General features: G+C 62.8%; 51 protein-coding genes, 1 pseudogene and 1 riboswitch (1 of these 53 only partly in view). Of the genes and pseudogenes, 32 read left to right on the forward strand and 20 right to left on the reverse strand.

Going from position 1 to position 57,671, the window contains the following annotated elements; all coding sequences use genetic code 11:
* Together G3O01_RS17880 and G3O01_RS17885 are read right to left on the reverse strand one after the other, a co-directional pair.
* On the reverse strand, positions 1 to 683 hold the 5' portion of the coding sequence (locus tag G3O01_RS17880) for a benzoate-CoA ligase family protein (RefSeq protein ID WP_205806475.1). Its footprint begins 916 nt before the window's first position; 683 of the gene's 1,599 nt are visible here — the first part of the coding sequence; its start codon is at positions 681 to 683; the stop codon falls past the left edge of the window.
* 60 nt (positions 684 to 743) lie between these two features.
* Positions 744 to 1,223: a DUF4863 family protein gene (locus tag G3O01_RS17885; RefSeq protein ID WP_205806476.1), complete on the reverse strand. Its 480-nt coding sequence runs from the start codon at positions 1,221 to 1,223 to the stop codon at positions 744 to 746.
* A 281-nt stretch (positions 1,224 to 1,504) separates the two neighbouring features.
* Between G3O01_RS17885 and G3O01_RS17890 the strand changes: the two genes are divergently transcribed.
* From G3O01_RS17890 to boxA, 4 genes are all read left to right on the forward strand, one after another.
* Positions 1,505 to 2,467, forward strand: a complete 963-nt coding sequence (locus G3O01_RS17890; RefSeq protein WP_205806477.1) for a helix-turn-helix transcriptional regulator — start codon at positions 1,505 to 1,507, stop codon at positions 2,465 to 2,467.
* Positions 2,468 to 2,613: 146 nt separating this feature from the next.
* Positions 2,614 to 4,284: a 2,3-epoxybenzoyl-CoA dihydrolase gene (gene boxC / locus G3O01_RS17895; protein ID WP_205806659.1), complete on the forward strand. Its 1,671-nt coding sequence runs from the start codon at positions 2,614 to 2,616 to the stop codon at positions 4,282 to 4,284.
* A gap of 86 nt (positions 4,285 to 4,370) precedes the next feature.
* On the forward strand, positions 4,371 to 5,798 hold the full coding sequence (boxB, locus tag G3O01_RS17900) for a benzoyl-CoA 2,3-epoxidase subunit BoxB (RefSeq protein WP_205806478.1): 1,428 nt from the start codon (positions 4,371 to 4,373) through the stop codon (positions 5,796 to 5,798).
* A 31-nt stretch (positions 5,799 to 5,829) separates the two neighbouring features.
* The gene (gene boxA / locus G3O01_RS17905; RefSeq protein WP_205806479.1) at positions 5,830 to 7,080 is read left to right on the forward strand and encodes a benzoyl-CoA 2,3-epoxidase subunit BoxA; all 1,251 of its coding nucleotides are present in this window, start codon (positions 5,830 to 5,832) and stop codon (positions 7,078 to 7,080) included.
* Positions 7,081 to 7,093: 13 nt separating this feature from the next.
* Here boxA and G3O01_RS17910 read toward each other — a convergent pair.
* Positions 7,094 to 7,832: pseudogene (locus G3O01_RS17910) on the reverse strand (TetR/AcrR family transcriptional regulator).
* Between the two features lie 368 nt (positions 7,833 to 8,200).
* Between G3O01_RS17910 and G3O01_RS17915 the strand changes: the two are divergent.
* The 11 genes from G3O01_RS17915 to G3O01_RS17965 all read left to right on the forward strand — a co-directional run bounded on the left by G3O01_RS17915 (position 8,201) and on the right by G3O01_RS17965 (position 21,419).
* Positions 8,201 to 9,478: a Zn-dependent hydrolase gene (locus G3O01_RS17915; RefSeq protein WP_205806481.1), complete on the forward strand. Its 1,278-nt coding sequence runs from the start codon at positions 8,201 to 8,203 to the stop codon at positions 9,476 to 9,478.
* A gap of 115 nt (positions 9,479 to 9,593) precedes the next feature.
* Positions 9,594 to 10,943 carry an NAD(P)-dependent oxidoreductase gene (locus G3O01_RS17920; protein WP_205806482.1) on the forward strand — a complete coding sequence of 450 codons (1,350 nt, stop codon included), beginning with the start codon at positions 9,594 to 9,596 and terminating at the stop codon, positions 10,941 to 10,943.
* A 49-nt stretch (positions 10,944 to 10,992) separates the two neighbouring features.
* On the forward strand, positions 10,993 to 12,303 hold the full coding sequence (gene preA, locus G3O01_RS17925; RefSeq protein ID WP_205806483.1) for an NAD-dependent dihydropyrimidine dehydrogenase subunit PreA: 1,311 nt from the start codon (positions 10,993 to 10,995) through the stop codon (positions 12,301 to 12,303).
* Between the two features lie 55 nt (positions 12,304 to 12,358).
* Positions 12,359 to 13,855, forward strand: coding sequence for an NCS1 family nucleobase:cation symporter-1 (locus G3O01_RS17930; protein WP_205806484.1), 1,497 nt, complete (start codon positions 12,359 to 12,361; stop codon positions 13,853 to 13,855).
* A 34-nt stretch (positions 13,856 to 13,889) separates the two neighbouring features.
* Positions 13,890 to 15,341, forward strand: coding sequence for a dihydropyrimidinase (gene hydA, locus G3O01_RS17935; protein ID WP_205806485.1), 1,452 nt, complete (start codon positions 13,890 to 13,892; stop codon positions 15,339 to 15,341).
* A 329-nt stretch (positions 15,342 to 15,670) separates the two neighbouring features.
* Positions 15,671 to 16,453 carry an amino acid ABC transporter substrate-binding protein gene (locus G3O01_RS17940; RefSeq protein ID WP_205806486.1) on the forward strand — a complete coding sequence of 261 codons (783 nt, stop codon included), beginning with the start codon at positions 15,671 to 15,673 and terminating at the stop codon, positions 16,451 to 16,453.
* A 20-nt stretch (positions 16,454 to 16,473) separates the two neighbouring features.
* On the forward strand, positions 16,474 to 17,151 hold the full coding sequence (locus G3O01_RS17945) for an ABC transporter permease subunit (protein WP_109480135.1): 678 nt from the start codon (positions 16,474 to 16,476) through the stop codon (positions 17,149 to 17,151).
* A gap of 3 nt (positions 17,152 to 17,154) precedes the next feature.
* Complete coding sequence (locus G3O01_RS17950; RefSeq protein ID WP_205806487.1) at positions 17,155 to 17,922, forward strand: amino acid ABC transporter ATP-binding protein; 768 nt, start codon at positions 17,155 to 17,157, stop codon at positions 17,920 to 17,922.
* A gap of 132 nt (positions 17,923 to 18,054) precedes the next feature.
* Entirely contained in the window at positions 18,055 to 18,501 is a 447-nt protein-coding gene (locus tag G3O01_RS17955) for a hypothetical protein (protein WP_205806488.1), read from the forward strand.
* Positions 18,502 to 18,599: 98 nt separating this feature from the next.
* Entirely contained in the window at positions 18,600 to 18,830 is a 231-nt protein-coding gene (locus G3O01_RS17960; RefSeq protein ID WP_205806489.1) for a hypothetical protein, read from the forward strand.
* Between the two features lie 495 nt (positions 18,831 to 19,325).
* On the forward strand, positions 19,326 to 21,419 hold the full coding sequence (locus tag G3O01_RS17965) for a YadA-like family protein (RefSeq protein ID WP_241024056.1): 2,094 nt from the start codon (positions 19,326 to 19,328) through the stop codon (positions 21,417 to 21,419).
* Between the two features lie 91 nt (positions 21,420 to 21,510).
* On the opposite strand, the gene G3O01_RS17970 is transcribed toward G3O01_RS17965, so the two are convergent.
* Both G3O01_RS17970 and G3O01_RS17975 read right to left on the reverse strand, forming a co-directional pair.
* Positions 21,511 to 22,827: a DUF3443 domain-containing protein gene (locus tag G3O01_RS17970; protein WP_205806491.1), complete on the reverse strand. Its 1,317-nt coding sequence runs from the start codon at positions 22,825 to 22,827 to the stop codon at positions 21,511 to 21,513.
* Positions 22,828 to 22,838: 11 nt separating this feature from the next.
* Positions 22,839 to 23,309: a DUF2844 domain-containing protein gene (locus G3O01_RS17975; protein ID WP_205806492.1), complete on the reverse strand. Its 471-nt coding sequence runs from the start codon at positions 23,307 to 23,309 to the stop codon at positions 22,839 to 22,841.
* A gap of 486 nt (positions 23,310 to 23,795) precedes the next feature.
* Here G3O01_RS17975 and bamC point away from each other — a divergent pair, with 486 nt between their 5' ends.
* Complete coding sequence (bamC, locus tag G3O01_RS17980; RefSeq protein ID WP_205806493.1) at positions 23,796 to 25,031, forward strand: outer membrane protein assembly factor BamC; 1,236 nt, start codon at positions 23,796 to 23,798, stop codon at positions 25,029 to 25,031.
* 181 nt (positions 25,032 to 25,212) lie between these two features.
* Positions 25,213 to 25,359: a hypothetical protein gene (locus G3O01_RS17985; protein WP_205806494.1), complete on the forward strand. Its 147-nt coding sequence runs from the start codon at positions 25,213 to 25,215 to the stop codon at positions 25,357 to 25,359.
* A gap of 464 nt (positions 25,360 to 25,823) precedes the next feature.
* On the opposite strand, the gene G3O01_RS17990 is transcribed toward G3O01_RS17985, so the two are convergent.
* The 5 genes from G3O01_RS17990 to thiC form a co-directional block, all read right to left on the reverse strand.
* Complete coding sequence (locus G3O01_RS17990; RefSeq protein WP_241024057.1) at positions 25,824 to 26,756, reverse strand: DMT family transporter; 933 nt, start codon at positions 26,754 to 26,756, stop codon at positions 25,824 to 25,826.
* 170 nt (positions 26,757 to 26,926) lie between these two features.
* A complete protein-coding gene (locus G3O01_RS17995; protein ID WP_205806496.1) occupies positions 26,927 to 28,525 on the reverse strand; it encodes an L-lactate permease in 1,599 nt (532 codons plus the stop codon).
* 303 nt (positions 28,526 to 28,828) lie between these two features.
* Positions 28,829 to 29,467, reverse strand: a complete 639-nt coding sequence (locus G3O01_RS18000; RefSeq protein ID WP_205806497.1) for a hypothetical protein — start codon at positions 29,465 to 29,467, stop codon at positions 28,829 to 28,831.
* Positions 29,468 to 29,787: 320 nt separating this feature from the next.
* Positions 29,788 to 30,000, reverse strand: coding sequence for a glycine zipper 2TM domain-containing protein (locus G3O01_RS18005; RefSeq protein ID WP_205806498.1), 213 nt, complete (start codon positions 29,998 to 30,000; stop codon positions 29,788 to 29,790).
* A 982-nt stretch (positions 30,001 to 30,982) separates the two neighbouring features.
* Positions 30,983 to 32,914 (reverse strand): phosphomethylpyrimidine synthase ThiC, encoded by a 1,932-nt coding sequence (gene thiC / locus G3O01_RS18010; protein WP_205806499.1) that lies wholly within the window; start codon positions 32,912 to 32,914, stop codon positions 30,983 to 30,985.
* A 116-nt stretch (positions 32,915 to 33,030) separates the two neighbouring features.
* Positions 33,031 to 33,158: riboswitch (TPP riboswitch) on the reverse strand.
* Positions 33,159 to 33,447: 289 nt separating this feature from the next.
* Here thiC and G3O01_RS18015 point away from each other — a divergent pair.
* The gene (locus G3O01_RS18015) at positions 33,448 to 33,903 is read left to right on the forward strand and encodes a hypothetical protein (protein WP_205806500.1); all 456 of its coding nucleotides are present in this window, start codon (positions 33,448 to 33,450) and stop codon (positions 33,901 to 33,903) included.
* Positions 33,904 to 34,277: 374 nt separating this feature from the next.
* The gene (locus G3O01_RS18020; protein WP_205806501.1) at positions 34,278 to 35,195 is read left to right on the forward strand and encodes an EamA family transporter; all 918 of its coding nucleotides are present in this window, start codon (positions 34,278 to 34,280) and stop codon (positions 35,193 to 35,195) included.
* 35 nt (positions 35,196 to 35,230) lie between these two features.
* Here the strand turns inward: G3O01_RS18020 and G3O01_RS18025 are convergent, their stop codons facing one another.
* Complete coding sequence (locus G3O01_RS18025; RefSeq protein WP_205806502.1) at positions 35,231 to 37,270, reverse strand: NADPH-dependent 2,4-dienoyl-CoA reductase; 2,040 nt, start codon at positions 37,268 to 37,270, stop codon at positions 35,231 to 35,233.
* Between the two features lie 363 nt (positions 37,271 to 37,633).
* Between G3O01_RS18025 and G3O01_RS18030 the strand changes: the two genes are divergently transcribed.
* Positions 37,634 to 38,422 carry a DUF4397 domain-containing protein gene (locus tag G3O01_RS18030; RefSeq protein WP_205806503.1) on the forward strand — a complete coding sequence of 263 codons (789 nt, stop codon included), beginning with the start codon at positions 37,634 to 37,636 and terminating at the stop codon, positions 38,420 to 38,422.
* A gap of 828 nt (positions 38,423 to 39,250) precedes the next feature.
* Here the strand turns inward: G3O01_RS18030 and G3O01_RS18035 are convergent.
* Together G3O01_RS18035 and G3O01_RS18040 are read right to left on the reverse strand one after the other, a co-directional pair.
* Positions 39,251 to 39,388: an entericidin A/B family lipoprotein gene (locus tag G3O01_RS18035; RefSeq protein ID WP_007585547.1), complete on the reverse strand. Its 138-nt coding sequence runs from the start codon at positions 39,386 to 39,388 to the stop codon at positions 39,251 to 39,253.
* A gap of 221 nt (positions 39,389 to 39,609) precedes the next feature.
* On the reverse strand, positions 39,610 to 41,133 hold the full coding sequence (locus tag G3O01_RS18040; protein ID WP_205806504.1) for a sensor histidine kinase: 1,524 nt from the start codon (positions 41,131 to 41,133) through the stop codon (positions 39,610 to 39,612).
* Between the two features lie 207 nt (positions 41,134 to 41,340).
* Between G3O01_RS18040 and G3O01_RS18045 the strand changes: the two genes are divergently transcribed.
* The 5 genes from G3O01_RS18045 (at position 41,341) to G3O01_RS18065 (ending at position 43,629) form a co-directional block, all read left to right on the forward strand.
* Positions 41,341 to 41,517, forward strand: a complete 177-nt coding sequence (locus G3O01_RS18045; RefSeq protein WP_109483203.1) for a DUF1328 family protein — start codon at positions 41,341 to 41,343, stop codon at positions 41,515 to 41,517.
* An 89-nt stretch (positions 41,518 to 41,606) separates the two neighbouring features.
* Entirely contained in the window at positions 41,607 to 41,768 is a 162-nt protein-coding gene (locus G3O01_RS18050) for a DUF1328 family protein (protein WP_012400904.1), read from the forward strand.
* A gap of 96 nt (positions 41,769 to 41,864) precedes the next feature.
* Entirely contained in the window at positions 41,865 to 42,410 is a 546-nt protein-coding gene (locus G3O01_RS18055) for a ferritin-like domain-containing protein (protein ID WP_205806505.1), read from the forward strand.
* A 109-nt stretch (positions 42,411 to 42,519) separates the two neighbouring features.
* Entirely contained in the window at positions 42,520 to 43,164 is a 645-nt protein-coding gene (locus G3O01_RS18060) for a response regulator transcription factor (protein WP_205806506.1), read from the forward strand.
* Positions 43,165 to 43,197: 33 nt separating this feature from the next.
* Positions 43,198 to 43,629, forward strand: a complete 432-nt coding sequence (locus G3O01_RS18065; protein WP_205806507.1) for a response regulator — start codon at positions 43,198 to 43,200, stop codon at positions 43,627 to 43,629.
* Between the two features lie 10 nt (positions 43,630 to 43,639).
* Here G3O01_RS18065 and G3O01_RS18070 read toward each other — a convergent pair whose 3' ends face one another.
* From G3O01_RS18070 to G3O01_RS18100, 7 genes are all read right to left on the reverse strand, one after another.
* On the reverse strand, positions 43,640 to 44,854 hold the full coding sequence (locus G3O01_RS18070; RefSeq protein WP_205806508.1) for an MFS transporter: 1,215 nt from the start codon (positions 44,852 to 44,854) through the stop codon (positions 43,640 to 43,642).
* A gap of 95 nt (positions 44,855 to 44,949) precedes the next feature.
* Positions 44,950 to 45,777, reverse strand: a complete 828-nt coding sequence (locus G3O01_RS18075) for a phosphodiesterase (RefSeq protein ID WP_205806509.1) — start codon at positions 45,775 to 45,777, stop codon at positions 44,950 to 44,952.
* Positions 45,778 to 46,555: 778 nt separating this feature from the next.
* A complete protein-coding gene (locus G3O01_RS18080; protein ID WP_205806510.1) occupies positions 46,556 to 47,608 on the reverse strand; it encodes an ABC transporter ATP-binding protein in 1,053 nt (350 codons plus the stop codon).
* Entirely contained in the window at positions 47,605 to 48,468 is an 864-nt protein-coding gene (locus G3O01_RS18085; protein ID WP_241024063.1) for an ABC transporter permease subunit, read from the reverse strand. Before G3O01_RS18085 ends, G3O01_RS18080 begins: the two co-directional genes overlap by 4 nt.
* 66 nt (positions 48,469 to 48,534) lie before the next feature.
* The gene (locus tag G3O01_RS18090; protein WP_079484863.1) at positions 48,535 to 49,359 is read right to left on the reverse strand and encodes an ABC transporter permease; all 825 of its coding nucleotides are present in this window, start codon (positions 49,357 to 49,359) and stop codon (positions 48,535 to 48,537) included.
* Positions 49,356 to 50,348: an ABC transporter substrate-binding protein gene (locus tag G3O01_RS18095; protein ID WP_241024064.1), complete on the reverse strand. Its 993-nt coding sequence runs from the start codon at positions 50,346 to 50,348 to the stop codon at positions 49,356 to 49,358. Before G3O01_RS18095 ends, G3O01_RS18090 begins: the two co-directional genes overlap by 4 nt.
* Before the next feature lie 117 nt (positions 50,349 to 50,465).
* A complete protein-coding gene (locus G3O01_RS18100; RefSeq protein WP_205806513.1) occupies positions 50,466 to 51,539 on the reverse strand; it encodes a LacI family DNA-binding transcriptional regulator in 1,074 nt (357 codons plus the stop codon).
* Positions 51,540 to 52,538: 999 nt separating this feature from the next.
* Between G3O01_RS18100 and G3O01_RS18105 the strand changes: the two genes are divergently transcribed.
* The 7 genes from G3O01_RS18105 to G3O01_RS18135 all read left to right on the forward strand — a co-directional run bounded on the left by G3O01_RS18105 (position 52,539) and on the right by G3O01_RS18135 (position 57,442).
* Positions 52,539 to 53,159: a glutathione S-transferase gene (locus G3O01_RS18105; RefSeq protein WP_205806514.1), complete on the forward strand. Its 621-nt coding sequence runs from the start codon at positions 52,539 to 52,541 to the stop codon at positions 53,157 to 53,159.
* 220 nt (positions 53,160 to 53,379) lie between these two features.
* Positions 53,380 to 53,571, forward strand: coding sequence for a hypothetical protein (locus G3O01_RS18110; RefSeq protein WP_205806515.1), 192 nt, complete (start codon positions 53,380 to 53,382; stop codon positions 53,569 to 53,571).
* A gap of 108 nt (positions 53,572 to 53,679) precedes the next feature.
* Positions 53,680 to 55,083, forward strand: coding sequence for an FAD-containing oxidoreductase (locus tag G3O01_RS18115; protein WP_205806516.1), 1,404 nt, complete (start codon positions 53,680 to 53,682; stop codon positions 55,081 to 55,083).
* 8 nt (positions 55,084 to 55,091) lie between these two features.
* Complete coding sequence (locus tag G3O01_RS18120) at positions 55,092 to 55,424, forward strand: cupin domain-containing protein (protein WP_205806517.1); 333 nt, start codon at positions 55,092 to 55,094, stop codon at positions 55,422 to 55,424.
* Between the two features lie 138 nt (positions 55,425 to 55,562).
* Positions 55,563 to 56,138, forward strand: a complete 576-nt coding sequence (locus tag G3O01_RS18125) for a TMEM175 family protein (RefSeq protein ID WP_205806518.1) — start codon at positions 55,563 to 55,565, stop codon at positions 56,136 to 56,138.
* 3 nt (positions 56,139 to 56,141) lie between these two features.
* Positions 56,142 to 56,930 (forward strand): hypothetical protein, encoded by a 789-nt coding sequence (locus G3O01_RS18130; RefSeq protein WP_205806519.1) that lies wholly within the window; start codon positions 56,142 to 56,144, stop codon positions 56,928 to 56,930.
* Between the two features lie 17 nt (positions 56,931 to 56,947).
* On the forward strand, positions 56,948 to 57,442 hold the full coding sequence (locus G3O01_RS18135) for a metallophosphoesterase family protein (RefSeq protein WP_205806520.1): 495 nt from the start codon (positions 56,948 to 56,950) through the stop codon (positions 57,440 to 57,442).
* Positions 57,443 to 57,671: the final 229 nt, after the last annotated feature.

The raw sequence follows: 57,671 nt of genomic DNA on the forward strand, positions 1-57,671 counted from the left end.
ACCACGTCGCGTTCGTTGATACCGAGGATCGGCTTCGCATAGAGCTCTGCAGTCCAATACAGGTTGGCATGCGTATGCACAGTGCCCTTCGGCTTGCCCGTCGATCCGGATGAATACAACCAGAACGCGATGTCGTCGCCGCTGCATGCATTCGGTTTCACAAGAGGCTCGGCGCCATCGATCAACTGGCTCAGCACATAGCCAGACGGCGGATCGACCTGCACGGGTTGCGAGACGATCAGCAGACAGCCGTCATGTTCCGCTTCGCTCATGGCCTGTTCGACATGTGCGAGCAACGCGCCGGATGCAATCACGGCGCGCGCGTGGCTATGCGTGAGCATGTACAGATAATCGGCGGCCGTCAGCAATGTATTCGCGACGACTGGCACGATGCCCGCGTATAACGCGCCGAGGAATGCGACGGGCAGTTCGGCCGTGTCGAGCATCACCAGCAGGATGCGCTCCTCGGGATGCACACCGAGCGAGCGCATCGCACCCGCAAAGCGCCGTGCGCGGTCTTCGAGCTGCGCGTAGGTGATGACGCCGGCGTCGTCGATGTAGGCGGGCTTGTCCGCGCGCGCGTCGTTGAGACGGAACAGGTGCGATGCGAAGTTGAACTGCGCGGGCGGCGCCTCGACGTTCGGCGCGGGCTCGCTTGAACGCGATTCCAGCAGGGCTTGCATGTCTCCTCCGGCGAGGTGAGGCGGAGTGCGTGGGAACGATAGTGGGGACGTGCTGGCGCTTTAGACCGCGCTCGCGTCCCGCGTGAATTCGATTGCACCTTGCGGCAGCAGATACAGCACGAGCGCCTGACCCTGCGCGACAGTCGGGCGGTGCGCGCTGCCGGGACCATAGACGCACCATCCTGCAGGATGACCGTCGAAGGTCGCACCGCGCGTGAGCGGCATGATCAGATCGATTTCGCCGTTCGGATGCACATGGTGCGGACCGGCAATGTCCTGCATGTCGACGACGTCGACGGAAAAACCGTGCGTGTCGGGCGTGGGCTTGAGGACGCGGCCGTAACGGATGCCGCCGTGCTCGCGATTGCACAGCCAGCCTTCGGCGACGCCGACGCGGCATGCGTCGGCGAGCTCCGCATAGGTCGCGCTGTCTGCGGGCCAGGTCGTGTTCAGCCATCCGGCCAGCGCAGCGTCGAGCGGGCGACCGTCAAGCTGCGCGGTCACGCCCGCGATCAGGCGCTGAAAATCCTGTGGGGACATGCTTGCCTCCTGTCGGCTCGAGCGAGTGCATCGGACGAAGCGGGCGCTGTGACGCCTGCACCCGTCTGGACCTTGCTCGGGCCTCATGCAAGATGATTGCTGCCGGTCGACACGCACCTTAGTTCATGCGCGATGCCGCCGATCGTCTCCGATTTTGCCTATGCCATCCGGTGGACGGCTTACGGCGTTGTTATTGCATCGATATGCGGCGAAAATTAACCGTTCACCTAGAGCATGTCAAGCACTATAGTACATATACCTAGTCGATGAGGCTTCGCGACATGAACCAAACTTACTCCGCTGCTGCCGATAGCACATCGTCCACCCCGGGCGCCGGGGACGATGCGCCGAAAACCGAACGTGAAGAACGCGATCCGTTTCTGACCGCAATGGGCGAGCGCGTGCGTCTGCTGCGCGCGAGACGCGGCATGACGCGCAAGACGCTGGCATCGGAAACCGGCCTGTCCGAGCGGCACCTCGCGAACCTCGAATCGGGCGTCGGCAACGCGTCGGTGCTGGTGCTGCGGCAGATCGCGGCAACCCTGAACTGTCCGCTTGCCGAAGTGATCGGCGATGAAACTACCGCGTCGGCGGAATGGCTGCTGATCCGCGAGTTGCTGCACGGTCGCGACCAGGCGGCGTTGCAGCGGGCGCGTGTCGCGCTGTCGGAGATGTTCGCGCAGGCGCCGCGCGACCCGCATCGCAAGGACCGCATCGCGCTGATCGGGCTGCGCGGCGCCGGGAAATCGACGCTTGGCCGCATGCTCGCGCAGGAGCGCAAGGTGCCGTTCATCGAGATCACGAAGGTGATCCAGCAGATGGCAGGCTGCCCGCCGGCGGAGATCCATTCGCTGTACGGCGCGAGCGCATATCGCCGGTATGAGCAGCGTGCGCTGGAGGCCGTGATCGGCGAGCACGAGCGGGCCGTGATCGCGTCGCCGGGCGGATTGGTGTCGGAGCCCGCCACGTTCAATGCGCTGCTCGCGCACTGTTTCACCGTGTGGCTGCAGGCCAGTCCCGAGGAGCACATGCGCCGCGTGGTCGCGCAGGGCGATCTGCGGCCGATGTCGGGCAACAAGGAGGCGATGGAAGACCTCAAGCGCATTCTTGCGGGCCGCAGCGAACTGTACGGCCGCGCCGACATGATCTTCGACACGAGCGAGCGCACACTCGCGGACGCCTATCTGCAACTGCGCGACCGCCTCGCGGCGCGCCTCGCCGCGGAACTGGGCGACGAAACGTAATGCATGTGACGCGGTCGCCGGCATCGCGATCGCGCCAGGGATAACCCGACAACATGAAGTAAAGTGCTTTACACGGCTGTGACGGTGCACTATTGTTCGTTAAAACAATCTGCATCCGCCTCAGGAGACGCCCCATGTCCGCAGCCATGTCCCCGGCAGACAACGCCGCCGTGCGAGTCGACTACCGCACCGATCCCTCGCAGTACAAGCACTGGAAACTCTCGTTCAACGGCCCGGTGGCCACGCTCGGCATTGATATCGCCGAAGACGGCGGCATCCGCGACGGCTACAAGCTGAAGTTGAATTCATACGACCTGGGCGTCGATATCGAACTGCACGATGCACTCCAGCGCATCCGCTTCGAGCATCCGGAGGTCCGCACGGTCGTCGTCACGAGCCTGAAGGACCGCGTGTTCTGCTCGGGTGCCAATATCTTCATGCTCGGCCTGTCGTCGCATGCATGGAAGGTCAACTTCTGCAAGTTCACGAACGAGACCCGCAATGGCATCGAGGACTCGTCGCGCCACTCGGGCCTGAAGTTTCTTGCAGCCGTCAACGGTTCATGCGCGGGCGGCGGATATGAACTGGCGCTCGCGTGTGACGAGATCTATCTGGTCGACGACCGGTCGTCGTCGGTCGCGTTGCCGGAAGTGCCGCTGCTCGGCGTGCTGCCGGGCACGGGCGGGCTCACGCGTGTCACCGACAAGCGCAAGGTGCGGCACGATCGCGCGGACATCTTCTGCACCGTCGTCGAAGGCATTCGCGGCGCGCGCGCCAAAGAATGGCGTCTCGTCGATGAAGTCGTGAAGCCGAACCAGTTCGAGCAGGCCATTGCCGCCCGCGCACTGGAACTCGCGCAGCAAAGCGATCGTCCCGCCGGCGCGCGAGGCATCGCGTTGACGCGCGTCGAACGCACGGACCGCGAAGATGGACTCACGTACGCAACGCTCGACGTGACCATCGATCGCGCCAAACGCACCGCCACCTTCACAGCAAAAGCGCCGACAACCGATCAGCCGACCGATATCGAATCCATCGTCACAAAAGGCGCGAACTGGTGGCCGCTGCAGTTCGCACGCGAACTCGACGACGCGATCCTGTCGATGCGCACCAACGAACTCGATATCGGCACGTGGATCCTCAAAACGGAAGGCGATGCGCGCGCCGTGCTCGCTGCCGATGCGACGCTGCTGCAACACCAAGACCACTGGTTCGTGCGCGAAACGATCGGGCTGCTGCGTCGCACGCTCGCGCGCATCGACGTGTCGTCGCGTTCGCTGTTCGCGCTGATCGAGCCGGGCTCGTGCTTTGCCGGTACGTTTGCCGAATTCGCGTTCGCCGCGGACCGCACCTACATGGCCGCGCTGCCCGCGAACGAGGACGAAGAACCGGCGATCACGCTGTCGGAAGTCAACTTCGGCCTGTATCCGATGGTCACGCATCAATCGCGGCTTGCGCGGCGTTTCTACGAAGAGACGCAACCGCTCGACGCCGTGCGCGCCAAAATCGGCCAGCCCGTTAAGCCCGTGGAAGCGGAACGCCTCGGCCTCGTGACTGCATCGCCGGACGATATCGACTGGGCCGACGAAATCCGCATCGCACTCGAGGAACGCGCGGCGATGTCGCCCGACGCGCTGACGGGCATGGAAGCCAATCTGCGCTTCAACGGCCGCGAGACGATGGAGACGCGCATCTTCGGCCGTCTGACGGCGTGGCAGAACTGGATTTTCAACCGGCCGAACGCGGTGGGCGAGAAGGGTGCGCTCAAGGTGTACGGCAAGGGCAGCAAGGCGCAATTCGACGTGTCGCGCGTGTAACGCACACCGTCTGAACGCACAACAACATCGCGCCGATACGAAGCCTCTCGCACATCGAACGAACGCACCGCGCTCAAGGAACCGACATGTCCACGATCAACTACACCGACAAGATTCCGAACAACGTCAACCTCGCCGACGATCGCACGCTGCAACGCGCACTGGAGCAATGGCAGCCGAATTTCCTGTCGTGGTGGGGCGACATGGGCCCCGACGGCTCGCACAACTTCGACGTCTATCTGCGCACGGCAACCAGCGTCGATCCTGGCGGCTGGGCGCATTTCGATTACGTGAAGATGCCCGATTACCGCTGGGGTATTTTTCTCGCGCCTGGCGATCAGGAACGCAAGATCAACTTCGGCGAGCACAAGGGCGAGGCGGCATGGCAGGAAGTGCCGGGCGAGCATCGCGCGAACCTGCGTCGCATCATCGTCACGCAGGGCGATACGGAGCCGGCTTCCGTCGAACAGCAGCGTCACCTCGGCCTGACGGCGCCGTCGATGTACGACCTGCGCAACCTGTTTCAGGTGAACGTCGAGGAAGGCCGTCATCTGTGGGCGATGGTGTATCTGCTGCATCGTTACTTCGGCCGTGACGGTCGCGAAGAAGCGGAAGCGTTGCTCGGCCGCCGCTCGGGCGATGACGACAATCCTCGCATTCTCGGCGCATTCAACGAGAAGACGCCCGACTGGCTCGCGTTCTATATGTTCACGTATTTCACGGACCGCGACGGCAAGTTCCAGTTGAGCGCGCTCGCCGAATCCGGATTCGATCCGCTTGCGCGCACAACGAAGTTCATGCTGACGGAAGAAGCGCATCACATGTTCGTCGGCGAGTCGGGCGTGTCGCGCGTCGTGCAGCGCACCGCGCAGGTGATGAACGAACTGAAGACGGATGACGTCGCGAAGATTCGCGCAGCAGGCGTGATCGATCTGCCGACCATCCAGCGTTATCTGAACTTCCACTATTCGGTCACGATCGATCTGTTCGGTGCCGATCAGTCGTCGAATGCGGCGACGTTCTACAGCTCGGGCCTCAAAGGCCGTTACGAGGAAACGAAGCGCGACGACGATCATCAACTCACGGGACAGAGCTACAAGCTGCTCGATGTCGCAGACGGCAAGCTGGTCGAGCGCGAAGTGCCCATGCTCAACGCGATGAACGAAGTGCTGCGCGACGACTACATCAAGGATTCCGTCGCGGGTGTCGGGCGCTGGAACAAGGTGCTGGAGAAGGCGGGCATCGACTTCCGGCTGACTGTGCCGCACAAGGCGTTCAATCGGCAGATCGGTACCTTCGCGGGCACGCGCGTGTCGCCCGATGGCCGCGTGATCAGCGAGACCGAATGGGCCGCGAACGAATCGAAATGGCTGCCGACTGCGGAAGACCGCGCGTACGTGGCATCGCTGATGGGGCGCGTGGCTGAACCCGGCAAGTTCGCGAACTGGATCGCGCCGCCTGCCATGGGTATCAATCGCCAGCCCGTCGACTTCGAATACGTGCGCTTCAACTGAACGCACCGTTAAAGCAAAAGGCAGAACGATCATGAACGCGCCCGTACCGATCGAAGTGCTCAAGCAACATCTGATCGATCCGGAGATCTGCATTCGCTGCAACACATGCGAAGAGACCTGCCCGATCGATGCGATCACGCACGACGGCACGAACTACGTCGTGATGCCCGACGTATGCAATGGTTGCATGGCGTGCGTGCCGCCTTGTCCGACGGGCGCAATCGACAACTGGCGCACCGTGTTGAAGGCCGACGCCTATAGCATCGACGAGCAGTACACGTGGGACGTGCTGCCGGAGCAGGGCACGATGGCGTTGCCGTCCGTCACAGAAGCTCCGGCGACTGACAACGCTGCAGGCAGCGTCGATACCGACGAAGCGCAGGGCATCGAAGTCGACACCGTGCGCGGTGCCGTGGTGCCGCCGTGGTCCGCGGCGCGTCCGTATGTGAACCTCTACACGCACAAGAATCCGACGACGGCGACCGTCGTCGGCAATTACCGGCTGACGGACGAAGCAACCGAGAGCGACATCCATCACATCGTGCTCGATTTCGGCGCGATGCCGTTCCCCGTGCTCGAAGGGCAGTCGATCGGCATTCTGCCGCCGGGTAGTGCCACCGATGGCCGCGCGCATCATGCGCGCCAGTATTCGATTGCGAGCCCGCGTGATGGCGAGCGGCCCGGCTACAACAACGTGTCGCTGACCGTGAAGCGCGTGACGCAGGACTATCAGGGTAACGCTGCAAACGGCGTGTGCTCGAACTATCTGTGTGATCTGAAGAAGGGTGACGTGGTCAACGTGATCGGCCCATTCGGCAGCACGTTTCTGATGCCGAACCATCCGAATTCGCATCTGCTGATGATCTGCACGGGCACGGGTTCCGCGCCGATGCGCGCAATGACCGAGTATCGCCGCAGGCGCAGGCTGAAGGGCGCGACGGGCAAGCTGATGCTGTTCTTCGGCGCGCGCACGAAAGAAGAGCTGCCTTACTTCGGCCCGTTGACGAACCTGCCGAAAGATTTCATCGATACCAACCTCGCGTTTTCACGCACGCCCGGCGAGCCGAAGCGCTATGTGCAGGATGCGATGCGCGAGCGTGCTGTCGACGTCGCACAACTGCTGCGCGATGACAACACCTTCATCTACGTGTGCGGACTGAAGGGCATGGAAGATGGCGTGTTGCAGTCGCTGAAGGACATCGCCGATCAGCATGGTCTCGAATGGGACGTGCTGTGGCAAAAGCTCAAACGCGAAGGGCGTCTTCATCTGGAAACGTATTGAACGCAGCAGGCTTTCAGGTTTTCGACGTAGCAGACGGAGACTTCGCCCCGCAGGCACGTATCACGAGTTGCACGACCTGCTCCGTCGTCGCATCGAAAGCCTTCTGTGACAACGCGCGCTTGCCGCCCAGCGCGCGTATCTGCGCATCGAAATCCGCGTAGTGCTGCGTGGTCGCCCAGATCATGTACATCAGCGTTTGCGCGTCGACTTCCGCGAGCAGGCCGCGCGCAACCCAGTCGTCGATGACGGTCACGCGCGTCTCCAGCCAGGGCTTCACGCGTTGCTCGAGAATGTCGTGCATGTGCTCCGCGCCGTGAATGATCTCGTTCGCCCACACCTTCGAGCCGAGCGGCCGCCGCCGCGACAGTTCCATCTTGGCGCGCACATAGCCGCCGATTGCTTCGACGGGATCGTCGCTGCCTTCGAACGTATTCGCCGCGCGATGCCAGTCTTCGAACAGGTCTTCGAGCACGCGCCGATAGAGTGCGAGCTTGGTCGGGAAGTAGTAATGGACGTTGGCTTTCGGTAAGCCGGCGCGCTCTGCAATCATCGCGGTGCTCGCGCCTTCGAAGCCACGCTCCGCAAAAACGGCCTCCGCGCACGCCAGAAGATGCGTTTCGTTGCTCTCGCGAATGTGAGCCTTGCGCCGCCGCAAAGGTGCGGGCGCTTCGTCGTTGTCGGTCTCGCTCACTGCCGTGTCGTCGTGTCTCATCGTTGGCCTCGCGCGGCTTCGGTGCCGCGTCGCGCTTCATTCTAGCCGCTCATTTCGCAATCGACAGCAACGCATTCAACGTTTGGTTGATCCCGCGTCATGTCGTGCTGCATCGCAATGGCACGCTTCTCGCTCTTGTCACGGTCTGTCATTCGCCGCACAAAAGTCATTGATTTGATGTTTTTAATCGGCTACAACCTGTCCAACCGGACAGGATTCGCGAAGCAACCGAAGGTCAGGGTTTACGTGGACGCAGGGGGATATCGAAGCATGCACGTCCCGAGTGCATGTATGCCCCAAGGCGAATTCGAAGCCGCGGCCGATGCACCAGTTTCACTTCGTCGCGAGAGGCTGCCATGCCGCTCGCGGTTGAACTGCAAAGCGTATTGATCCAGAGGAGCAAGACGAATGAATGCGGTATCCGAAGCGTTGAAACACGGACTCGATACGTCGATCACCGTCAACGGCAAACGCCTGTGGGACAGTCTGATGACGATGGCGAAAATCGGCGCGACGCAAAAGGGCGGTGTATGCCGTCTCGCGCTCACCGATCTCGACAAGGAAGGGCGCGACCTCATCGTCAGCTGGGCAAAAGAGGCGGGCTGCACGATCAGCGTTGATCAGATGGGCAACGTATTCATGCGGCGCGCAGGCACGAACCCGGATGCGCTGCCCGTGATGACGGGTTCGCACGCGGACTCGCAACCGACGGGCGGCCGCTTCGACGGCATCTATGGCGTGCTCGGCGGGCTCGAAGTAATCCGCAGTCTCAACGATCGCGGCATCGAGACCGAGCATCCCATCGAGGTCGTGATCTGGACCAACGAGGAAGGCTCGCGCTTTGCGCCCGCGATGGTGGCGTCCGGCGTGTTCGCGGGCGTCTTCACGCTCGACTATGGTCTGTCGCGCAAGGATGTCGATGGCAAGACGATCGGCGAGGAACTGAAGCGCATCGGCTATGCGGGCGATGTGCCCTGCGGTGGCCGGCCGCTGCATGCCGCGTTCGAACTGCATATCGAGCAGGGGCCGATACTCGAAGCAGAGCAGAAGACGATCGGTGTCGTCACTGACGCGCAAGGACAGCGCTGGTACGAAATCACGCTGACGGGCCAGGAAGCGCATGCGGGTCCGACGCCAATGCCGCGCCGCAAGGATGCATTGCTCGGCGCCGCGCGCGTGGTCGATCTCGTGAACCGCATCGGCCTCGATCATGCGCCGCTTGCGTGCGCAACGGTCGGCATGATGCAGGTGCATCCGAACTCGCGCAACGTGATTCCGGGGCGCGTGTTCTTCACGGTCGATTTCCGTCATCCCGACGATGCCGTGCTCGCGAAGATGGACGCGGCATTGCGTGAAGGCGTCGCGAAGATCGCGGGCGGCATCGGCCTCGAAACGCAACTCGAACAGATCTTTTACTACGAGCCCGTCAAGTTCGATGCGGCGTGCGTGACGTCCGTGCGTGCCGCTGCCGAACGCTTTGGCTATCCGCATCGCGACATGGTGTCGGGCGCGGGCCACGATGCCTGTTATCTGTCGCAGGTCGCACCGACATCGATGGTGTTCGTGCCGTGCGTGGATGGCATCAGTCACAACGAAATCGAAGACGCGACGCCCGAATGGATCGAGGCGGGCGCAAACGTGTTGCTGCACGCGATGCTGGAGCGCGCCTGCGAACCCGCATCGTAAGACCTCGTTGATGCTTTAAGGCTGCACTGTTTTACCCATAAAACACGCCGTCCCGACTTCGTTCGAGCGAAGCCGGCAGGCACGGCTACGTCCTCACCTTGACGAAGGAATACGTATGGCCATCAAGCAAAACGGCGACATTGCGGCGCACCGCCTGTCGTCCGAACAGCTTTCATGCGAATTCGCCGATATCGCGCCGCTGCTCGATCCCACTGCCGCCGCCGCGGCCGCGAGCCGCTGTCACTACTGCTACGACGCGCCGTGTGTGCAGGCGTGTCCGACGCAGATCGACATTCCGAGCTTTATCCGCAAGATCGGCAACGGCAATCTGAAGGGCGCCGCGACCGACATTCTTTCCGCGAATCCACTAGGCGGCATGTGCTCGCGTGTGTGCCCGACCGAGATTCTTTGCGAAGGCGCCTGCGTGCGCAATCATCAGGACGCGAAGCCTGTTGCGATCGGCGCATTGCAGCGTCATGCAACCGATTGGGCGATGGCGCGCGACGCAGTGCAATTCAAACGCGCACCCGATAGCGGGCGACATGTGGCCGTGGTCGGCGCGGGTCCAGCGGGGCTGGCATGCGCGCATCGGCTTGCGGTTGCCGGTCATCGCGTGACGATTTACGACGCGCACGACAAAGGCGGCGGCCTCAACGAATACGGTATTGCGGCATACAAAACCGTCGATGATTTCGCGCAACGCGAAGTGCAATGGCTGTTGTCGGTCGGTGGCATCGAACTGAAAACAGGCGTGCAATTGGGCCATGATGTGTCGCTCGATACGCTGCGTCAACAACACGACGCAGTGTTTCTCGGCGTTGGTCTCGCAGGCGTGCGCGCACTTCAACTCGAAGGCGAAGCACTGAACGGCGTGATGAATGCCGTCGATTTCATCGAGCAGGTACGTCAAGCGCGTGATCTCGGCACGGTGCCTGTAGGCCGCCGCGTTGTTGTGATCGGCGGCGGCAATACGGCGGTCGATGCCGCCGCCCAAAGCCGCAAGCTCGGCGCGACGAGCGTGACGATGGTCTATCGGCGCGGCGTCGAATCGATGAGCGCGACGTGGGCCGAGCGCGATTTTGCGCAAATGCAGGGCGTGACGCTCGTCACGCATGCGAAGCCCGTGCGTCTGACCGGCAGCGACGGCGTGGTAACCGGCGTCGAGTTCGAGCGCACCGCAAGCGACGGCAGCACGGAGCGCTTCACGCTCGAAGCCGACATGGTGCTTAAGGCGATCGGCCAGACGCTCGTTGCCATCGGACTCGATCATGCACTGTTGACGCTCGATCAAAGCCGCCTCGCTGTCGACGCAGACCTGCGCACGTCGCTGGACAACGTGTGGGCAGGTGGCGATTGCGCGGCTTCCGGCGGCATCGATCTGACCGTGCAGGCTGTGCAGGACGGCAAGCTCGCGGCGGCATCGATCGATGCGGCGTTCGCGCTCGCTGCAGTCAAGGCAGCCTGACGCGCCAGCACACAGCACAGATAAAAACCGAATCCCCACGGAGCCGAACATGGCCGATCTTCGCTGCACGATTGCCGGCATCACGTCGCCGAATCCTTTCTGGCTCGCGTCCGCGCCGCCCACCGATAAAGCCTATAACGTCAACCGCGCGTTCGAGGCAGGCTGGGGCGGCGTCGTCTGGAAGACGCTCGGGCTAGATCCGCATGTGGTCAACGTCAGCTCGCGTTACGGCGCGGTGCAATGGAACGGCCAGCGCATGGCGGGCCTGAACAACATCGAACTGATTACCGACCGTCCACTCGATGTGAATCTACGCGAGATCGAACAGGTCAAGCGCGACTGGCCCGATCGCGCGCTGATCGTATCGCTGATGGTGCCGTGCAACGAGCGTGACTGGAAATGGATTCTTACGCAGGTCGAAGACACGGGCGCAGATGCTGTCGAATTGAATTTCGGTTGTCCGCACGGCATGAGCGAGCGCGGCATGGGTTCGGCTGTTGGTCAGGTGCCCGAATACATCGAGATGGTCACGCGCTGGGTCAAGGAAGGCACCAAGCTGCCATGCCTCGTGAAGCTCACGCCGAACATCAGCGATATCCGCATGGGCTCGCGTGCCGCATACAAGGGCGGCGCGGATGGCGTGTCGCTGATCAACACGATCAACTCGATCGTCGCCGTCGATCTCGACCAGATGGCGCCGATGCCGACCGTCGATGGCAAAGGTACGCACGGCGGTTACTGCGGCCCGGCCGTGAAGCCAATCGCATTGAACATGGTTGCTGAAATCGCGCGCGACCCGGAGACGCCGGATCTGCCGATCTCCGGCATCGGCGGCATTTCGTCGTGGCGCGATGCGGCCGAATTCATGGTGCTCGGCGCGGGCAGCGTGCAGGTCTGCACGGCGGCCATGCACTACGGCTTTCGCATCGTTTCCGATCTCGCCGATGGTCTGTCGAACTGGATGGACGAAAAAGGCTACGGGACGCTCGACGACATTCGCGGCCGCGCGGTGCAGAACGTCACCGACTGGAAGTACCTGAACATGAAGTACGACATCAAGGCGCGTATCGATCAGGACAAGTGCATCCAGTGCGGCCTCTGTCACATCGCCTGCGAAGACACGTCGCATCAGGCGATTACGCGCGAGAAGGACGGCAAGCGCCATTTCGAAGTCGTCGATGCGGAATGCGTCGGGTGCAATCTTTGCATGCATGTATGCCCGGTCGAGCAATGCATCACGATGGAGCGCGTCGATAGCGGCGAGTACGCGAACTGGACCACGCATCCGAACAATCCGGCGCGGGTCGCGGCCGATGCACCTGAAACAGCGGGCGCACCAGCCGAACCGAAAGCGGCCTGAAGACGATCAGCATAAAAAAGAGCACTCAACGAGCGATCAACTGGAGATCTCATCGATGAAGCAGACAGCGCAACCGGCCGACACGCCGCACGGCAGCAGTCTCTATAACGAAGACCTTGCGCCGACGGGCCCGGCGCAGCGCACGTGGAAGTGGTATCACTTCGCCGCGTTGTGGGTCGGCATGGTGATGAACATTGCGTCGTACATGCTCGCCGCCGGGCTGACGGAAGAGGGCATGTCGCCGTGGCAGGCAGTGATGACCGTGCTGCTCGGCAACCTGATCGTGCTGGTGCCGATGCTGCTGATCGGTCACGCGGGCGCGAAGCACGGCATTCCGTATGCGGTGCTGGTGCGCTCGTCGTTCGGCACGCAGGGCGCGAAATTGCCCGCGATGCTGCGCGCGATCGTCGCGTGCGGCTGGTACGGCATCCAGACGTGGCTCGGCGGCAGCGCGATCTATACGCTGCTCAACATCCTGACGGGTAATGCGCTGCATGGCGCGGCACTGCCGTTCCTCGACATCTCGATCGGTCAGCTCGCATGCTTCCTCGCATTCTGGGCATTGCAGATCTACTTCATCGTGCATGGCACCGATTCGATCCGCTGGCTCGAAAGCTGGTCCGCGCCGATCAAGGTCGTGATGTGCATCGCGCTCGTGTGGTGGGCGACGTCGAAAGCGGGCGGCGTGGGCTCGATGTTGTCGGCGCCTTCGCAATTCGCGCCGGGCGGAAAGAAAGAAGGGCTCTTCTGGGTCACGTTCTGGCCTGGCCTGACAGCAATGGTCGGCTTCTGGGCGACGCTCGCGCTGAACATTCCTGACTTCACGCGTTTTGCGAGGACGCAGCGCGACCAGATCGTCGGGCAGTCGATTGGCTTGCCGGTGCCGATGGCATTGCTGTCGGTGATCTCGGTGGTCGTGACGTCGGCGACGGTCGTGATCTACGGCAAGGCGATCTGGGACCCGATCGATCTGACGAGCCGCATGACGGGCATCGGTGTTGGCGTCGCGCTCATCATCCTCACGCTCGATACGATGTGCTGCAATCTCGCGGCGAACCTGGTCGGTCCCGCGTATGACTTTTCGAGTCTGTGGCCGAAGGGCATTTCGTATCGCGCGGGCGGCATGATCACCGCGACCATCGCGATCGTGATGATGCCGTGGAAGATTCTCGCGACCACGCAGGGTTATATCTTCACGTGGCTCGTCGGCTATTCGGCGCTGCTCGGACCCGTCGCGGGCATCCTGATGGTCGATTACTTCTTTATTCGCGGCACGCGCCTCGATCAGCGCGAACTGTTCGACGAGAACGGTGAGTATAGCTACACGGGCGGCTGGAATATCGCGGCCGTGGTGGCGCTGCTGATCGGCGTGCTGCCGAATCTGCCGGGCTTTCTGCATACCGCGTTTCCCGCGTCGTTTCCCAATGTGCCCGCATTCTTCAATACGCTCTATACGTATGCGTGGTTCGTGGGTCTGGCGCTGGCATCGATTGTGTACGGCACGTGGATGAAGCTGCGCCGCAGCCCTGGCGCGAGCATGGCGAACGCATAAGTGTGCGATTGAACATTTGACGGAGGAGGCACGCATGACAACCCTGATTCGCGGCGGCACGGTAATCGACGCGGACCGCACGCACAGAGCCGACGTGTTGATCGCGGACCCGCAGGATGGCGGCACGATCCTGCAGATCGATCGCACGATCGATCCGCCCGCGGGCGTGAATATCGTCGATGCGCACGACCAGTACGTGATGCCGGGCGGCATCGATCCGCACACGCATATGGAACTGCCCTTCATGGGCACGACGGCCAGCGACGATTTTTATACTGGCACGGCAGCGGGTCTGTCGGGCGGCACGACGAGCATTATCGACTTCGTGATTCCGAGCCCGAAGCAGCCGCTGATGGACGCGTTCAGGGAATGGCGCGGCTGGGCGGAGAAGGCATCCTCGGATTATGGCTTTCATGTGGCGGTGACGTGGTGGGACGACTCTGTCTATAAAGACATGGGTACGCTCGTGCATGAGCATGGCGTGTCGAGCTTCAAGCACTTCATGGCCTACAAGAACGCGATCATGGCCGACGACGAAGTGCTCGTGAACAGCTTCTCGCGTTCGCTCGAACTCGGCGCATTGCCCACGGTACACGCGGAGAACGGCGAACTCGTGTTCCAGTTGCAAAAGCAGTTGCTGGCTAAAGGCTTCAGGGGACCTGAGGCGCATCCGTTGTCGCGCCCGCCTGAAGTCGAAGGCGAGGCAGCGAATCGGGCGATCCGCATTGCGCAGGTGCTCGGCGTGCCCGTGTATATCGTGCACGTGTCAGCGAAAGAAGCCGTCGAAGCGATTTCGCGCGCCCGCAACGAAGGGCAGCGCGTGTTCGGCGAAGTGCTGCCGGGGCATCTGGTGATCGACGAATCCGTGTATCGCGATCCCGACTGGACACGTGCCGCCGCGCACGTGATGAGCCCGCCGTTCCGCACGAGCGAGCATCGCGAGGCGTTGTGGCGCGGGCTGCAAGCGGGCCAGTTGCATACGACGGCCACCGACCACTGCGTGTTCTGCGCGTCGCAGAAGGCCATGGGCCGCGAAGACTTTACGAAGATCCCGAACGGTTGCGGCGGCGTGGAAGACCGGATGTCGGTGCTGTGGCATGAAGGCGTGAACAAAGGACGCATCACGCCGAATGAGTTCGTGCGCATCACATCGGCCAATGCCGCGCAGATATTCAACCTGTATCCGCGCAAAGGCGCCGTGCAGGTCGGCGCGGACGCCGATCTCGTGATCTGGGATCCGGCCGCGACGAAGACGATCTCGGTGAAGACGCATCATCAGAAGGTCGATTTCAACGTGTTCGAAGGCATGACGGTGCAGGGCGTCGCAATGCATACGTTCACGCGCGGTGCGCACGCTTGGGCCGACGGCGACCTGCGCGCGCAGCGCGGCGCGGGGCAATATCTGAAGCGTCCGCCGAATGCCGCTTACTACGACGCGGTAAGGGTCGCGAACAAGCTGAAAGAGCCGCATCCCGTCGAGCGCTGAACGCGGCGCCGGCAAGCACGGCCGCTCCCGCCTCTGCGCGGCGGGAGCGGCCGTTTTCGTTTTCGGGTATGCTTGCGCGCCTCGCCGGTGGACCCGGGCGGGAAGGCCGCAAGGCCCCATGCCCTGCAGGGGTTTGCCCCGCCACCGTATACTTGCCGATTGCCAACCTGGGTATTTCGGTCTAGTTTATTCCGCCGCGGCATATACATAAGCCTTCTAATGCGTTGTGGAAATAAGGACCGTTTGCTACAGTCCGCCCACGCTGCCGGACGGGTGTTCCTGCAGATAAAACGCTATACCGGACAAAACGAACCTCGGAGCACAACCCTATGAAGTCGATTCGATCCCTTCTGCTGATCGGCCTGCTGCAAGTCGCTACGGCAACGGCCGCATTCGCCGCCGACGACCTCGCGAAGATCAAGTCCGCCGGCGCCTTCAAGGTCGGCACGGAAGGCACCTACGCGCCGTTCACGTACCACGATGCGTCGAACCAGCTGACGGGCTTCGACATTGAGATCGCCCGCGCGATCGCGGCGAAGCTGGGTGTGAAGGCCGAGTTCGTCGAAGGCAAGTGGGACGGCCTGATCGCCGGTCTCGACGCAAACCGCTACGACGCCGTGATCAACGAAGTGGCCGTCACCGACGCGCGCAAGCAGAAGTACGACTTCTCGGACCCGTACATCGTGTCGCACGCCGCGCTGATCGTGCGTTCGGACAACAACACGATCAAGGGCTTCGACGATCTGAAGGGCAAGAAGTCGGCCAACACGCTGACCAGCAACTTCGGCAAGATCGCGACGGCGCACGGCGCGGAAGTGATTCCCGTGCAGGGCTTCAATGAATCGATCGACCTGCTGACGTCGGGCCGCGTCGATGCAACGGTCAACGACTCGCTGTCGTTCCTCGACTTCAAGAAGCACAAGCCGGACGCGAAGGTGAAGATCGCCGCTGTCGATACGGCATCGGACAGCTCGGACCACTCGGCTGTGCTGATCCGCAAGGGCAATCCTGAACTGCAGGCCGCGATCAACAAGGCGCTGGCCGAGATCAAGGCGGACGGCACGTACGCGAAGATCTCCGAGAAGTACTTCGGCAAAGACGTTTCCAAGTAAGTAAAAGGCGAGCCTGAATCATGCCTGCATGGTTGCACCTGATGGGTGACTCGCTGTGGCCGCTGCTGTACGCGGGCCTCGTGTTCACCGTGCCGTTGACGCTCGTGTCGTTTGCGATCGGTATCGCGCTGGCGTTTATCGTCGCGCTCGTCCGGCTGTTCGGACCGGGCTGGTCGGTGGCGATCGTGCGCTTCTATGTGTGGCTGTTTCGCGGCTCGCCGCTGCTGGTCCAACTGTTCGTTATCTTCTATGGCCTGCCGAATGTCGGGATCGTGCTCGATCCGCTGACGGCGGCCATCATCGGCTTCTCGCTGAATGTCGGCGCGTATAACTCGGAAGTGATACGCGGCGTGATCGAGTCGATCCCTAAAGGGCAGTGGGAAGCCGCGTATTCGATGGGCATGACGCGCGCGCAGGCACTGCGCCGCGCGATCCTGCCGCAGGCGGCGCGCGTCGCGCTGCCGCCGCTGTCGAATTCATTCATCGCGCTCGTGAAGGACACGTCGCTCGCTGCCGTGCTGACCGTGCCGGAAATTTTCCAGGCCGCGCAACGCATTGCGTCGGTGACTTACGAGCCGCTGATTCTTTATACGGAAGCCGCGCTGATCTATCTGGTGTTCAGCTCGGTGCTGTCGTCGGCGCAGGTGCGGCTGGAGCGCCGTTTCGGCCGTCACGCGCTGTTCACATCGGGTAACTGAACGATGATCCGCCTCGACAAAATCGAAAAGTATTTCGGCGATCATCGCGTGCTGAATAGCGTCGACCTTGCGCTCGCGCAAGGCAACGTGACAGCGTTGATCGGCCCGTCGGGCAGCGGCAAGAGCACGCTGCTGCGCTGCGTGAACCTGCTCGAAATTCCCGAAGCCGGCTCGCTCGAACTGGGCGATCAGCGCATCCAGTTCAGCCGCACGGAGAAGCCGTCTAAAGAAGCCGTGCTCGCGATGCGCCGCCGCACGGGCATGGTGTTTCAGAACTTTCAGCTGTTTCCGCATCGCACGGTCGTCGAGAACGTGATGGAAGGGCTCATCACCGTGCAGAAGTGGGACCGCGAACGCGCCCGTGTGCGGGCGCTCGAACTGCTGGAAAAGGTGGGTATCGCGCACAAGGCCGATGCGTGGCCGGTCACGCTGTCGGGCGGGCAGCAGCAGCGTGTGGCGATTGCTCGCGCGCTCGCGCCGTCGCCCGAAGTGCTGCTGTGCGACGAGCCGACTTCCGCGCTCGATCCGGGCCTCGCCGCCGAAGTGGTCGAAGTGCTGCGCCAGCTCGCGAAAGAAGGCATGACCATGCTGATGGCGACGCACGATCTGCGGCTCGCCGCGTCGATCGCGCGCAATGTGGTGTTTCTGAGCAACGGCTCGATCGTCGAGCAGGGCCATTCGCGCGACATCTTCACGCGGCCGAAGCAGCCGGAAACCGCGAACTTCGTGTCGACCCTCACGCAGAGTCTGCCGGATAGCTGGGAAGACTGAGCGCTGTTTGCTGAAGGATTGCTGCTGCAAGGGCGCCCGCGAGGCGCCCTTGTGCTTTCGTAAGGCCCGCGCGTCATGTCCGCATGGGACGCGTACGCTACAATGGCCGTCGCCCTGATTGATGGAATATCGATGAAGACCCGCACTCCTGTTATCGCCTGCTGCTTGATTGCCGCCGCTGTGTCCGCGGGATGCGCGGCCGTGTACACGAACACGAGCGCATGCGAGCAGACGATGCGGCAGTCGGCTGGCGAGCTTTCCGCCGGGGACACGCTTCGGATCAATCACAGCGGCACGGCGATTCACGGCAGCCGCGTGGTCGTCGAAGGCTCGCTCGAGCATCCGCAGACGGCATCGGAAGCGGCTGTCGCGAAGCCGCCCAACACCAACATCTTCGAAGCCGGGCTGCTTGCTCCTGTGATGGCAGCTTTCGCAAAGACGCAGCCGCAAAAGACCGCGACCCCTGCCGCAGCGGAATGCACCTACGACGCGAGCGGCCAGACTGCGTTCCGCTGGCTGGCGCCTGCGCGCCTCGTGAAAGCGTCGTCACCGGCCGAAGACACGCACTCCGACGAATAACGCCGGCGCCGTCGCGGCGGGCATGCTGCGACGCACGCATCGCCCTGAATCCGCCGTGCTAGGATTTCTGCGAGTAACGCGGAAGTCAGGAGGGCAGCATGGACGGCTTCGTCAGACATCAGATCGAAGGCGCATCCGTCGACATCGACGTGGTGCCCGTCACGCCGCGCGGCTACTGCGCGCGCTTCCGCATTTTCCGCGACGCTGCCGACAATCCCGAATGGCATCAGGTCCATGTGTCGGGCAGCGTGTTCGACACCGCTGAGGAAGCCGAGGAAGCCGCGCGTTCGATGGCGCTCGAACGGGTGCTCGCTCGCGGCGACTCCTAGTCCGATCGGCCAGGTTGGCTTCGCTTGCTGCTGTCGGTATCGTTTGACTCATTCGCGCACGTTCGTCGCGCGGGTCTCTTTGTCTATCGTCGGTCTTTGCTTCGCGTCTTGCGCGTTGCCATTTGCCATGAATTAGCGTGAACAAGCCAAAATTTCCTCATTTGGGAGTTTTCTTGTATGGGCGCTAGCGTTGTATCCGTAGGATTTGCCCGTCGTAATCACCAACGAAGAAGTGGCGATACGTAGGAGGCATCTCTACGGGTGCGGGAATCATCATGCATTGAATACCGTATCTACATTAATTCGGTATCCAAAATGGTGGTTCCGAAAATCGTGGGGTGCCGTGCGCCGGGGAAAGAGGTGTTATCTGTAGCAAGGGTTGGGATGAGCAATTTGCAGAACGTAACGGGTGTTGAACGTGAGCTGTCTTCTTCGAGGTCGTGTCGCGCAGACGGGCGTTTGAGCCGGCGCGGATACGCGGGTGTGGCCGTTGCGATGAGCCTGGGTACAGCGACCTGTACACCGTCGGCGGTGCGCGCAGCACCCGTCACCGACTACATCGCGGTAAGCAACAACGTGCTGACGGGCGCGCCGACCACGGCAGCGAACACGCTGAACACGATGGCCATCGGGCCGTCTGCGAACGCATCGGGAGACTATGCGCTGGCTGTCGGGGCGGGCGCCGGTGCGATTCGCACCGGGTCGACGGCGATCGGCTCGCGGTCGGCGGCACTGGCCATGAATTCGGTCGTGATCGGCTATGGCGCGTCGACTGGGTTCAATGCGGACAGAGGCGTGTCGATCGGCTATATGGCCGATGCCGAAGGGCTCGATTCACTCGGGCTGGGCTCGTTTGCGGTCGCTACGGGGCAGCGCTCGCTCGCTTTCGGTGTGAACGCATTGACGGGTTTCGCCGCCCTGGACGGGATAGCGTTGGGAACGAACAGCATTGCAACGGCGAGCGGCGCGATTGCGTTGGGCGCGAATGCGAAGGCAGACCGGGCGAACACGGTGTCGGTCGGCAACGCGACATTGCAACGCCAGATCGTTAACGTCGCAGCGGGCACGGCCGATACGGACGCGGTCAATGTCGGCCAATTGCGGGGCGCGGTGTCGGCTGGTCTCGCGGATGCTGTCACCTACGACTCGCCCGCGCATGACGCCGTCACATTGGGCGGCGCGGCAGCGAGTGCGCCCGTGCGGCTCGGCAATGTGGCCGATGGCGTCGTCGACGCATCCAGTCATGACGCGGTCAACGGCAGCCAGTTGCATGGATTGGGCGCGAGCGTTGCGTCGGCGCTTGGTGGCGAGGCAACAGTGGCGGCGGATGGAACGATCGTCGCGCCGACCTATCGCATCGGCGGCAGTGAGTTCCGCAATGTGGGCGATGCGCTCGGCAATCTCGACGGGCGCGTCACGAGCAATACCAATGCGATCAACGACCTGAACGTCGCACTCAGCAATGTGATCAACAGCGGCGTCGAGCCGCGTTACTTCCACGCGAATTCGACACTGGCCGATTCGATCGCGACTGGCGCCAATTCCGTGGCGATCGGTGGCGGCGCACAGGCGGCGTTCTCGAATTCGGTCGCGCTCGGTGCGAACGCGGTGGCCGATCGCGCCAATTCGGTGTCGGTGGGATCGACGGGCAACGAACGGCAGATCACGCATGTTGCTGCGGGCACGGCGGACACGGATGCAGTGAACGTCGCGCAGTTGAAGCAGGCGGGTCTGATCGACGGTAACGGCAATGTGACGAGCGCCGTGGTTTATGACAACACGGGCGGCCAGGTCGATTACACGAGCGTGACGCTCGGGCAGGGCACGGCCGGCGGCACGGTCATTCACAACCTCGCGAGTGGCGTCTCCGCAACCGACGCAGTCAACGTGAGTCAGTTGAACGCGGCGTTGAACCGGGTCATCAACATAGAGACCGGCGCCTCAGCGTTCGTCAGCGCAAACGGCAATACTGCGACGGAAGCCGCGTCTTCTAACGGCACGCATGCCACGGCGGTAGGCGCGGCTGCCGTCGCCAACGGCGATCAGGCAACGGCGCTTGGCGGTGGCGCGCAATCGGTTGGTACGTCGACGACCGCCATCGGGGCAAACGCTTTGGCAAACAGCACGGATGCTTCGGCGTTCGGCGCGGGCAGTCAGGCGGTGGCGGCGGGAGCGGTCGCGCTGGGATCAGGGGCGGTTGCGAACCGGGCGAATACCGTGTCGGTCGGTCAGCCGGGCAGTGAGCGGCAGATCGTCAACGTCGCGCCAGGCACACAAGGCACGGACGCCGTCAACCTGAACCAGTTGAACTCGGCGGTCGATCAGGCGAATCAGTCTATCCACGATCTCGATCGAAGCACGCGAAAGGGCATTGCGTCGGCATCGGCTTTGCAGATCGTCACGCCGTATCTGCCCGGACGCACGACGCTCAATGCGGGTGTCGCCGGCTACCGGGGGCAGGCGGCATTCGGGCTTGGGGTGTCGCGCTGGAACGAGAAGGGGACGATCAATCTCAATGCAGGCGTAGCATCGTCGGGCAGTAACAGCACGATTGTGCGTGCGGGTATCGGCATCGTACTCGGCAACTGAGTGTGACGTGGCTGGCGCGGGTGTGTGCTTCTTTGATACTCGCGCCAGGAATCGCGCTGTAACCAGTCATCGGTTGAGAGTGAACGCGCACTCAAAACGCGTAGTATGGGCCTCGTCCCGCCGACGTCATTCGCGACTCGATCGCGGTATAGATGCGGCGTCCGAAGAAGAACGGCAGGCCCCAATCGAACGCTGTCGATGGCCCGCCGAGGTTGTTGAACGCATAGTTTTGCGTTGCGAACAGGGCTTGAGAGTTGGCGATCGAGAACGCCGATGATGTCGAGGTGCCGTCGGTGCCTGTCAACGTAGCGCTTAGCGATTGAGTCGAAGCTGGGCACCACCATACGCCGCAGCGCGCGAGTGTCGCGCTTGGAAAGAAGAGGCCGTTCGAGCCGCTGTCGATAAAGCTTTGCGAGTAGCGCTGCCCATTGACAGAGGTGGTGACATAGCCTGTCACCGAATTGGCTTTCAGCACGGTGGCACTTCCGAGCGTGTTGTTCGCCTGTGTGCCGATGCCGAAGATCATCGATCCATCTACGGCTGGTGCACCATTCGGACCTATGTCGGGCAGGTCGATCACGACACCGTTGTTGTCGAGCGCGAACTGGCTGATCGGATTGACTACCTGTTGCGCGAGCGGCTGTCTGGTCGACACGCACGCGCCCGACGCATCGCACGCGTAGTACCAGCGCGGTACGGCCGAGTTGACGCAGGCGCCGCCGCAATCGACGGAAAACAGACCCACGCCGAGAATGCCGTTCACGCGAAGCGAGCCGGGCGTCATCATCGGGAGACCTGATGCGGCGCAGTCGGACGGCACGGCCGGGACGGACGGATCGGCGATCACCTGGATAGAGATGCCTGACGCAAGCTGACCGGCCATGCGGATATCGGCGGTGCGCACGGCGCCCCACGTGAAGCCGGTGCCGAACACGCTGCATTCGCCGTTGATCTGGTTCGTCGATCCTGACGGCGGAACAGCGGCGACTGCCGGCAGCGCGAGGCTCGCCGGCAGTTGCGATGCGAGCACGCGCAGACCCTGCGAACCGGTATCGACCTGGATGTTGTCGATCGTCGCGCAATTCGACGTACCCGGCGCGCACACCGTGACGCTCGTCGTGAGCATATTGCGGGTCTGCGTCGCCGTCGAAGTCACGGCAATGGGGTGCACATTGGGAATCGTCGATTGCGGCACCGGTGTGACAGGCGTGCTAGTCGACACGGGCGTGCTACCCGGCGTGGTGGCGGGTGATGCGGGCGTCGTTTGGGTCGGCGTGCCGGCGTTATTCGATGTGTCCGATCCGCCGCCTCCGCCGCATGCCGTCTGTACGAGGAGAATGATGATGCTGGCGATCGTGATGGCGGCGGCCTGCGTCCGGTGGACCGCGGATGTCAATGCATGGTTCATCGCGGACTCCGTCAGCGCAAGCTCGTCAGCGACACGCCGGGCGGGACGGCCGCGGGCAACCACGCGCGGCCGACATAGCTGCGCATCTGTCCGCCCGTCTCGACGACGACGTCCGGCTGCTCGACGCGAGACGCATGGAGCGCGCCCGTCGTATCCAGTTGGGCTGCCGCTTGCGCCTGATATCGCCTGGCATAGGGCCCAAGCAGTTGCGTGAGATCGGGCATGGTCGGGCCCTGCCATGCGCACGCGAAGATGAGGCCATCGGCGGTGGCATATTCGTTGATGGTCGTGCCGCCCGCATCGACAGTCGAGCGTACGCGGACGGTGCTTCCTGGTAACAGGCGCTGCTGCGCTGTGTCGCCCGCTTGCTGCACTGGCATCGTGCCGCCGAGTTCGGCGCGGGCGTCGCCGGCAGCGAAAATGGTCGCGCTCAACGCGAACACGGCGAGAACGATCGTCGGACGTGTATTGATGAATGACATGGTGCGGCTCCCCGTGGGCATTCGGCCCATTTTCGAGATCGTTAATTCAAGATATCACCGGGGTTTTGAGATGCGATTCACCAACCTGAAAGGAGCGCGCAGTTATCTCAAAAGCAAGCATGCTGATAAAGCAGATTTAGGCGCGGAAAATCAATGACATGCGGCAAGGAGCGCGGCCGGTTCTGCCGCGTGCATAAATGTGGCGAAACGTTAAAAATCCACGCGAAATCAGGCTGATTTACCGGTGCGCCGATTCATTATGAGATGATGCGGGCGGCCTGGACGCCATGCGTCCGGCGTCGTCCAGGTTCGCGATGCGAACCGCGCTGGCGGAACGCCGGCTGGCCCGGCTGTGTTGCGATCGAAAGCGCCAGAAAGCGTGCGGATTCCCGCTTTTTGCACTTCGTGTCGCCGGCCCGGTAAAATGATGGGTTAGTCCACGGACATGCCGTGGCTTCCGTGGCTTATAGGAAGGATTCCTGGAACATGACTGAACTTCGTCTCACCAAGCGGTTTGCAGCATTGCTGATGGCAGGCGGGCTGGTCGCCGGCTGCGGCACGTCGTCGCCGAGCAAGATCGACTACAAGAGCGACTCGAAATCGAAGGAAGTGTCACTCGCTGTTCCGCCGAACATGCTCGAGGAAACCTCGGACCAGCGTTCGCTGCCGCCGCAAAGCGGTCAAACCTCGCTGTCGACGCTGCAGCAGGTACAGAGCGATGCGCCCACCGCGGGCGCGGCTGTCGCCCCCGTGGTCAACGGCATGCACATTCAGCGCGACGGCACGGAAAGCTGGCTCGTGCTCGACAACCAGAGCCCGGACAAGGCGTGGCCGCAGATCCGCCGTTTCTGGCAGGAACAGGGTTTTCTGCTCGTCGTCGACCAGCGCGACAAGGGCGTGATGGAAACGGACTGGAACGAAACCCATCCTTCCATCAACGACGGCCTGATCCGCAGCACGCTGTCGAAGGCGATGGGCAACTCGTACGTCACGGCAGAGCGCAACAAGTACCGCACGCGTCTCGAAGCGGCGCCGAACGGCGGCACCTACGTGTTCATCAGCCAGAAGGGCCTGCGCGAAGCGCTCAGCGGCACGAACAACGACACGAGCAAGTGGGAGCCGAAGCCGAACGACCCCGCGCTCGAAACCGAATACCTGAAGCGTCTGATGGCGACGCTCGCCAGGAACGACGCAGGCACGAAGACGGCCAGCCTGTCGGATACGGCAGCCGTTTCGCCGTCCGGCTCGCAAGCCGCGCCGAACGCGGCCGCGGGCGGCGCGAAGTCGGCGGCGGCTGCGACGGCAGCGCAGAACGTGGCGCTGGCTGCGCAACAGCCGGTGCGGGATCCTTCGTCGGCGGCGGAGACGTCGGCGCAGGCTTCGTCGACAGAACTGACGCTCGGCGAGCCGTATGACCGCGCATGGTTGCGCGTCGGTCTCGCGCTCGATCGCAGCAACTTCACCGTCGACGACCGCGATCGGACCCGCGGCCTGTACTTCGTTCGCTATGTCGATCCGAAGGACATGACGTCGGCCGAGCAGGGCTTCTGGAGCCAGGTGTTCCACGGCCGCAAGGAAAAGGTCGCCAAGCAATATCGCGTGAACGTGCGTGCGGTGACGCCGAACCAGACGCGTGTAGCCGTTGTCGACGATAAGGGCGATGTCGATTCGTCGTCGCAAGCAAAGCAGATCATGTCGCTGATGGTCGATCAGCTGCACTGACACCGGAGGGCCGCGCCTTGCGCGCGGCGAGCCACACGAGCCCGCGTGACGAGAGTCGTCACGCGGGCTTTTTTATCGCCGTTGTGTTGCGCTTCGGCGGAATCCTCTAGCGGATGTGAAGCGTGCGTGCATGCGTTTTGCTCAGCCGTCGATCGGTCCAACCATCGCGAGGAGACCGGCCATGTTCGACGTCATACCGTACTGGATGTGGGTTGTGAGCCTGATCGTGCTCGCCGTGATGTGCGGCGTTGCGCTGTCGTCCGATGCGCCGAGGTATCGGGCCGTGCGTGCGCGGCGCCATCAGCACGAGTCCCGCAGGCTACGCTGATCGATGTTCACGTCGGGCCGCGCTCCCGCCGCGGCCCGCGCGTAACGTGACGTTACGCCGTAACACCCGCTCCATGCAGCGACTCCAGATTCCGCCTTTCGCCTTTCCCCACGTCAAATCAAGCACTTGCGCTACGCAAGCCACGGCGGGCAATGTTGGCACGCTAGCTGCTTTTAACTGTCCCGAAATTCACGGAACTGGCCGCACAACCTGATTCAGCCTGTGTTTGCGGGATATCGAGCGTCAACCTGGCGGCGCGTGCTTCAGTTGTGGCTGTTCTGATATTCGCGGGATCTGGACGGGCGCCTGGCGGCGACCGTCACGGTGGCCCCGTCGCCTATCCTCGTAGGGCGACGGTTTCGCCCGCGCTCCAGGCTTGGAGCGCGGGCGATTTTTTTGTGCTGCGGATTTATGTGTCTGTTGCCTCGCCGATAGCTGTCCGCGGCAACAGGCAGCGTGACGAATCAGCAACGCTCGCGCACGCCGCGTCCACCGAAGCCCGGAATGCGCTTGATCACGCCCGTCGCGAGCGCGGTGCCGACGAGAATCACCGCGCAGCCTTGGACCATGCCCATCGACACGCGCTCGCCGAGAAAGAGCGCGCCCCACAGGATGCCGAAGATCGGGATGACGAAGGTCACCGTGATCGCGCGCGCGGGGCCGGCCACGGCGATCAGGTGGAAGAACAGCAGATAGGCGATGCCCGTGCATGCGATACCCATCGCGATCACCGAGCCCCACGCCTTCGTCGACGGCGCAACGGTGGGCCATGACGACGCGGCGAGCGGCAACAGTACGATGGTCGCGCCGATCATCGTGCCCGTCGCGACGGTGAGCGCGTCGACGCCCATCAGATGCTTTTTCGTGTAGCTGGCGGCAATGCCGTACAGGAGCGTCGCGCCGAGCGCGGCGGCGGCAGCAAGCGCCGTCGTGGTCGGCGAGACGTTGGTGCCGCTCGGCGCGGCGATCTGATCCCATACGAGCATCAGCACGCCCGCGAAGCCGATCACGAGACCGATGCTACGCAGCGCGCTCAGCCGGTCCTTGAGCCAGACGAAGGCAACGAGCGCGCCCCATAGGGGCGTGGTTGCGTTGATCACCGACGTCACGCCCGCCGACAGCGTGATTTCCGCGTACGCGAACAGGCAGAACGGTGCAGCCGAATTGAGAATGCCGACCACGAGCAATGGCAGCGCGCGGGTGCGCATGGTTGCCGCCGACTCGCGCAGCGGGCGCCGTGCGACGAGTACGATCAGCAGGAACAGCGCGCCGATGCCGACGCGCAGCGCCATCAATGGCGCGACGCCGAAGTCGCTCACGCCGACGCGTATGAACAGGAACGACGCGCCCCAGAGCGCGGCGAGGATCAGAAGCTGTAAGACGTTGACTGGATTCATCGTGAGAGTGTCGCGCGCAGTTGAGTCGCGATGCGTAGGCATGTTAACACCGGCCTTACGCCCAACGTTTCACGATGAGATGAAACAGCAAGAATCGACAATCCGGCTTCGGGAGGCTGGGCTAAACGCGCGGGCGCGAAGGGTCCCGCCCGCGTTCGAATGGAGACGCGTCAATGCGGAATCATCCATTGCAGCACGTTCTGCTGCAGCCAGACGAGAATGCCGAGCAGCACCGTCAGCAGGATCGAATGCTTGAAAGTCTTCGCGAACACGTAGCCTTCCTTGCCTTTGAGATCGGTCGTCGCGACGCCCGTCGAGATGTTCTGCGGCGAGATCATCTTGCCCATCACACCGCCCGACGAGTTGGTCGCGGCCATCAGCACCGGGTTCAGGTTCAGCTGGTTGGCGGCGACCACCTGCAGGTTGCCGAACAACGCATTGCCCGACGTGTCGCTGCCCGACAGGAAAACCGCCACCCAGCCGAGGAACGCCGACACCAGCGGAAAGAACGCGCCGACGGACGCCACGCCGAGACCGAGCGTGTAGTTCATTCCCGAGTAGTTCATCAGGTACGCAAGGCCGACGATCGTCGCCACGGTCAGAATGGCGATGCGCGTCTGTACCCAGGTATCGGCGATCGCGCGTCCGAAGTCGGACGGTTTCAGGCCGACCACGAAGGCCGTGATGATGGCCGCGACGAGGATCGCCGTGCCGGTGGCGAGCGGCTGGAAGTCCCAGATCGCGCCATACGGCGTGTTGTACAGCGTGATGAAGACGGCTTTGTCGAGACCGGGCCATGGCACTTTTACGTCGCCGATCAGGAAGATCTTCGCGATCGTCCAGATGATCACCACCGCCGACACGATCAGCCACGGATACCAACCTTGCGTACCCGTAATCTTGCCGCGCGTCTCGTTCACGCGATCGACGTTGATGGCGAAGGCGGGATCGGTGGCGGGGCGCCACACGCGCAGGAAGGCAATTGTCAGGATCAGCGAAACGAGCGACGACAGCACGTCCGTCAGGCTGTAATTGATGAAGTTCGACGTGACGAACTGCGTGAGCGCGAAGCTGCCGCCCGACACCAGCAGCACGGGCCACACGCGCAGCATGTTGCGAAAGCCGGCGTACACGCCGATCACGTAGAACGGCAGCAGCAGCGCGAAGAACGGCAACTGGCGGCCGACCATCTTGGCGAGGGCATCGGTTGGTAAATGTGTGACGGCACCGAGCACCGTGATCGGTACGCCGAGTGCGCCGAACGCGACGGGCGCCGTGTTGAAGATCAGCGTGAAGGTGAGCGCTTCGAGCGTCGGGAAACCGAGCAGTATCAGCAGCGAACTGGTGATCGCGATCGGCGTACCGAAGCCAGAGATGCCTTCGAACAGGGCGCCAAACGAAAAGCCGATCACGACGAGCACGATGCGGCGGTCGTTCGGCAGATTGTCGATCATCCACATGCGGAAGGCAGCGAAGCGGCCCGAGTACCGCGCGATGTTGTAGAGCAGGATCGCCGTGACGACGATCCACATCACGGGCCAGCAGGCGAACACCGCGCCCGCCGCGACGGAATCGAGCGCGAGGCCGACCGGAAAATGCCAGCCGAGAATGGCGATCAGCAGGCCGACGACGAGACCGGCCAGCGACGCCTGCCACGCCGGGCGGCGCGCCCAGCCAAGCAGAACGAGTACGACCAGAATGGGCAATGCAGCAACAATGAACGATGGCAACAGCGAGTCGCCGATGGGAGTCAATAGCTGGTGAAACATCACGTCTCCATCATTGTTGTTCGATTCGACGCGAAGACTGCTCCTACGCGGCGAAGCGGCAGGGCTGGACGGATGAAGGCGGCGACGGGCGCGGGTAGGGAACCGGACTGCGCGAGACGCCGGATCACGCAATTAAACAGTTGTTGCACAAACAACCGCCAGCATAGAACGCTGGCGATCTGAGTCAAGCAGGGAAAACGCAGGAACCCATTGTGGGAATAGATGCGGGTTCTGATTCGTAGCACGCGTGGCACGCGGGCGATGCTGCATCGTCCGCGCTGCGTCTTTCGTTAAGGTAATCGGTCAGTGTGAGCGCCCATGGCCGCCGCTCGCCCATGTGTGGCCGCCGCCCCATCCTCCGCCGTGATAGCCGCCACCCCATCCGCCGCCGTGATAGCCGCCACCCCATCCTCCGCCGTGATAGCCGCCACCCCATCCGCCGCCATGGTAGCCGCCGCCCCAGTAACCGTGATGTCCCCAGTAGCCATAATGGCCGCCGCAGCAGCCGCCCCAATAACCGAAGCTCAATGAAATCGATGGTCCCCACCAGCCTGGCCAGCCGTAATACGGATAGCCGTATGGATAGACGGGATACGCGACGGGGTAATACGCGGGGGCAGCGGCATAGACGGGGGCGGCATCGTAGTAGCCTGGCGGCAACGCCGGGGTAGCCGCGCCGTTGGCCGGCATCGTGAATTGCGTCTGTGCGGACGATTGCGCGACGTCGTAGGGAACGTCGGACGTACCGTTGGGGCCGACGGGTATTTCTTGCTGCGTCGCCGCAGTCGGCACTGCGGAATAGCCCGCAGGATAGCCTGAATAATATCCGTAACCGGGATAGTAGCCGTACGGCGCGTAGTAATAGCAGCCGGACAGCACGCCCGACAATGCCAGCGCTGCAACGGCGCGAGTGGTGCGCAGCGTTGCATCGAGCGGATTCATGACGTGCTCCTCGTGAACTTACGGTGCCTGATCTAGCGCGCCGTATTCAAGAAGCTTACGTCAGCGTTTCGACGTGCATGACACAAAGTGGTAACCGCTTATTTCATGCACGATCAGCAACAGGACACGTCCGGCGCGTCCATGCGCGCCGGACTCTGTCCATCTCCCTTCGGCTTTCGAAACGCGAGCCTGCGACTGTCTGCAACTTCGCCGGCGCATGATTCGAAGCCGTTTGCCTGCATCGCCTTCGACGGCGATTTGTTGTATTCCGTATTGCGCGTTTCGCGTGCGCATTGATACATCTGGTTCTTGCCGGCGGCTTACTTGCCCACCTGATTACCGATCACGCCGCCGACGGCCGCGCCACCGAGCGTTGACAGCGCGCTGCCGCCAAGTGCCGCACCCGCTGCACCGCCCACGCCCGCGCCGATTGCCGTATCGCGTTGCCGCGTGGTCATGCCGTCACACGCGGAGAGACTTGCTACCACGGCTACGAGCGCAGCCAGCGCGCCGATTCGATGGAAGGTTTTCATGATTGTGTCTCCCTTTTCTCCCTGATGTTCCTGTTGATAGGGTTCGCAAGTTGCGCTCCCGATCTGTGGTGATTCGATGGTATCGCCGCAGGCCGTTTCTGTTTGTGTGGGCTTGTCAGGAAAGTGTCGGTTTGGTAATTAAATGTATCGGTGAGGTTTTGGTTTGGTTTTGGTTTGGTTTTTGGCTTTTGGTTTGTCTTGCGACGCTGGGGGAGGTTTGCCTGGTTTTGCGTTGGCATCCGCGTTATGTTTTGCCTGGTTCACGCGTTGCCCCTGTGCGGGGCGGCACTTACTTTCTTTGCCGCCGCAAAGAAAGTAAGCAAAGAAAGCGGGCTAACACCGCCCGTTCTTGACCTCCGCCTGAGGGCCCCCAACCGGTCCTCCGCTTCAAACGGCAACCTCTCAGTCCCCGCTCGTTGCCCGCGCTTCGAATCAACGCCTGACCTACTTCAACCACCCGTAGCGCAGCCAGCGGCAGCGAATGGTTACGGCCGCCCAGGTGGCAAACTGTGTGTAGGTCGTAGTACTTCACGCGTCGGCGCCCTTACGACACCGATCGTGTTTTTCAGTCCGGAGTGAATGCGTGTACGGCGCGAAAGCCGACACACAGTTTGCCGCCATAGAACGTGGGAGATTTGGTCGCGCGTGTGGTGACGCGGGAGTGTGAAGCGGGTGAGGCGCTCGATAAGAGCGTTGGCAACGGGCAGTGAAAGGCAGGTTGCCGTTTGAAGCGGAGGACCCGTTGGGGGCCCTCAGGCGGTGGTCAAGAAGGGGCGGTGTTCAGCGGCTTTCTTTTGCCTACTTTTCTTTGCCGCGGCAAAGAAAAGTAGGTGCCGCCCCGCACAGGGGCAACGCTAGCAAACCAGATACATCGCGCGGATGCCATCGCAAAACCAGGCAAACCAAACCAACGTCGCAAGACAAAACCAAAAAACAGCGCACCGCGAGCAAAACCATCCCACCCCCAGCGCACCCCTGCGCGTCACTGCCGGTGATAAATCTCGGCCCCGCTCTTAACGAACTCGACAGCCTTCACTTCCATGCCTTTCTTGAGCGCATCGGTATCGCTCATACCTTCCTTCGCAGCATAGTCGCGAACATCCTGCGTGATCTTCATCGAGCAAAAATGCGGCCCGCACATCGAACAAAAGTGCGCGACCTTCGCCGAATCCTTCGGCAGCGTTTCATCGTGGAATTCGCGTGCCTTGTCAGGATCTAGACCGATGTTGAACTGGTCCTCCCAGCGGAACTCGAAGCGCGCCTTCGAAAGCGCGTTGTCCCGCACCTGTGCGCCCGGATGGCCCTTCGCCAGATCGGCCGCGTGCGCGGCAAGCTTGTACGTGATGATGCCCGTCTTCACGTCGTCCTTGTTCGGCAAGCCAAGGTGCTCCTTCGGCGTCACGTAGCAGAGCATCGCCGTGCCGAACCAGCCGATCATCGCCGCGCCGATGCCCGACGTGATATGGTCGTAGCCCGGCGCGATGTCCGTCGTCAGCGGTCCGAGCGTATAGAAGGGCGCTTCGTCGCACCATTCCAGCTGCAGATCCATGTTCTCCTTGATCAGTTGCATCGGCACGTGGCCCGGGCCTTCGATCATCACCTGCACGTCATGCTTCCACGCGATCTGCGTGAGTTCGCCGAGCGTCTTCAGTTCGCCGAGCTGCGCTTCGTCGTTGGCATCGTAGATCGAGCCGGGACGCAGGCCGTCGCCGAGCGAGAAGCTTACGTCGTACGCCTTCATGATTTCGCAGATGTCTTCGAAGTGCTCGTACAGGAAGCTTTCCTTGTGATGCGCGAGACACCACTTCGCCATGATGGAGCCGCCGCGCGACACGATGCCCGTCATCCGGTTCGCCGTCAGCGGCACGTACTGCAGACGCACGCCCGCGTGAATCGTGAAGTAGTCGACACCTTGCTCAGCCTGTTCGATCAGCGTGTCGCGGAAGATTTCCCACGTCAGGTCTTCAGCCTTGCCGTTGACCTTCTCGAGCGCCTGGTAAATCGGCACCGTGCCGATGGGAACGGGCGAATTGCGGATGATCCATTCGCGCGTCTCATGAATGTGCTTGCCCGTGGAGAGATCCATCACCGTGTCGCCGCCCCAGCGGATCGCCCACGTCATCTTGTCGACTTCCTCGCCGATCGACGACGTCACGGCCGAATTGCCGATGTTCGCGTTGATCTTCACGAGGAAGTTGCGGCCGATGATCATCGGCTCGCTTTCCGGGTGATTGATGTTCGCCGGGATGATCGCGCGGCCGCGCGCGACTTCCTCGCGCACGAATTCCGGCGTGATCTCGTTCAGGCCGTTCGGGCCGAACGCGCTCGCACCGAACGCCTGGCCAGGATGCTGGCGGCCCATCATCGCGGCGAGCTTCGCGCCGTTCGGGCCGCTCGTCTTCAGGCTTTCCAGATACTCCGCGCGGCGCTGGTTCTCGCGGATCGCGATGTATTCCATTTCCGGCGTGATGATGCCTTGCTTCGCGTAGTGCATCTGCGACACGTTCTTGCCCGGCACCGCGCGGCGCGGCGTGCGATGCAGGCCGGGAAAGCGCAGCTGTGCGGTGGCGGGATCGGCGGCGCGCTCGCGGCCGTATTCGCTCGACAGGCCTTGCAGCGACTCGGTGTCGCCGCGCGCTTCGATCCAGCCCTGACGCAGCGCAGGCAGACCGGCGCGGATGTCGATCGTCGCTTCCGGGTCGGTATACGGACCCGATGTGTCGTACACATAGATCGGAGGATTCTTTTCGCCGCCGAAACCGGTCGGCGTGTCCGATTGCGTGATTTCACGCATCGGCACGCGGATATCGGGCTGCGAGCCGGTCACGTAGACCTTGCGCGAGTTCGGCAGCGGCGCGACGGCAGCTTCGTCGACGTGAGCGTCGGCGGAAATGAATTTCGGGTTGGCGTTCATGCGTCTCTCCATGCAATTGTGGGGCGTTACAGCTACGCAGGAGAACGAGACGGCGCGACAAGACGGGGAAGTGGACCGGGTTCGCGTGAGGAGGGTGAGGCGGTACGACAGGTGAAGCGGCGAGCCCGAACGCTTCCCTGCGCTGGCATTATCCAGATCAGGTTCAAAGGGTATTTCTCACCCACGCCATGCGGTGCCTGTTTGCTTTCAGGCGACGCACAACGCAGGACCCCCGCGTTAGCAGCGCACACGATAACCTGGCCGGGCAGGGTTTGGCAACTTGTCTTGAAATTGACGCAACAGCGTGAAACGAGCGTGCGGTGACGGGCCGGGAAATCGCATCGCAAGGGTTTTCAACGAGCTTGCATGGCCGGTTCGTGCTGGAGTTCGACTCAGACTGGCATCTCATGAATGCAGGAAAAGAGAATATTTGCTGATCCGATTCAAGATTGCGCGATCCGGGCCGTTACCTCCCTTCAAGGCTGGGAATTGATCAGTCAGCCTAAGCAAAATCAGTTTGAGAGGATTGCGTAATGGAAGATTGGAAGTGGATGGTGGGAACGGTAGGCGCGTGCCTCGTTGCAACAGGTTCGTTGTTGCCCGTAGCTGTCGAGGCAGCGTCTTTTGAACCGGGTGGCACCGTCACGATCACGGGTGCAATAGTGGAGCCGCCATACGGAATTTCGAGCCGGTTTTCGGATAATTATCAAGGATTCCGTAGCGAAAATATGGTTCAGGGATCGGCGGTCGATGTGATGCTGACGCCCGCATTGAATGCATCGCCGTCGGCGCACATCGCGGTGCTCACGAATCCGGACGAGGGTATCGCGGCACCGCGCACGCTGAGAACGCAATTCACCGACAACGCGACGCACATCGCACAGTCTGCGCGCGCCGGATATCGCGTGGGCAGCGCGGGTGGCACGCTGTCGATCGAGAGCGGCGCCGACGGCGCGCGCGCGGTGACGGTGATGGTGAGCTACGACTGACGCGGCGCGCATCCGACCCAGCCGCCCAGACAGCGGGCGACTGCCAACACGTTTCGGGGTTTTCGTCCCCCTTGCAACGAAAGTTACGATTCTCTTGCCGAACCGCTGCCCACATATTGCATAATGCACGGCGGCGCGAGCGTTTCGCGTCCGTTGGCTGCTGTTGTTGCATTCTGCATCACGAAGGCCATCAATTTGCGCCATTGACCTGGCGTTTCCCTTGCCGTCCGACACCCGTTCCACCGTCGTCTACCGCTCTACTGCCATGCCCGCCCGCTTTGCCCGTCATGCCGCCGCACCGTTGCGGCGCCCGCCGTCCCGTTCGTGGGTGTTCAGCGGGGCTGCGGCGCCATCGACGGCATGGGCGGGTTGACGTGGCGCTGAATCTTCCCAACCGTTTTCCGTTCCGCCTGCCGCAGTCCCACGGCGGACAGATCGCGCTCGCGCTAGGCGTCGTCTATATCGTCTGGGGCTCGACGTACCTCGCCGTGCACGTGGCGCTCGGCTCGTTCCCGCCGCTGCTGATGTCGGGGCTACGCAATTTCTTCGCGGGCGTCGGTCTTTTCATCTTCGCGATGCGGCGCAAGCCCGCCTGGCCGCCGCTCACGGAAATCCGCAATGCCGGACTGGTCGGCACGATGCTGGTCGGACTGTCGAGCGGCATGCTCGCCTACGGGATGCGAACCGTGGGCACCGGCACGGCGGCCGTGATGGTGGCGACCGTGCCGCTGTTCGCGACCGTCATCGCGGCGATCGCGGGGCGCAAGATCGGCCGGGGCGAATGGTTCGCGGTCGGGCTGGGGCTGGTGGGCATCGCGATCCTCAGCCATGGCGACCAGAGCTCGGGCTCGGCGGGCGGCAGTCTCGCCATCCTGTGCGGCGCGCTGTTCTGGGCGGGCGGTGCGCATCTGGCGTCGCGCCTGAAGCTGCCGTCGGACCTGTTTCTGTCTACGTCGCTGCAGATCGGCCTTGGTGGCGCGATGTCGACGATGGTCGCGTGGGTGTCGGGCGAACGGATGATGGACATCCATTTCCTGCCTGTTGTCGCGTTCCTGTATCTGATGCTGATCGGCACGATGGCCGCCTATGTCGCGTACGGCTTCCTGATCCGGCACACGAGCCCGATCATCGCGAGCAGCTGCATGTATGTGAACCCGGTGGTTGCCGTGGCGCTGGGCGCGCTGCTGCTCGGCGAGCCGGTGACGCGCGCGACGGTCATCGCCACGGGTGTGATTCTGGCGAGCGTCGGGTTGTCGTTCTGGTTCGACTACCGGCGGCGCGGCAAGGCGTAACGGACGCCGCCGAGCGCACACGACGCTACGCAACGCTACAGCCGTGCGACCAGTTCCGCGCCTTCGCGGATCGCACGTTTCGCATCCAGTTCCGCCGCCACCGACGCACCGCCGATCACATGAAAGCGCGTCCCGCCGGCGTCGGCTGAACGCGGCGTAGCGGGGTAGAGATCGCGCAAGGATTCCTGCCCGGCGCACACGACGACCGTATCCACCTCGAGCCATTGCTCGCTGCCCGCACGTTCGATCAGCAGCCCGCGCGCCGTGATCTGCCGATACCCCACGCCATCGAGCATCTTCACCTGGTTGCGAATCAGCGCCGCGCGATGCACCCAGCCCGACGTCTTGCCGAGGCCCGCGCCGACTTTGCCCGCCTTGCGCTGCAACAGCCAGATTTCGCGCACGGGCACGCATGCGGCGGGCGCCTTCAACCCGCCGCGTTCGCGGACAGACAGATCGACGCCCCATTCGTCCGCCCAGCTTTCGCGCGATAGCGGCAACGGCTCGTCCGCGCGATGCAGCAGAAACTCGCTCACGTCGAAGCCGATTCCGCCCGCGCCGATCACGGCCACGCGGCGCCCGACAGGCGCGCCGCGCAGCACGTCGACGTACGACAGCACGTTCGGCCCGTCGATACCGGCGATCGCCGGCCGGCGCGGCACGATGCCGGTCGCGACGATCACGTCGTCGAACGCGGCGGCGGCGAGCAGCCCGGCATCGACGCGTGTTTCGAGACGCACGTCGACGCCGTGTCTGCGCAACTGGCTGCTGAAATACCGGATCGTCTCGCTGAATTCTTCCTTGCCGGGCACGCGCATCGCCAGATTGAACTGGCCGCCGATGCTTGCGGCCGCATCGAACAGCGTCACGCGATGCCCGCGCGCGGCCGCTACCGTCGCCGCCGACAAACCCGCCGGCCCCGCGCCGACCACGGCCACAGCGCGTGGCTTTTGGCGCGCGGCGAGCGGCGCGTACACCAGTTCCGTCTCGCGGCCGGCGCGCGGATTGACGAGACAGGTCGCGCGCCTGTTCTGGAACGTATGGTCGAGACACGCCTGATTGCACGCGATACAGGTATTGATTTCGTCCGCGCGTCCTTCCGCGGCCTTCACGACGAAGTCGGGATCGGCGAGCAGCGGCCGCGCCATCGATACGAGATCGCCCGCGCCCTGCGCCAGCAGATCTTCGGCAACTCCGGGCGTGTTGATGCGGTTCGATACGATCACCGGCACGCTAACGGCCGCTTTCAGACGCGCCGACAGCGGCGCAAAGGCAGCACGCGGCACCGACGTGACAATGGTCGGCACACGCGCCTCGTGCCAGCCGATCCCCGTATTGAAGATCGTGACGCCCGCCGCTTCGAGCGCCTGCGCGATCTGCACGGTTTCGTCCCACGTGTTGCCGCCTTCGACGAGATCGATCAACGACAGCCGGTACACGACGATGAAACGTTCGCCGCAAGCGGCACGTACAGCCTGCACGACTTCGCGCGCGATGCGCATACGGTTGTCGAGACTGCCGCCGTAGACATCGTCGCGCCGGTTGGTGCGCGGACACAGGAACTGGTTCAGCAGATAGCCTTCGCTGCCCATGATCTCGACGCCGTCGTAGCCCGCGCGCTGCGCAAGCCGCGCGCAACGCGCATAGGCGCGCACGGTCCGGGCGATGCCGGCAACGGTCAGCGCGCGCGGCTTGAACATCGAGATAGGGGACTTCAGCGCCGACGCCGACACCACGAGCGGCTGATAGCCATAGCGTCCCGCATGCAGGATCTGCAGCGCGATCTTGCCGCCTTCCTCGTGAACGGCGCTCGTGAGCTTGCGATGGTTGTGCAGATCGAAGACCGAGTTCAGCGTGCCGCCGAACGGCAGCAACCAGCCTTCGCGATTCGGCGAGATGCCGCCCGTGATGATGAGACCCACGCCGCCCTTCGCGCGCTCGCGAAAGTACGCGGCGAGCTTCGGATAGTTCCAGAAGCGGTCCTCCATGCCCGTATGCATCGAACCCATCACGACGCGATTGCGCAGGCGGGTGAAGCCCAGATCGAGTTCGGACAAGAGCCGCGGGTAAGACATGCAAGGCACCATGTAAAGTTGGGACGCGCTCGAACGATACACGTGGGACTGAGTAAAACCTCCGAGGAAAAATTCTAATTGCTTCCAACCCTGAATGCCTGATGTGCTTTATTCGCGTGCTGCCGGTAATAACGTATGCGGCACAGCGATTGCTGTCCGCAGTCGTCCAATCGGTGCGGGCAACCGGTGCTCTTGCGGCGCTGCCCGACCTCATGGACATATGAAAGGCGCGTCGCCGTTTGAACGCGCAGCGGCGCCCGCGCGACGGACAACTACATAACGTCGACGCACATAACGGACACCTCTGCGCAGGCGGCAAGCCGCAGATCAACGGGCTGAAGCCCAATCAGGGAGAGGTGGCAAATGAAGGTTATCAGGACCATGGCGGCGCTTATCGGGGCGGCCGCACTCGTGTCGGCGTGCGGCGGAAGCTCGCACGACGTCGGCAAAGAACTCGGGTTGCAGAATCCGTTGATCCATTTCGTGCATGCGATTCCAGGCGGCCCGGCCGTCGACTTCCTCGTGAACGGCAGCGCGTTGCAGACGAACATCTCATACAAGGGCGTGACGAACTTCGCGAACATCAACACAGGGGCGACGACGGTTGCGTATGCATTGACGGGCACCACGACGGCGCTTGCGAGCGGCTCGTTCCCTGATGTGGCGAAGGGCCACGAATATACGGTGATCGCCGTGCCGGGCTCGTCGGGTACCGACATCGGCCTGATCGACGATCCGTTCGACAAGGGGCTGCTGTCGGGCAGCGCGCGTGTGCGTGGGTTCAACGCATCGGTGAACGCATCGAATCTCGATCTTTATCTGGTGCCGTCGACCAACACCAGCATCACGAGTGTCGGCCCGACGTTGGCGGGTGTGTCGTTCAAGAACGCGGTACCCGCGAGTGGGCAGGATTCGGTTTATGTCTCGGGCGGGACGTATGTGTTGATCGCTACCGCGGCGGGGGATAAGACGCCGATCTTCCAGTCGAACTCGTTCAATCTCGCCAATAATGCCGACTGGCTGGTGACGTCGGTGCCGATCGGGGGTGCGTTGACGCAGTTGCTGCCGGGTCAGATTCATTTGCTCGTGGCGCAGGGGGGGAATACTACGCAGCCGGCGCTTGAGTTGACTAATACGTTGAATGGGCAGTAGTGGTTTTGTTGTTGTTGTTGTTGTTGTTGTTGTTGTTGTTGTTGCGGCATCCGCGTTTCGTTACTGGTGCTTCACGCGTCGCCCCTGTGCGGGGCGGCACCTACTTTTCTTTGCCGCGGCAAAGAAAAGTAGGCAAAAGAAAGCCGCTGAACACCGCCAGTTCTTGACCACTGCCTGAGGGCCCCCAACGGGTCCTCTCCTTCATGCGGCGTCGCTCTTCTAGACGCCCGCTGCCAACGCTTCGAATCGGCTCATCACCCGCTTCACACTCCCGCGTCGTCACATGCGCGATCGCATCGCCCACGTTCTATAGCGGCAAACTGTGTGTGGGCTATCGCGGCTTATGCGCTCCACTCCGGACTGAAAAACACGATCGGTGTCGTAGAAACGCTGCCGGGTGAAGCACTACGACCTACACACAGTTTGCCACCTGGGCGGCATTAGCCATTCGCTGTCGCTGGCTGTGCTACGGGTGATTGGAGTGGGTGAGGCGCCGGTTCGAAGCGCGGGCAACGGGCATCGATCAAATGTGATGCCGTTTGAAGTGGAGGAACTGTTGGGGGCCCTCAGGCGGTGGTCAAGAGTGGGCGGTGTTAGCCCGCTTTCTTTGCTTACTTTCTTTGCGGCGGCAAAGAAAGTAAGTGCCGCCCCGCACAGGGGCAACGCTTGAAGTGGGCAAAACAAAACGCGGATGCCAACGCAAAACCAGGCAAACCTCCCCCAGCGTCGCAAGACAAACCAAACCAAAACAAAAAAAACCGCCACGTAATCCGCGGCGGCGAGCATAGCGTTGCCAAGCAATACGCGTCAGCGTCAGCAAAACCAACCTTAATCTGAATGCTTTTCAGCCGAATTAGTAATAGCGTTCCCACCCTTCGAGATATCCTGGCCTGCGCCGGCCATCGTATTGCACGCGGCGAGTAGCGTCGTGCCTGCAAGCAGCAGAAGTGCGATGAGTCGTGTCATGAGTCTTCTCCCTATCAGGAATAGTCGACGTAAGCTTCGATCGATTCGCGCGCGCGGCACAAGGCAAATGTTGCGTTCGCCTTCGCCCAGCGTGCGCGCCCTGTCGTCAGACCGGGGCATCGCGCCCGCCGATCCGGTCTGACTTCATGGTAAGAGACGCGTCGCCGCTACGCTGTCAGAGGCGCCATGATTTTCTTGTCGGCGCAATCCTACGCGCTGCCTCAAAGGCGTGTGGCGGATGTACCGGTGCTGTCGCTCTGCGCGTTCGTGGACGAGACTGCGGGCTCAGCTTGACCGCTCATAGAGCGTGGTTCTTCCAGCGCTGCGCCTGCGGTCGGCACGGGCAGCGAAACATGGATATCGGTGCCATGCAGCTCGCCACGCCGGATATCGAAGCGCCCGCCACGGGCCGCCACGCGCTGGCGCATGCCCATCAGCCCATGCGTATGCGTGCGCGTGAGATCCGCGGGCATGATGCCGATGCCGTTATCGGCGATATGCAGCGATACCTCGCCGTGGCTCGCGCTCAGCGAAATCGTGACCTGCGTCGCGCGTGCATACTTCGCCGCGTTGGTCAGCGATTCCTGCGCGATCCGGAAGAGCGCGATCTCGGTCTGCTCGTCGAGTTGCATTTCATCGTCGGGAAGCTGCAGGTCGAGCACCCAGCCGTTACGCTGCGCGGCTTCGTCGCCGAGCGTGCGCAGCGCGGTAACGAGGCCGAAGTTGGCCAGTACGGTCGGCCGCATGTCCTCGATGATGCGGCGCTTGAGCGCAATACCCTGATCGAGCGTCGCGAGCGCACGCGCGAGTTTCTCGGCGATCGCGGGGTCCACGTCCTGCATCTTGCGCCGCGCCCACGCGACGTCCATCTTGCTCGCGGTAAGAATCGCGCCGAGTTCGTCGTGCAGTTCGCGCGCCAGCTGGGTCTTTTCGTTTTCACTGACGGCCTGCAGGTGCCAGCCGAGCGCCTCGAGTTGCCGCGTGCGTTCATTGACCAGCTGGTCGAGTTCCTCCTGCTGCGTGATCAACTGCTTTTGCGCCTTCGCCTGGCTGTCGATCTGGATGCCGAGATTGCGGAACAGCAGGATGAACAACACGATATTGAGCGCCGACAGGCCCGCCGCGACCAGCGTGGATACGCGCTGGTCGGCACGGCTCGCATCGAGCGCGCGCTGCGCGCGGCGTTCTTCGTTGTCGCGCAGCAAAGACAACGTGCTGGCTACGAGCGACGTGTCGGCGTGCGGGTTCGCCGCCGCGCCGCCGCATGCCGCAAGATCGAGCGGATGCGGCGCGGCCTGCTGCAGCGCCCGCGCGCCGCTGCCGATGCGCGCATCGATCAGCGCGGCGATCTGCGTGAAGCTGGCAAGCTCGGCGCCATCGGCGGCGCGTTTGAACCACGCATCGAGCGATCCGATGTCGCGCCGGATGTCGGCGGCGCGCGCGCAATAGCCGCGCGCATCGGCGTCTTCATGCGTCAGAAGAAAGCGGCTTTCGTGTGCCTGCAGTTGCGCGAGCTGCGCGGCTAACTCGCTCAGCTGCACGCTCACGCCGCGCGCTTCGAGCGCCGTTTCGTATTCCGACGCGATGCGTTGCCGCGCCGTTTCGAGAATGACGAGGCCGCCGCACGTGATGACGATCGCGACCGTCATCGCGATCGCCCAGCTGCGCTGGTGCATCCAGTCCGCCAGCCTGGCGGTCCTGGTGATGAGTCCCGCTTGCGCGCCGTCTGACACTGCCGTCTCCATGCGATGAAGTCATCGACAGTGTAGCGTCGCGCGACCTGTTTGCGTTCGCACGCACCTGCTAAGGCGCCGCCGAAGCCTCGCCGAAAGCGGCTGTCGGCGGATTCCCACATGAAAAACAGCGTACGCCCGAGTGCGGGTACGCAATCTGCTCCCTACGATGAAGGTTAGCGATCCATTAACTACGCATCAGCCAGGGAGGTTGCCATCATGCTCAAGTGGGCGTTGTTCTTTGCCGTGATCGCCGTGATCGCGGGGCTGCTCGGTTTCACAGGCATTGCCGCGGGTGCTGCGGCGATCGCGAAGTTCCTGTTCGTGCTGTTCCTGATCCTGTGTGTCGTGTTCCTCGTGCTCGGCTTCGTCGTGACGAAGAAGATCGTCGATTAGCGAAGATCGGCCGCAACCCAGGACAAGGCGCGGGCCATGCCGTAACGGACCCGCGGCACACCATCGCCTAACCAGGAAGGAGCGTCGTCATGCTGCACTACGCACTCGTGTTCTTCGTGATCGCGATCATTGCCGCTGTATTTGGCTTCACGGGCATTGCTGCCGGCGCCGCCGAAATAGCGAAGATTCTGTTCTACATCTTTCTGGTCGTGTTCGTCGTCACGCTGCTGCTTGGCGTGTTCCGAACCTAGCGCAGGCATAACGCCGTTACGCGCACGCTGCAATACCGCACCTGACAGACGGCATGCGCGTGCGTTTCCCACAATACCGGTACAAGGAGTCAGTCAATGTCGAACTCATCGAAAGGCGAATTCGTGATGGACCTCGAACGGATTCGTGCACAGGCACGCAAGGATATGGACGAAGGTGCCGTCACGCAGACCTACGGCGCCGACCGCGAGACCGTGCTCAAGCTGCTGAACGGTGCGCTCGCTACCGAGATCGTCTGCGTGCTGCGCTACAAGCGCCATCATTTCATGGCAAAGGGCATCAATTCGGAAGCCGTCGCGCAAGAGTTTCTCGAACATGCGAACGAAGAGCAGGGCCATGCGGACACGCTGGCGCAGCGCATCGTGCAGCTGGGCGGTGAGCCGGACTTCGCGCCGGACAGCCTGACGGGTCGCTCGCATTCCGAATACAAGGAAGGCAAGAACCTGACGGACATGATTCGCGAGAACCTGATCGCGGAGCGCATTGCGATCGATACGTACCGCGAGATCATCCGTTACCTCGGCGACGGCGACGTCACGACGCGCCGGATGTTCGAAGACATTCTCGCTGTCGAGGAAGAGCACGCGGACGATATGGCCGATCTGCTGGCAGGCCGCAACTGATGACGACGCGCACCGCGCCGGGCACGCAGCGGGCGATACACGCCATTGCGCGCCCGCCGTCGCGCGTTGCCTGTAAGCCATTGCATTTCGACTGCATTCGACTATTTCCATGATTCGAGTCTTGATAGCCGACGATCATGCGATCGTCCGGGGCGGATTCAGGCAGTTCGTCGCCGACGAGCCCGACATGTGCGTCGCGGCCGAAGCGGCGACGGGCGACGAGACGATTCGCCTCGTGCGCGAGCAGCCGGACGGCGAGCCGTTCGACGTCGTGCTGCTCGACATTGCGATGCCCGACAAGAACGGCATCGATACATTGCGCGTGATCCGCCAGATGCGGCCGGATCAGGGCGTGCTGATCCTGTCGGGCTATCCGGAGAGCCAGTACGCGATCAACCTGCTGCGCGCGGGCGCAAACGGCTATCTGAACAAGGACTGCGAGCCGGATGAGATCGTGCGCGCGATCCGTTCGGTTGCGCGCGGGCATCGTTATCTGTCGGAGGCTGTCGCCGATACGCTCGCGAACAGCCTCGACAAGCCCGCCTCCGCGCATCCGCACGAGCAGTTGTCGGAGCGGGAGTTCCAGATCTTCTGCAAGCTCGCGTCCGGACAGATTCCAACCGATATCGCCGGGGAACTGCATCTGTCGGTGAAGACAGTCAGCACGTACCGCGCTCGCGTGCTGGAGAAAATGCAGATGACGAACAACGCGGACATGACGTACTACGCGATCAAGAATGGACTGATCGAGTGACGCCGTGACAATCATGCGCATGGAACGCCACCGATGAACGCCGACTCCGCCACCGCATGCAACGATACCGGCCACGCGCCGTTGCGTGTGCTGCTGATCGAGGATTCACCGCTGATCCGGCGCAGCATCGTCGAAGCGATCGATGCGTCCGGCTCGATGCAGGTGGCCGCGCACGCCGAGTCCGCCGATGAGGCGATCGCGTTGCTCGACGGCGAAGCGTTCGATGCCGTGATCGTCGACCTGCAGCTCAAAGGCGGATCGAGTGTGCCGGTGCTTGCGTATATGCAGAAGGAAGGGCTGATCGAGTCGACCTTTGCCGCTGTGCTCACCAACCATGCGCTGCCGGCGTATCGCGAGCGTTGCCAGCAGTTTGGCGTGCGCCACTTCTACGACAAGTCGTTCGAGTTCGATCGTGTGATCGATGCGCTGCAGGCGTATGCGCAGGGACGGCTGGAGGAGCGGTAGACGTCGACGCTCAATCCGCCCCGCCCGCAGCCGCGATCGGCTCAGGCCGTCCGCGCAGATGATTGAGCCCGGCGAGCGCGGCGAACACCAGGCCGGCAATACCGACACCGACCCAGCCGAACAGCGGCCACACGAACGCACCGACCCCCGAACCCACGGCGCCGCCGATGAAATAGCAGACCATGTACACCGTGTTCACGCGGCTGCGGGCTTCAGGCTTGAGTGCGTAGATGCGCGACTGATTCGAAATCTGCGCGGCCTGCACGCCGACGTCGAGCACGATCACGCCAATCACGAGACCGACGAGGCTGGAACCCGACACCGCGAACACGATGAACGACAGCGCGACCAGCGCGATCGACAGTGACACGATCGCGCGCGGCCCGCGCCGGTCGGCGAACTTGCCGGCGAGCGGCGCGGCCATCGCGCCCGCCGCGCCAACGATGCCGAACAGGCCTGCCGCCTGCGGCCCATAGTGGAACGGCGCGCCCGCGAGCAGCAACGCGAGCGTCGACCAGAAGAGGCTGAATCCGGCGAACAGCGCGGCGCCCGTCAGCGAGGCTTCCCGCAGACCGCGCAATTCGACGGCGAGATGCCACATCGAGCCGAGCAGCTTGCCGTAGGCGAGCGTCGAGGTCGGCTTGCTGCGCGGCAGCTTCGAGATGATGACAGCCGCGAGCACCAGCGAGCCGAGAATCGATGCAACGAACACCGCGCGCCAGCCCAGGTATTGACCGACGAGGCCGGCTGCCGTGCGGGCGAGCAGAATGCCCAGCAGCAGGCCGCTCATCACGGTACCGACAGCATGGCCGCGCTGCGACGGCGGCGCGAGTTCGGCTGCGAACGGCACAGCCTGTTGCGCGATGGTCGCGAGGATGCCGATCGCGAGGCTCGCGACAGCGAGCACGGCGAGATTCGGGGCGGCCGCCGCGAACAGCAGCGCGACGCACAGGCCCGCGATCTGCATCAGGATCAGCCTGCGGCGATCGAAACGGTCACCGAGTGGGGCGAGCAGCAGCATGCCGGCTGCGTAGCCGAGCTGGGTGATCGACGGCACCACGCCGATCCACGATGCACTGAGCGGAAACGACTGGCGAAAGCCGTCGAGCAGCGGCTGGTTGTAATAGATGTTCGCAACCGACACACCGGCAATGGTCGCAAGCAGCAGCAACAGGCCGCGCAGCGTTCGGTCGGACGGGGTGTGATCGGAGGCGGGAGTGGACATGACGCGGTAGGCGGCACGAGGCCGGCCGAAGAAGGTCGGGCGTGCCGATCATACCGGAGCGGCGTCGATCGTGCTCGACGTCGCTCCGGCGCACGTCAGTCGATCAATGCGCCCTCGGGCTCGTAGAACGGATACGGGCCGTCTGCATCGTCGACGTACGCATGGTGCGTGATCAGCCCGTTCACGCTGTCGTAGCGGTGCAGCGCGAAGGCGGGCGGCTCCATCACGAATGCCGACGGCGCATCGTCACGCAGATCGAGTGCGACCTGATGGGCGGGCGCGGGCACTGCTGAAGCGATCGTGCCACCGAAACGCACGAACATCGGACGGTGCACATGTCCGCAGATGACGCGTTCGACGTTTGCATATCGCGCGATGAGCTTTGCGAGTTTGTCTGCCGACGTCGGTTCGAGACGCAGTGCGTCCATGTGACCGATGCCCGACACGAACGGCGGGTGATGCAGGGCAACGATCACAGGTTGATCTTTGGACGCTTCGAGTTTTTCCGCTAGCCACGCGAGGCGTGTATCGCAAAGCAGGCCGGCGCTCTGGCCGGGGACCATCGAATCGAGTGCGATCAGGTGGAGTGGGCCGAGGTCCACGGTGTACTGGACGAACTCTTCGCCTGCTTGCAGTTCTTCGCGATCGCTGAATGTGTCGCGCAGTGCCTGGCGGTCGTCGTGATTGCCGACTAGCAGGTAGTAGGGGATTGCCAGCGGCGCTAGCAGTGCCTTGAGATGCACGTACTGTTCGGGCTCGCCCTGGTCGACGAGATCGCCGGTGATGATCACCGCGTCTGGGCGCGGGTTGAGCGCGTTGAGCCGCGCGACGCAGCGGGTCAGGTAGGCCGCTGTGTCGACCTTGCGGTAGGCCAGGGCGCCTGGGCGTTTGATGTGGAGATCACTGATCTGGGCTATTAACATTTTGTGTTCCTATGGGGTGTGCTGGTCTGTGCTGGTCTGGTCTGTTCTGTCTGCGACGCTGTGTTCGGGTTGCTTGGGTTTTCGCTGGCATCCGCGTTTTGTTTTGCCTGCTTCACGCGTCGCCCCTGTGCGGGGCGGCACCTACTTTTCTTTGCCGCGGCAAAGAAAAGTAGGCAAAAGAAAGCCGCTGAACACCGCCAGTTATTGTTTCTGCCTGAGGGCCCCCAACGGGGCCTCCACTTCAAACGGCAACCTGCCTTTCACTGCCCGTTGCCAACGCTCTTATTGGGCGCCTCACCCGCTTCACACTCCCGCGGCGCAACCTGCGCGATCAAATCGCCCGCGTTCTATAGCGGCAAACTGTGTGTCGGCTTTCGCAGCTTATGCGCTCCACTCCGGACTGAAAAACACGATCGGTGTCGTAAGCGCGCTGAAGTCTGAAGCACTACGACCTACACACAGTTTGCCACCTGGGCGGCGCAAACCATTCGCTGCCGTTCGCTGTGCTACGGGTGATCGAAGTGGGTGAGGCGCACGTTCTGAGCGTTGGCAACGGACGGGGACTGAGAGGTTGCCGTGTGAAGTGGAGGAACCGTTGGGGGCCCTCAGGCGGAGGTCAAGCACGGGCGGTGTTAGCCCGCTTTCTTTGCTTACTTTCTTTGCGGCGGCAAAGAAAGTAAGTGCCGCCCCGCACAGGGGCAACGCCTGAAGCACCAGTAACAAAACGCGGATGCCAGCGAAAGCAAAAGCAAACCAAAACCAGAACCAAAACCAAACCTCACGCAAGTGCAATCAACCCACTGTCAGAGACACAAACCCCCACCACCGTCCCCCGCGCCAACTCCACCCGCCCGGGAACATCCACAATCAACAAATCAGGCGCCGCATCCCGAATAGTAAGCCTGGTCCGCTCACCAAGAAACGCAGCCCCTTCAACAATCCCGCGCAACTGTGCGCGATCAAGATCAGAAATCCACGCATCCTCGGGCCGAAAGAACACCTCATCGCCGTGAGGCGTAACACGGGTAGCATGCGTAGGCGGCAAAGGAATCGAACCACCGCTGGTAGCAAGCACTCCATCCCGAGCCTGTCCCGCCACGCGATTAATCGTCCCGACAAACTGCGCGACATTACGATTCGCCGGCCGATAATAAATATCCCGTGGTGTACCAATCTGCTCAATGCGCCCAGCGCTCATCACCACAATCCGATCGCCGAGTTCCATCGCCTCTGCCTGATCGTGCGTGACATAAACAGTCGTAATCCCAAGTTCGCGCAACAGCGCATTCATCTCGCTACGCAAGGTATCGCGCAAACGCGCATCCAGTGCCGTCAACGGCTCGTCGAGCAACAACACCCGTGGCTGCGGCGCAAGCGCCCGGGCAAGCGCAACACGCTGTCGCTGGCCGCCCGAGAGCTGATCGATCGGCTTGTCGGCGTGGTCGGTGAGTCGCATCATCGCGAGCAATTCGTCGACGCGTTGTCGCGCAACATCCGCCTGCACGCGCTTGATCTTCAGACCATAGTTGATGTTGCCGCGCACCGTGAGATTCGGAAATAGCGCATAGCTCTGAAACACCATGCCGACCTGACGCTTTTCGATCGGCAGTGCGGTGACGTCCTCGTCACCGAAGGCAACACGACCACCGGCGTCCGGTTGTTCGAGGCCCGCAATCATCCGCAACGTGGTGGTCTTGCCGCAACCAGACGGGCCGAGCAGAACCAGCGTTTCGCCCGCGCCTATCGAGAGATCGAGTGGTTCGAGCACACGCGTGCCGCGAAAGGTCTTCGCGCAACGCGTCAGCGTGACAGGAATGGAAGCAAGTTTCATGGCTGTGACGTATCGGTGACGCGCGTTTTCTTCTGCCGCACGTTGCGCTGGCCCGTCGCATCGACGCCAAGCCATTGCATCGCGACGAGCAGCGGCATCGTCATGATGAAAAAGAGAATCGTGTAAGCGCTGCCGATTTCGATGCGCAGCGATGCATAGGTATCCGCGAGTCCAACGGGCAGTGTTTTCGTTTCAGGCGTGTGCAGCATCCACGTGAGATTGAATTCGCCGATCGACAACGTGACCACGGCCAAAGCGCCCGCGACGATGCCCGGCCGCACGTTCGGCAACACGATCGTGATGAAGCGTTGAAAGAAGCCTGCGCCGAGGCTCGCCGCGCCTTCTTCCAGTGTGCGCAATCCCGAACTCGCACATACGGCCGCAACCGCGCGCACCATGAACGGCAGCGTGAACACCACATGTCCAACGACGATGAACGCGACGCTCGTGCGGAACATCGAGAAGCCGCCGTACACCACGAGCAGCGCGAGCGCCGACGCAAGGCCCGGCAACGCGATCGGCAACACGAGAAACTCTTCGATGATGCGCGACATACGCGTCTCGCTGCGCGCAAGCACGTAGCCAGCAGGCACGCCCGTCAGCAATGTGATGACGAGCGTCGCAAGCGCGACTTCGAGCGAGAGAAACACGGACGCGTGATATTGCGTCCACACTTCGCCGAGCCAGCGCAGCGTAAGTCCGCTCGCAATGCCCTGGAAATAGTTGACCGTCAGGCCCGCGAGAATCGACATCACGACGGGCACGATCAGAAACGCGCACAGCAACAGCGTAACGAGCCACTGACCCGCCGCGAGCCATGCGCGCAGCGAGGGCAGGGCGAACGCGCGCTTGTGCTGCATATCGCGCGCATGGGTTGGTTGAGCAACGGAATTCATACGGGTGTCTTCATTCTGCATGGGAGTGAGTTACGCCGTCGCCGCCACGGCCGAGCCGCTGACGCTGCGCGCGACATACAGCACGATCCACGTGACGATGCCGAGCACGATCGACAGGCCCGCTGCCGTCACCATGTTCGCGTTGAGCGTGAACTCGGTGTAGATGGTCATCGGCAGCACGTCGATGTCGGTGGCGAGCGTGAACGCAGTGCCGAATGCGCCCATCGCGGTTGCGAAGCACACGGCGCCCGCCGCGATCAGCCCCGGCGACAGCGCAGGCAGCACGATGTCGCGCATGATCCGCCACGGCGATGCACCAAGCGAACGCGCGGCTTCTTCGAGTGACGCATCGAGCTTCGTCGCGGAAGCCATCACGGTGACGATCACGCGTGGAATCGAGAAGTACAGGTAGCCGATGAAAAGACCCGTCATCGAGTACGCGAACACCCACTTGTCTCCCGTGAGCTTCAGCGACAACGCGCCGATCAAACCTTGCCTGCCCGCCAGCATGATCACCATGAAGCCGACCACGACGCCCGGAAACGCGAGCGGAAATGTCAGCAGCGCGAGCAGGGTGCGCTTGCCGGGAAACTCGCGGCGCGCGAGCAGCAGCCCCGAGATCACCGACAGCGCGAGCGTCGTCGCCGTGACGGCCGCGGACAGCACGACCGTCGCGAACAGGCTCTTCATGTAGCGCGCGTTCGCAAGCATCGCGCCGTAGGTCTTCAGCAGATGACCGTCGGCGCTGACCTGCACGAGCGCCGTCATCGGCAGCAGCCAGAACGCGATGAACACGGCGAGCGCCGGCGCGATCAACGCGATGCGCCAGCGCAGCGGGAACGTGATGTCGTTCAATGCATCACCTGCAGATACTGCTCGCCGAATGCCTGCTGCTTCTCGGCCATCTTGCCGAAGTCCACCGCATGGGCGCGTGCGTACTCGCTGGCGGGCAGGAATTTCGACGCGGCGTCGGCCGTCATCGTCTTCGCGCGCACAGGGCGCAGATACGCGTTGGCCCACAGCTTCTGGCCTTCATCCGACAGCACGAAATCGAGCACCTTCTTGCCGTTCGCGTCGTGCGGCGCGTTCTTCACGAGGCTCATCACGTATGGCACTTCGATCGTGCCTTCCTTCGGAATCACGAACTCGACGTTCGCATGGTCCTTGTACTTCGCGCGATACGCGTCGAAGTCGTAGTCGAGCAGGATCGGAATTTCACCCGACAGCACGCGCGCGTAGGCCGTCTGCTTCGGCACGATCGGCTGGTTGGCCTTCAGTTTGGCGAACCAGTCGAGGCCCGGCTTGAAGTTGTCGAAACTGCCGCCGAGCGCCTGATTCACGGCGACGGCGCCCGCATAGCCGACAAATGCGCTCGACGGATCGAGGTAGCCGATCATGCCCTTGTACTCGGGCTTGAGCAGGTCGGCCCACGAGCGCGGCACTGGCTTGCCTTCGAGCGCGTCCTTGTTGACGAAGAAACCGAGCGTGCCCGAGTGGATCGCGAACCAGTAGCCCTGCGGATCCTTCAGATTCGCGGGGATGTCGTTCCAGTTCGCGGGCTTGTACGGCGCGATCACGCCCTTGTCCTTCGCCTGGAATGCCGACGACACGCCCAGATACACGACGTCGGCCACGGGGCTCTTCTGCTCGGCCATCAGCTGCGCGATCGACTGGCCGGAGTTCTTGTTATCGAACGGTACATGGATGCCGGTCTTCTGCTGGATCGCCTGGATCTGGCTCGCCCAGTCGGCCCATTCGGGCGGGCAGTTGTAGCAGATCGCGGTTTCGTCGGCGTGCGCGAATTGCGGCGCAGCCAGCGTCAGCGCGAACGACGATGCAACCAGCGCGGCGCGCGTGATGCGCAACGCTGCAGTACCGATAAAGGAACGGCGGTTCACGACAGGTCTCCCGAAGGGTGAAAAGGTTTGTTGAAGAGGGTGGGGCGCGTATTGCGCGTGGTCTTACGCGGGTGAGCGGACGATTCGCCCCGACGTTGCGCCCGACGTATCGGAGATCGCGGCGATCGTCGCGCCTTCGCGCAACGTGTGCGGCAAGGTCAGCGACAACGACGGCGCGTGCAGCGCATCCTCGAAGCCCGAAGGCTGCGAACCGTCGACGCGCGCGATCAGGCGCCGCCATGCCGCGCAGCCGATCTCGCGGTTCGGCGCGCACACGCTTGCGAGCGGCGGCGACAGCAGTTCGCCCATCGCGAGGCCGTCGAAGCCGAGAATCGACATGTCGTCGGGCAGTTGCAGGCGCGCGCGGCGCAGGCCGCGCATCACGACCATCGCGAGCAGATCGTTCGAGCAGAAGAGGGCGGTCGGTCGGTTCGGGCCTGTGGTCAGGTGGTTGAGCACGGCCGGCGCGAGTTCGTCCGCGTTGAAATCGATTTCAAGGGCAGGCGCAGGCGTGAGACCGGCCTGCTGCATCGCCTGCGTGTAGCCGAGATGGCGCAGGCGCGCGCGATCCGACGCGGCGAGTGTGCCCGCGAGCATCAGGATGCGGCGATGGCCGTGCGCGATCAGCATGCGCACGCCGTCATAAGCGGCCTGACGGTTGTCGACGGACACGGACGGGCGGCGCACGGTGTCGTTGTGCATCAGCACATACAGCATGCCGTCGCGGTCGAGATCATCGAGCAGCGGATGCGTGTCGGCATCGGCGACCGTCAGGATCAGGCCTTCGCAGCGCTGCTCGCGCAGCGTTTCGATTGCGTGGCGTTCGCGGTCGGCGTCGTATTGCGTGGTCATCAGCATCAGCCGGTAACCTTGCGCCGACGCCAGTTCGTCGATGCCTTGCAGGCATTCGGCGAAGACGGGGTTGGCAAGCGTCGGCAGCACCACGCCGATCAGGCGCGAGCGCTCGCCGCGCAACTGGCGGCCGAGCGGGCTCGGGCGGAAGTTGAGGGCGTCGATCGACTGACGCACTTTTTCGAGGGTCACGGGATTGACCGTATGCGGCGCGTTGATCGCGCGCGAAACAGTCGCGATCGAAAAGCCCGCGTGGGCGGCGACATCCTTGATGGTGGGCGTCATCGTTGGGTTCCCGTCAGCCTGTGGCACGCGCCATGTCGATGGCAGCGCGCCGTTGTAAACGTTTTCGTGGGGCGGATTATCGGGAACGTTTGTGACGGGTCGATGAATGCTCAGCGGGTAGGGGACGGCGAAAACTGGGGTTCGCGACGGTTTGGTCAGGCTGCGGCGCGATGGTAGAATCGCGTCCGCCCTGCCGGGGTGATGAAATTGGTAAACATAGCGGACTTAAAGCATTGAGTGCCCAGCCGGAAACGGCCGGTGCAGAACCCTTCAAATTCGGTGAAACCCCTGAACGCACGATTCACAGCGTGCGGCCGAGGCAACGCCGAGCCAAGCCCGCTTTCCTTCCCGCTGATGCGGAACGGAAGGCGCGGAAGGTGTAGAGACTAGACGGGGGGCGCCTAAGGCGATGGGTGTGCGATACGCGCATCGCGATGGCGAAGGCATAGTCCAGCGCACGAACGTTTTGTTTTGCCTGTGTTGGTTTGTCAGGTGAAGCAGACGGCGTCGAAAGACGTAGTGTGACGAAAATCCGCCGCTTAACAGCTTGCCGGTTCGAGTCCGGTCCCCGGCACCAGGACACTAATTTACGTTCATGTCGAGCCAGCCACGCACGGCTTGCGACCTGAACGTTACCTCACGTCTGCGCCAGCAAATACTCACGCGCCATCGTCCGCGCCCGATGCAGCCGGCTCGTGGTCGCCGCCGCCGTCATCCCCAGCCGTCCGGCAATTTCGCCGATCGTCGGCTCTTCGAAACCCGCAGCAGGATCACATCGCGATAGTCTCCGCAGGCAACGATTCCAGTGCCGCCACCAGTTCGAACCGCAGCGTGTCGCCGGTATGCGTCGACAGCCAGCGGTCGACGCGTTTTTCGTCGTAGGGATCGAAGTCGAACGCGCGACGTCAGAGCCGCTGGCATGCGCACACGGGCATCGCCAGCGCGCGGCCATTCGTCTAGAGTATCCGGCACAGATCAATCCCAACCGGAGAAAGCAGCATGCAACTGATCGGCATGATGGATTCGCCGTACGTCCGCCGCGTGGCCATTTCGCTTGCGGTGCTCGGGATGCCGTTCGAGCACCAGAGCGTGTCCGTATTCAGGCATTTCGACGCGTTCGCGAAGATCAACCCGGTGGTCAAGGCGCCCACCTTTATCGCCGACGACGGCACGTTGCTGATCGATTCATCGCTGATCCTCGATTATCTGGATCACCTGAGCGCCCCGGAAAAGCGCCTGATGCCCGCAGCAACGAACGAGCGCCTGAAGGCGCTGAGCCTGCTCGGCTTCACGCTAGCCGCCTGCGAAAAGGCGATGCAAAACGTCTACGAACTGAATCTGCGGCCCGCGGAGCGGCAACATCAGCCGTGGATCGAGCGCGTCCAGATGCAACTGTTCGCCGCCTACGATCATCTGGAGACGGCGATTGCCGGGCGGAAAGGCAATGGCTGGCTATTCGGCGACCGGCTGATGCAACCGGATATCACGCTCGCCGTTGTGTGGCGGTTCCAGCAGTTCCTGCTGCCGGGCGTGGTCGATCCCGCGCGTTACCCGGCGCTTGCTGCTTTCTCGCAACGTGCCGAAGCGCTGCCGGAATTCATCGCCACGCCACTCGAATGACCGTGCTTTTACGCGTCCCGCAGCACATGCGCCAGCCGCTGAATCTGGCGTAAACCCGCATGGCGTAAGGCGTTCCCGGATTGTTCCGCCCTGTCGACAACTATCTTCGCGATTAGCTCATTTATCCCTAACACTCCGCTCCCTACAATCCACCCATCGAAACTTTTTATGCAGATCGACGTCGTGCCCGATACGCGGCGTCATGTGATGGGGAGCGGCCATGAAAGCGATCATCGAACGACAGCTTTATCACCCGGCAGTGGTGTTGCCGATGGTCTCGCTCATCCAGATCATGGTGCAGGTCGACTTCAATCTGAGCCAGGCGGGCTTCGTGGTCGCGACGCACGGCGCGCGCGCCGCGCTGCAACGTTCGCGCGAAATGATCTGCCGGTTCCAGCACTGCGACGCGTAATCCAAGCGGCTTCTAACAGTCCACCATTCGTCGCGAGGCGCACGACTTCGAGAAACATCCGGCAGGCGTAAGATGACCGACTCGCACACGCGATTCGGGAGATCTGCCATGCAACAGCATTTCGACGCCGTTGTGATCGGCACGGGACAGGGCGGCTCGCCGCTCGCCGTGCGTCTCGCCGAGAAAGGCCGCAAGACGGCCGTGATCGAGCGCGACAAATTCGGCGGAACTTGCGTGAACGTCGGCTGCACGCCGACCAAGGCGTATGTGGCAAGCGCGCGCACAGCCCACGTCGCGCGCCGCGCGGCCGATTACGGCGTGCAGGTGGCGGGCGAGGTCACTGTCGATCTGGCGAAGGTCAAGGCGCGCAAGGATACGATCATCGGCCAGTCGCGCGATGGCGTCGAAAAGTGGCTGCGTGGCACCGACAACATCACGGTCTTCAAAGGCCATGCGCGCTTCACCGGTGCGCATGCGCTCACCGTCACCGATCCCGAAAACGGCAGCGTGCTGGCCGAGCTGGAGGCGGACGACATCTTCATCAACGCGGGCACCCGCGCCGTCATTCCGAAGCTCGAAGGCCTCGAGCGCATCCGTTATCACACCAATTCGACGCTGCTCGAACTGACCGAATTGCCTGAGCATCTGGCCATCGTCGGCGGCAGTTATATTGCGCTCGAGTTTGCGCAGGTGTTTCGCCGCTTCGGCAGCCGCGTCACGGTGATCGTGCGCGGCGAGCACATACTCACGCGCGAGGACGAAGACTTCGCGCGCAATGTGCAGAAAGTGTTGGCGCGTGAAGGCATCGAATTCCGTTTCGGTGCTGAGCCCTCGCGCGTCGAGCCGTTGCATGAACACGGCGACGGCGTGCGCGTGTACTTCGGCGCCGATGCCGCGCCGCTCGATGTCTCGCATCTGATGTTCGCCACGGGCCGCCGCCCGAATACCGACGATCTCGGCCTCGACGCGGCGGGTATCCATGTCGACAAACACGGCACGATTCCCGTCGACGGCCAGTTGCGCACGAATGTGCCCGGCGTGTGGGCGATCGGCGATGTGAACGGTCGCGGCGCCTTCACGCACACGTCCTACGACGACTATCAGATCATGTCGGCGAATCTGTTCGACGGCGGCAAGCGCAGCGTCGACGATCGCATCATGGCGTACGCGGTTTTTGTCGATCCGCCGCTTGCGCGCGTCGGCCTGTCCGAGCACGAAGTACGCGCGAGCGGCCGCGACGCGCTGATCGCGACGATGCCGATGACGCGCGTCGGCCGCGCGCGTGAGAAGGGTGAAACCGACGGCTTCATGAAAGTGCTCGTCGACAGCGCATCGAAGCAGATACTCGGCGCGACGATCTATGGCGTCGACGGCGACGAAGCGATCCACACCTTCATCGACATCATGACGGCGCGTGCGCCCTACACGACGCTGCAATTCGCCATGCACATCCACCCGACGATCAGCGAACTCGTTCCGACGCTTCTCGACCGTCTGGCACCGATGAAGTGAGGTGGCGCATGCACCTGCAAACGGGGAATCTGTTCAGCGGCGAAGCGAAGCGCGAAGGCGAAGAGCGCGTCGACATGCTCGTCACGGGGCAGCGGCTGAACGTCGAGCGCATCGTGTCGATGGGGCACACGAGTCCTGCGGGCTTCTGGTACGACGACTCGCGCGCCGAATGGGTCGTGCTGCTGTCTGGCGCGGCCGTGCTCGAATTCGAGGAAGACGCGTCGCTGCACGACATGCGGCCCGGCGACTACGTGCTGATCGCGCCGCATTGCCGGCACCGCGTCGCGTGGACGCATGAAGACGAGCCGACCGTCTGGCTCGCGATCTATCACGAACCTTGAGCGCATGGCGCGCACCTGTATTTGACCATCATCGACAGCCCGGCCTGTGATCGCGGATAATCGGCAGCGGCGATCACAAGTGGTGCAGGGCCTTGCCTGCGCCGATGAATAAATCAATCCGCAACAGGAACCGGGCACATGGGTAAAGGACGAGTCGAAGCCTTCAGCGATGGCGTGATCGCAATCATCATCACGATCATGGTCCTCGAACTCAAAGTACCCGAGGGCTTCGATCTCGAATCGCTGCGCCCCGTGATTCCGGTCTTTCTCGCGTACGTGTTGAGCTTTCTGTATGTCGGCATCTACTGGAACAACCATCATCACATGTTCCATGCAGTGCAGAAGGTGACGGGCGGCGTGCTGTGGGCGAACCTGCATCTGCTGTTCTGGCTGTCGCTGATGCCTGCGATTACGCACTGGATCGGCGAAAGCCATCTGGCCGCGTGGCCCACTGCGCTGTACGGCATCGATCTCGTCATGTGTGCCGTGGCCTATTTCATTCTTGCGCATGTGCTGATCCGCCATCATGGGCCGGACTCGACGATTGCGCGTGCGCTCGGCCGCGACTACAAGGGCAAGATTTCCGTCGTGATCTATCTGGCGGGCGTGGTGTTCGCGTTCATCGCGCCTTGGGTGTCGGCGGCGCTCTATACGTTCTGCGCGTTCATGTGGCTCGTGCCCGACAGCCGCATCGAGCAGCTCGTCAAGGAATAACCGATGCTCGCGCTCAAGCTCGCGCTGGTGCCTGGCTTTCTCGCCGCGCTGACGATGGCGGGGCGCGTGTGGGGACCATCGGTGGCGGGCTGGCTCGCAGGACTGCCCGTCGTCGCTGGGCCGATCGTGCTGCTGCTTGCGCTCGCGCGTGGGCCGGAGTTTGCAGCGCAGGCGTCGGCAGCGTCGATTGCGGCCATTGCCGCGTCGGAGGTGTTCAACTTCGCGTATGCGTGGACGTGCCGCGTGAGTCGCTGGCCTGTTGCGTTGCTGGTGGGTCTGTTTGCATGGGCTCTCGCCGCTGTGATGCTCACGCATCTGCCGATGAGTCTTGCCTACGCGTTGACCGCCGCGTGTGTGGCCGTGGCCGTGTCGCAAGCCGGATTGCCGCGCGTCGAGGGCGCGGTGCCGGCCGCGCGCGCGGGCGTTGCTGATCTCTCGCTGCGCATGCTTGCGGGCGCATTGCTGACGCTTGCCGTCACGACGCTGTCCGCATCGATGGGCGCGGCATGGAGCGGGATCTTGTCGGTTTTTCCGCTGCTCGGCATCGTGCTCGCGGTGTCGGTGCAACGCGCGCATGGCGCGGATTGTGTCGCATTGCTGATGCGCGGGATGGTGATCGGGCGGGCGTCGTTCGCTGCGTTTTTCTCGGTTGTCGTGCTGATGTTGCCGACGCTCGGCGTGCTGGGTGCGTTCGCATGCGGCGCAGTCGTGTCGGTGCTCGTGCAGGGCGCGACCAAGCGGCTGGTCGCGATTTCTCGCAAGCCGGGTGTGCAGCTTGCTGCGCTTGATTGAGTGCGCTTCGGGATCGAATGATGAGTCGCCTGAATAGCCGCCGCTCGCAGTCGTCACGAATCGGTCTGATTTCGGATACGCATAACCTCGTGCGCCCCGAGGCGCTCGACTGGCTCGCTGGATGTGACGCGATTATCCATGCCGGGGATATCTGCAATCGGGCCGTACTCGATGCGCTCGCGCCGGTTGCACCGTTGACTGTCGTGCGCGGCAACAACGATACGGGTGAATGGGCCGAGTCGATTCCGCTACACGCGATGATCGAAGTGCAGCAGGTGAAGATATTTGTCGTTCACGATATTGCTGATGTGCCGCGGGATTTGTGGGACGCGGGTGTGCGGGTTGTGGTTACCGGGCACTCGCATAAGCCGCTGATCGTTGAACGCGATGGTGTGCTGTTTGTGAATCCTGGCAGTGCCGGGCCTCGACGGTTCAAGTTGCCGGTTTCAGTGGGGATGCTGGTTGTCGATGGAGCAAGTGTTGAGGCTGTGCTGCATACGTTAGCCGTATGAGAGATGTCAGTATGGAGGCGTTGAGGTTTGCTGCTGTCTGCGACGCTTTGGTCTGCTTGTGTTTTGCGGCGGCATCCGCGATATGTTTTCGTGCTTCAAGCGTTGCCCCTGTGCGGGGCGGCACTTACTTTCTTTGCCGCCGCAAAGAAAGTAAGCAAAGAAAGCGGGCTAACACCGCCCGTGCTTGACCACCGCCTGAGGGCCCCCAACGGGTCTTATGCTGCAAACG

Origin of the sequence: Burkholderia sp. Ac-20365 (assembly GCF_017104715.1) — a bacterium.
Taxonomy (GTDB): Bacteria; Pseudomonadota; Gammaproteobacteria; order Burkholderiales; family Burkholderiaceae; genus Paraburkholderia.

Bases quoted from the DNA above. Each gene is read 5' to 3' on its own strand.
- G3O01_RS18130 (WP_205806519.1), top strand. From the start codon at position 56,142: ATGCTCGCGCTCAAGCTCGCGCTGGTGCCTGGCTTTCTCGCCGCGCTG.
- G3O01_RS18060 (WP_205806506.1), top strand. From the start codon at position 42,520: ATGATTCGAGTCTTGATAGCCGACGATCATGCGATCGTCCGGGGCGGA.
- G3O01_RS17885 (WP_205806476.1), bottom strand. From the start codon at position 1,223: ATGTCCCCACAGGATTTTCAGCGCCTGATCGCGGGCGTGACCGCGCAG.
- G3O01_RS18000 (WP_205806497.1), bottom strand. From the start codon at position 29,467: ATGAATCCGCTCGATGCAACGCTGCGCACCACTCGCGCCGTTGCAGCG.
- G3O01_RS17960 (WP_205806489.1), top strand. From the start codon at position 18,600: ATGGACGGCTTCGTCAGACATCAGATCGAAGGCGCATCCGTCGACATC.
- G3O01_RS18115 (WP_205806516.1), top strand. From the start codon at position 53,680: ATGCAACAGCATTTCGACGCCGTTGTGATCGGCACGGGACAGGGCGGC.
- G3O01_RS18040 (WP_205806504.1), bottom strand. From the start codon at position 41,133: ATGGAGACGGCAGTGTCAGACGGCGCGCAAGCGGGACTCATCACCAGG.
- G3O01_RS17990 (WP_241024057.1), bottom strand. From the start codon at position 26,756: ATGAATCCAGTCAACGTCTTACAGCTTCTGATCCTCGCCGCGCTCTGG.
- G3O01_RS17945 (WP_109480135.1), top strand. From the start codon at position 16,474: ATGCCTGCATGGTTGCACCTGATGGGTGACTCGCTGTGGCCGCTGCTG.
- thiC (WP_205806499.1), bottom strand. From the start codon at position 32,914: ATGAACGCCAACCCGAAATTCATTTCCGCCGACGCTCACGTCGACGAA.
- G3O01_RS18025 (WP_205806502.1), bottom strand. From the start codon at position 37,270: ATGTCTTACCCGCGGCTCTTGTCCGAACTCGATCTGGGCTTCACCCGC.
- G3O01_RS17940 (WP_205806486.1), top strand. From the start codon at position 15,671: ATGAAGTCGATTCGATCCCTTCTGCTGATCGGCCTGCTGCAAGTCGCT.
- G3O01_RS17920 (WP_205806482.1), top strand. From the start codon at position 9,594: ATGGCCATCAAGCAAAACGGCGACATTGCGGCGCACCGCCTGTCGTCC.
- G3O01_RS17915 (WP_205806481.1), top strand. From the start codon at position 8,201: ATGAATGCGGTATCCGAAGCGTTGAAACACGGACTCGATACGTCGATC.
- G3O01_RS18065 (WP_205806507.1), top strand. From the start codon at position 43,198: ATGAACGCCGACTCCGCCACCGCATGCAACGATACCGGCCACGCGCCG.
- G3O01_RS17965 (WP_241024056.1), top strand. From the start codon at position 19,326: ATGAGCCTGGGTACAGCGACCTGTACACCGTCGGCGGTGCGCGCAGCA.
- boxC (WP_205806659.1), top strand. From the start codon at position 2,614: ATGTCCCCGGCAGACAACGCCGCCGTGCGAGTCGACTACCGCACCGAT.
- G3O01_RS18045 (WP_109483203.1), top strand. From the start codon at position 41,341: ATGCTCAAGTGGGCGTTGTTCTTTGCCGTGATCGCCGTGATCGCGGGG.
- G3O01_RS17995 (WP_205806496.1), bottom strand. From the start codon at position 28,525: ATGTTTCACCAGCTATTGACTCCCATCGGCGACTCGCTGTTGCCATCG.
- G3O01_RS18105 (WP_205806514.1), top strand. From the start codon at position 52,539: ATGCAACTGATCGGCATGATGGATTCGCCGTACGTCCGCCGCGTGGCC.
- G3O01_RS18015 (WP_205806500.1), top strand. From the start codon at position 33,448: ATGGAAGATTGGAAGTGGATGGTGGGAACGGTAGGCGCGTGCCTCGTT.
- G3O01_RS18080 (WP_205806510.1), bottom strand. From the start codon at position 47,608: ATGAAACTTGCTTCCATTCCTGTCACGCTGACGCGTTGCGCGAAGACC.
- hydA (WP_205806485.1), top strand. From the start codon at position 13,890: ATGACAACCCTGATTCGCGGCGGCACGGTAATCGACGCGGACCGCACG.
- G3O01_RS17985 (WP_205806494.1), top strand. From the start codon at position 25,213: ATGTTCGACGTCATACCGTACTGGATGTGGGTTGTGAGCCTGATCGTG.
- G3O01_RS17930 (WP_205806484.1), top strand. From the start codon at position 12,359: ATGAAGCAGACAGCGCAACCGGCCGACACGCCGCACGGCAGCAGTCTC.
- G3O01_RS17890 (WP_205806477.1), top strand. From the start codon at position 1,505: ATGAACCAAACTTACTCCGCTGCTGCCGATAGCACATCGTCCACCCCG.
- G3O01_RS17955 (WP_205806488.1), top strand. From the start codon at position 18,055: ATGAAGACCCGCACTCCTGTTATCGCCTGCTGCTTGATTGCCGCCGCT.
- preA (WP_205806483.1), top strand. From the start codon at position 10,993: ATGGCCGATCTTCGCTGCACGATTGCCGGCATCACGTCGCCGAATCCT.
- bamC (WP_205806493.1), top strand. From the start codon at position 23,796: ATGACTGAACTTCGTCTCACCAAGCGGTTTGCAGCATTGCTGATGGCA.
- G3O01_RS18100 (WP_205806513.1), bottom strand. From the start codon at position 51,539: ATGACGCCCACCATCAAGGATGTCGCCGCCCACGCGGGCTTTTCGATC.
- G3O01_RS18050 (WP_012400904.1), top strand. From the start codon at position 41,607: ATGCTGCACTACGCACTCGTGTTCTTCGTGATCGCGATCATTGCCGCT.
- G3O01_RS17950 (WP_205806487.1), top strand. From the start codon at position 17,155: ATGATCCGCCTCGACAAAATCGAAAAGTATTTCGGCGATCATCGCGTG.
- G3O01_RS18075 (WP_205806509.1), bottom strand. From the start codon at position 45,777: ATGTTAATAGCCCAGATCAGTGATCTCCACATCAAACGCCCAGGCGCC.
- G3O01_RS18120 (WP_205806517.1), top strand. From the start codon at position 55,092: ATGCACCTGCAAACGGGGAATCTGTTCAGCGGCGAAGCGAAGCGCGAA.
- G3O01_RS18055 (WP_205806505.1), top strand. From the start codon at position 41,865: ATGTCGAACTCATCGAAAGGCGAATTCGTGATGGACCTCGAACGGATT.
- G3O01_RS18085 (WP_241024063.1), bottom strand. From the start codon at position 48,468: ATGCAGCACAAGCGCGCGTTCGCCCTGCCCTCGCTGCGCGCATGGCTC.
- G3O01_RS18135 (WP_205806520.1), top strand. From the start codon at position 56,948: ATGATGAGTCGCCTGAATAGCCGCCGCTCGCAGTCGTCACGAATCGGT.
- G3O01_RS18030 (WP_205806503.1), top strand. From the start codon at position 37,634: ATGAAGGTTATCAGGACCATGGCGGCGCTTATCGGGGCGGCCGCACTC.
- boxB (WP_205806478.1), top strand. From the start codon at position 4,371: ATGTCCACGATCAACTACACCGACAAGATTCCGAACAACGTCAACCTC.
- G3O01_RS18110 (WP_205806515.1), top strand. From the start codon at position 53,380: ATGAAAGCGATCATCGAACGACAGCTTTATCACCCGGCAGTGGTGTTG.
- G3O01_RS18070 (WP_205806508.1), bottom strand. From the start codon at position 44,854: ATGTCCACTCCCGCCTCCGATCACACCCCGTCCGACCGAACGCTGCGC.
- G3O01_RS18005 (WP_205806498.1), bottom strand. From the start codon at position 30,000: ATGAAAACCTTCCATCGAATCGGCGCGCTGGCTGCGCTCGTAGCCGTG.
- G3O01_RS18035 (WP_007585547.1), bottom strand. From the start codon at position 39,388: ATGACACGACTCATCGCACTTCTGCTGCTTGCAGGCACGACGCTACTC.
- G3O01_RS17975 (WP_205806492.1), bottom strand. From the start codon at position 23,309: ATGTCATTCATCAATACACGTCCGACGATCGTTCTCGCCGTGTTCGCG.
- G3O01_RS18125 (WP_205806518.1), top strand. From the start codon at position 55,563: ATGGGTAAAGGACGAGTCGAAGCCTTCAGCGATGGCGTGATCGCAATC.
- G3O01_RS17970 (WP_205806491.1), bottom strand. From the start codon at position 22,827: ATGAACCATGCATTGACATCCGCGGTCCACCGGACGCAGGCCGCCGCC.
- boxA (WP_205806479.1), top strand. From the start codon at position 5,830: ATGAACGCGCCCGTACCGATCGAAGTGCTCAAGCAACATCTGATCGAT.